Origin of the sequence: Pseudomonas entomophila (assembly GCF_018417595.1) — a bacterium.
Lineage (GTDB): Bacteria > Pseudomonadota > Gammaproteobacteria > Pseudomonadales > Pseudomonadaceae > Aquipseudomonas > Aquipseudomonas entomophila_C.
The window spans coordinates 3,729,941-3,787,611 of sequence record NZ_CP070982.1; the positions used below are offsets into that span (position 1 = coordinate 3,729,941).

At 64.1% G+C, this 57,671-nt stretch carries 45 protein-coding genes and 1 tRNA gene (2 of these 46 running past the window's edge); 29 read left to right on the top strand and 17 right to left on the bottom strand.

All coding sequences use genetic code 11. The features are described 5' to 3' along the window. The 4 genes from metH to JYG34_RS16195 form a co-directional block, all read left to right on the top strand. Window positions 1-978 carry the 3' end of a methionine synthase gene (metH, locus tag JYG34_RS16180; RefSeq protein ID WP_213657403.1) on the top strand. It extends 2,730 nt beyond the left edge of the window, so the window shows 978 of its 3,708 coding nt (coding positions 2,731-3,708); its start codon lies beyond the left edge, outside the window; it ends in the stop codon at window positions 976-978. A gap of 262 nt (window positions 979-1,240) precedes the next feature. After that, entirely contained in the window at window positions 1,241-1,507 is a 267-nt protein-coding gene (locus JYG34_RS16185) for an acyl carrier protein (RefSeq protein ID WP_213657404.1), read from the top strand. Between the two features lie 130 nt (window positions 1,508-1,637). After that, window positions 1,638-11,105 (top strand): neuraminidase-like domain-containing protein, encoded by a 9,468-nt coding sequence (locus JYG34_RS16190; protein WP_213657405.1) that lies wholly within the window; start codon window positions 1,638-1,640, stop codon window positions 11,103-11,105. Window positions 11,106-11,323: 218 nt separating this feature from the next. Beyond that, on the top strand, window positions 11,324-11,527 hold the full coding sequence (locus tag JYG34_RS16195) for a hypothetical protein (RefSeq protein WP_213657406.1): 204 nt from the start codon (window positions 11,324-11,326) through the stop codon (window positions 11,525-11,527). 52 nt (window positions 11,528-11,579) lie between these two features. Here the strand turns inward: JYG34_RS16195 and JYG34_RS16200 are convergent, their stop codons facing one another. Continuing rightward, window positions 11,580-13,250: an AMP-binding protein gene (locus JYG34_RS16200; RefSeq protein WP_213657407.1), complete on the bottom strand. Its 1,671-nt coding sequence runs from the start codon at window positions 13,248-13,250 to the stop codon at window positions 11,580-11,582. A 280-nt stretch (window positions 13,251-13,530) separates the two neighbouring features. On the opposite strand from JYG34_RS16200, the gene JYG34_RS16205 reads away from it, so the two are divergent. Genes JYG34_RS16205 through JYG34_RS16220 form a run of 4 tightly spaced genes read left to right on the top strand, consistent with a single transcriptional unit; the run spans window position 13,531 to window position 19,092 of the window. Beyond that, entirely contained in the window at window positions 13,531-14,694 is a 1,164-nt protein-coding gene (locus tag JYG34_RS16205) for an isovaleryl-CoA dehydrogenase (RefSeq protein ID WP_213657408.1), read from the top strand. Window positions 14,695-14,713: 19 nt separating this feature from the next. Then, on the top strand, window positions 14,714-16,321 hold the full coding sequence (locus JYG34_RS16210) for a carboxyl transferase domain-containing protein (protein WP_213657409.1): 1,608 nt from the start codon (window positions 14,714-14,716) through the stop codon (window positions 16,319-16,321). A 3-nt stretch (window positions 16,322-16,324) separates the two neighbouring features. Then, on the top strand, window positions 16,325-17,140 hold the full coding sequence (locus JYG34_RS16215; RefSeq protein WP_213657410.1) for a gamma-carboxygeranoyl-CoA hydratase: 816 nt from the start codon (window positions 16,325-16,327) through the stop codon (window positions 17,138-17,140). After that, window positions 17,137-19,092 (top strand): acetyl/propionyl/methylcrotonyl-CoA carboxylase subunit alpha, encoded by a 1,956-nt coding sequence (locus JYG34_RS16220; protein ID WP_213657411.1) that lies wholly within the window; start codon window positions 17,137-17,139, stop codon window positions 19,090-19,092. Before JYG34_RS16215 ends, JYG34_RS16220 begins: the two co-directional genes overlap by 4 nt. 133 nt (window positions 19,093-19,225) lie before the next feature. Here JYG34_RS16220 and JYG34_RS16225 read toward each other — a convergent pair whose 3' ends face one another. Next, window positions 19,226-19,930 carry an XRE family transcriptional regulator gene (locus tag JYG34_RS16225; protein ID WP_213657412.1) on the bottom strand — a complete coding sequence of 235 codons (705 nt, stop codon included), beginning with the start codon at window positions 19,928-19,930 and terminating at the stop codon, window positions 19,226-19,228. A gap of 89 nt (window positions 19,931-20,019) precedes the next feature. Between JYG34_RS16225 and JYG34_RS16230 the strand changes: the two genes are divergently transcribed. From JYG34_RS16230 to JYG34_RS16240, 3 genes are all read left to right on the top strand, one after another. Continuing rightward, complete coding sequence (locus JYG34_RS16230) at window positions 20,020-20,334, top strand: DUF6124 family protein (RefSeq protein WP_213657413.1); 315 nt, start codon at window positions 20,020-20,022, stop codon at window positions 20,332-20,334. 429 nt (window positions 20,335-20,763) lie between these two features. Continuing rightward, window positions 20,764-21,282 (top strand): DUF4880 domain-containing protein, encoded by a 519-nt coding sequence (locus JYG34_RS16235; protein WP_213657414.1) that lies wholly within the window; start codon window positions 20,764-20,766, stop codon window positions 21,280-21,282. A gap of 182 nt (window positions 21,283-21,464) precedes the next feature. Then, window positions 21,465-22,613: a M14 family metallopeptidase gene (locus tag JYG34_RS16240; protein ID WP_213657415.1), complete on the top strand. Its 1,149-nt coding sequence runs from the start codon at window positions 21,465-21,467 to the stop codon at window positions 22,611-22,613. Between the two features lie 124 nt (window positions 22,614-22,737). Here the strand turns inward: JYG34_RS16240 and JYG34_RS16245 are convergent, their stop codons facing one another. The 7 genes from JYG34_RS16245 to JYG34_RS16275 all read right to left on the bottom strand — a co-directional run bounded on the left by JYG34_RS16245 (window position 22,738) and on the right by JYG34_RS16275 (window position 29,057). Then, the gene (locus JYG34_RS16245) at window positions 22,738-23,709 is read right to left on the bottom strand and encodes a Csu type fimbrial protein (protein WP_213657416.1); all 972 of its coding nucleotides are present in this window, start codon (window positions 23,707-23,709) and stop codon (window positions 22,738-22,740) included. Beyond that, the gene (locus JYG34_RS16250; RefSeq protein WP_213661205.1) at window positions 23,706-26,039 is read right to left on the bottom strand and encodes a fimbria/pilus outer membrane usher protein; all 2,334 of its coding nucleotides are present in this window, start codon (window positions 26,037-26,039) and stop codon (window positions 23,706-23,708) included. Before JYG34_RS16250 ends, JYG34_RS16245 begins: the two co-directional genes overlap by 4 nt. A 68-nt stretch (window positions 26,040-26,107) precedes the next feature. After that, the gene (locus JYG34_RS16255; protein ID WP_213657417.1) at window positions 26,108-26,884 is read right to left on the bottom strand and encodes a fimbrial biogenesis chaperone; all 777 of its coding nucleotides are present in this window, start codon (window positions 26,882-26,884) and stop codon (window positions 26,108-26,110) included. Between the two features lie 37 nt (window positions 26,885-26,921). Further along, a complete protein-coding gene (locus JYG34_RS16260) occupies window positions 26,922-27,419 on the bottom strand; it encodes a Csu type fimbrial protein (protein WP_213657418.1) in 498 nt (165 codons plus the stop codon). A gap of 3 nt (window positions 27,420-27,422) precedes the next feature. Further along, on the bottom strand, window positions 27,423-27,956 hold the full coding sequence (locus JYG34_RS16265) for a Csu type fimbrial protein (protein ID WP_213657419.1): 534 nt from the start codon (window positions 27,954-27,956) through the stop codon (window positions 27,423-27,425). An 18-nt stretch (window positions 27,957-27,974) separates the two neighbouring features. Beyond that, window positions 27,975-28,505: a Csu type fimbrial protein gene (locus JYG34_RS16270; RefSeq protein WP_213661206.1), complete on the bottom strand. Its 531-nt coding sequence runs from the start codon at window positions 28,503-28,505 to the stop codon at window positions 27,975-27,977. A gap of 24 nt (window positions 28,506-28,529) precedes the next feature. Continuing rightward, entirely contained in the window at window positions 28,530-29,057 is a 528-nt protein-coding gene (locus JYG34_RS16275) for a Csu type fimbrial protein (protein WP_213657420.1), read from the bottom strand. A gap of 271 nt (window positions 29,058-29,328) precedes the next feature. On the opposite strand from JYG34_RS16275, the gene JYG34_RS16280 reads away from it, so the two are divergent. Genes JYG34_RS16280 through JYG34_RS16290 form a run of 3 tightly spaced genes read left to right on the top strand, consistent with a single transcriptional unit; the run spans window position 29,329 to window position 34,446 of the window. Next, on the top strand, window positions 29,329-31,569 hold the full coding sequence (locus JYG34_RS16280; RefSeq protein WP_213657421.1) for an ATP-binding protein: 2,241 nt from the start codon (window positions 29,329-29,331) through the stop codon (window positions 31,567-31,569). A gap of 14 nt (window positions 31,570-31,583) precedes the next feature. Beyond that, on the top strand, window positions 31,584-32,045 hold the full coding sequence (locus tag JYG34_RS16285; RefSeq protein WP_213657422.1) for a response regulator: 462 nt from the start codon (window positions 31,584-31,586) through the stop codon (window positions 32,043-32,045). A gap of 10 nt (window positions 32,046-32,055) precedes the next feature. Beyond that, a complete protein-coding gene (locus JYG34_RS16290) occupies window positions 32,056-34,446 on the top strand; it encodes a hybrid sensor histidine kinase/response regulator (RefSeq protein ID WP_213657423.1) in 2,391 nt (796 codons plus the stop codon). A gap of 49 nt (window positions 34,447-34,495) precedes the next feature. Here the strand turns inward: JYG34_RS16290 and JYG34_RS16295 are convergent. Together JYG34_RS16295 and JYG34_RS16300 are read right to left on the bottom strand one after the other, a co-directional pair. Then, a tRNA-Gln gene (locus tag JYG34_RS16295) sits at window positions 34,496-34,570 on the bottom strand. 532 nt (window positions 34,571-35,102) lie between these two features. Further along, window positions 35,103-36,179 carry an ABC transporter substrate-binding protein gene (locus JYG34_RS16300; RefSeq protein WP_213657424.1) on the bottom strand — a complete coding sequence of 359 codons (1,077 nt, stop codon included), beginning with the start codon at window positions 36,177-36,179 and terminating at the stop codon, window positions 35,103-35,105. 216 nt (window positions 36,180-36,395) lie between these two features. On the opposite strand from JYG34_RS16300, the gene JYG34_RS16305 reads away from it, so the two are divergent. From JYG34_RS16305 to JYG34_RS16315, 3 genes are all read left to right on the top strand, one after another. Beyond that, complete coding sequence (locus JYG34_RS16305; RefSeq protein ID WP_213657425.1) at window positions 36,396-38,048, top strand: nitrite/sulfite reductase; 1,653 nt, start codon at window positions 36,396-36,398, stop codon at window positions 38,046-38,048. Beyond that, window positions 38,032-38,526 (top strand): DUF934 domain-containing protein, encoded by a 495-nt coding sequence (locus JYG34_RS16310; protein WP_213657426.1) that lies wholly within the window; start codon window positions 38,032-38,034, stop codon window positions 38,524-38,526. The genes JYG34_RS16305 and JYG34_RS16310 overlap by 17 nt, the downstream gene beginning before the upstream one ends. 133 nt (window positions 38,527-38,659) lie before the next feature. Continuing rightward, window positions 38,660-40,228, top strand: a complete 1,569-nt coding sequence (locus tag JYG34_RS16315; RefSeq protein ID WP_213657427.1) for a hypothetical protein — start codon at window positions 38,660-38,662, stop codon at window positions 40,226-40,228. 94 nt (window positions 40,229-40,322) lie between these two features. On the opposite strand, the gene JYG34_RS16320 is transcribed toward JYG34_RS16315, so the two are convergent. Beyond that, on the bottom strand, window positions 40,323-41,192 hold the full coding sequence (locus JYG34_RS16320; RefSeq protein WP_434011127.1) for an AraC family transcriptional regulator: 870 nt from the start codon (window positions 41,190-41,192) through the stop codon (window positions 40,323-40,325). 275 nt (window positions 41,193-41,467) lie between these two features. Here JYG34_RS16320 and dkgB point away from each other — a divergent pair, with 275 nt between their 5' ends. Together dkgB and JYG34_RS16330 are read left to right on the top strand one after the other, a co-directional pair. After that, the gene (gene dkgB / locus JYG34_RS16325; RefSeq protein WP_213657428.1) at window positions 41,468-42,271 is read left to right on the top strand and encodes a 2,5-didehydrogluconate reductase DkgB; all 804 of its coding nucleotides are present in this window, start codon (window positions 41,468-41,470) and stop codon (window positions 42,269-42,271) included. A gap of 63 nt (window positions 42,272-42,334) precedes the next feature. Then, entirely contained in the window at window positions 42,335-43,525 is a 1,191-nt protein-coding gene (locus tag JYG34_RS16330; RefSeq protein WP_213657429.1) for an MFS transporter, read from the top strand. Here the strand turns inward: JYG34_RS16330 and JYG34_RS16335 are convergent. After that, complete coding sequence (locus JYG34_RS16335; protein WP_213657430.1) at window positions 43,503-43,973, bottom strand: sn-glycerol-3-phosphate transporter; 471 nt, start codon at window positions 43,971-43,973, stop codon at window positions 43,503-43,505. The genes JYG34_RS16330 and JYG34_RS16335 overlap by 23 nt on opposite strands. Window positions 43,974-44,159: 186 nt before the next feature. Here JYG34_RS16335 and JYG34_RS16340 point away from each other — a divergent pair, with 186 nt between their 5' ends. The 4 genes from JYG34_RS16340 (at window position 44,160) to JYG34_RS16355 (ending at window position 46,788) form a co-directional block, all read left to right on the top strand. Then, window positions 44,160-44,624, top strand: a complete 465-nt coding sequence (locus JYG34_RS16340) for a DUF1348 family protein (protein ID WP_213657431.1) — start codon at window positions 44,160-44,162, stop codon at window positions 44,622-44,624. 214 nt (window positions 44,625-44,838) lie between these two features. After that, a complete protein-coding gene (locus tag JYG34_RS16345) occupies window positions 44,839-45,117 on the top strand; it encodes a hypothetical protein (RefSeq protein ID WP_213657432.1) in 279 nt (92 codons plus the stop codon). Next, the gene (locus JYG34_RS16350; RefSeq protein WP_213657433.1) at window positions 45,092-45,835 is read left to right on the top strand and encodes a zeta toxin family protein; all 744 of its coding nucleotides are present in this window, start codon (window positions 45,092-45,094) and stop codon (window positions 45,833-45,835) included. Before JYG34_RS16345 ends, JYG34_RS16350 begins: the two co-directional genes overlap by 26 nt. Before the next feature lie 143 nt (window positions 45,836-45,978). Then, window positions 45,979-46,788: a hypothetical protein gene (locus tag JYG34_RS16355; RefSeq protein WP_213657434.1), complete on the top strand. Its 810-nt coding sequence runs from the start codon at window positions 45,979-45,981 to the stop codon at window positions 46,786-46,788. Here the strand turns inward: JYG34_RS16355 and JYG34_RS16360 are convergent. Beyond that, the gene (locus JYG34_RS16360; RefSeq protein ID WP_213657435.1) at window positions 46,769-47,848 is read right to left on the bottom strand and encodes a sigma-54 interaction domain-containing protein; all 1,080 of its coding nucleotides are present in this window, start codon (window positions 47,846-47,848) and stop codon (window positions 46,769-46,771) included. The genes JYG34_RS16355 and JYG34_RS16360 overlap by 20 nt on opposite strands. 328 nt (window positions 47,849-48,176) lie before the next feature. Here JYG34_RS16360 and JYG34_RS16365 point away from each other — a divergent pair, with 328 nt between their 5' ends. Genes JYG34_RS16365 through JYG34_RS16375 form a run of 3 tightly spaced genes read left to right on the top strand, consistent with a single transcriptional unit; the run spans window position 48,177 to window position 51,648 of the window. Then, a complete protein-coding gene (locus tag JYG34_RS16365) occupies window positions 48,177-49,244 on the top strand; it encodes a PhnD/SsuA/transferrin family substrate-binding protein (RefSeq protein WP_213657436.1) in 1,068 nt (355 codons plus the stop codon). Window positions 49,245-49,257: 13 nt separating this feature from the next. Beyond that, a complete protein-coding gene (locus tag JYG34_RS16370) occupies window positions 49,258-50,481 on the top strand; it encodes a lipase family protein (RefSeq protein ID WP_213657437.1) in 1,224 nt (407 codons plus the stop codon). A 15-nt stretch (window positions 50,482-50,496) separates the two neighbouring features. Continuing rightward, complete coding sequence (locus tag JYG34_RS16375; protein ID WP_213657438.1) at window positions 50,497-51,648, top strand: LLM class flavin-dependent oxidoreductase; 1,152 nt, start codon at window positions 50,497-50,499, stop codon at window positions 51,646-51,648. Between the two features lie 112 nt (window positions 51,649-51,760). Here JYG34_RS16375 and JYG34_RS16380 read toward each other — a convergent pair whose 3' ends face one another. The 3 genes from JYG34_RS16380 to JYG34_RS16390 form a co-directional block, all read right to left on the bottom strand. Continuing rightward, complete coding sequence (locus JYG34_RS16380; RefSeq protein ID WP_213657439.1) at window positions 51,761-52,147, bottom strand: GFA family protein; 387 nt, start codon at window positions 52,145-52,147, stop codon at window positions 51,761-51,763. 79 nt (window positions 52,148-52,226) lie between these two features. Continuing rightward, window positions 52,227-52,958, bottom strand: a complete 732-nt coding sequence (locus JYG34_RS16385) for a class II aldolase/adducin family protein (protein ID WP_213657440.1) — start codon at window positions 52,956-52,958, stop codon at window positions 52,227-52,229. 15 nt (window positions 52,959-52,973) lie between these two features. Then, window positions 52,974-54,020, bottom strand: coding sequence for an ABC transporter substrate-binding protein (locus tag JYG34_RS16390; protein WP_213657441.1), 1,047 nt, complete (start codon window positions 54,018-54,020; stop codon window positions 52,974-52,976). 311 nt (window positions 54,021-54,331) lie between these two features. Here JYG34_RS16390 and JYG34_RS16395 point away from each other — a divergent pair, with 311 nt between their 5' ends. From JYG34_RS16395 to JYG34_RS16405, 3 genes are all read left to right on the top strand, one after another. Then, complete coding sequence (locus tag JYG34_RS16395) at window positions 54,332-55,564, top strand: acyl-CoA dehydrogenase family protein (protein WP_213657442.1); 1,233 nt, start codon at window positions 54,332-54,334, stop codon at window positions 55,562-55,564. 155 nt (window positions 55,565-55,719) lie between these two features. After that, a complete protein-coding gene (locus JYG34_RS16400; protein ID WP_213657443.1) occupies window positions 55,720-57,492 on the top strand; it encodes an ABC transporter ATP-binding protein in 1,773 nt (590 codons plus the stop codon). After that, window positions 57,485-57,671, top strand: the 5' end (the start) of a protein-coding gene (locus JYG34_RS16405) for an ABC transporter ATP-binding protein (RefSeq protein WP_213657444.1). The gene runs 1,628 nt beyond the window's last position; 187 of the gene's 1,815 nt are visible here — the first part of the coding sequence; its start codon is at window positions 57,485-57,487; its stop codon lies beyond the right edge, outside the window. Before JYG34_RS16400 ends, JYG34_RS16405 begins: the two co-directional genes overlap by 8 nt.

Below are 57,671 nucleotides of genomic sequence, written 5' to 3' on the forward strand. Positions count from 1 at the left end.
CAGGCCATCGCCGCCAAGCCGCAGTACGACTGGGCCGGCTACCAGGCCGCGGTGCCCGCCTTCACCGGCGTCAAGGTGCTGGAGAACATCGACCTGCGCACCCTGGCCGAGTACATCGACTGGACCCCGTTCTTCATCTCCTGGGACCTGGCCGGCAAGTTCCCGCGCATCCTCACCGACGAAGTGGTCGGCGAGGCCGCCACGGCGCTGTACAAAGATGCCCGCGAGATGCTCGACAAGCTGATCGACGAAAAGCTGATCAGCGCCCGCGCAGTGTTCGGCTTCTGGCCGGCCAACCAGGTCGAGCATGACGACATCGAAGTCTATGGCGACAATGGCCAGACGCTGGCCACCCTGCACCACCTGCGCCAGCAGACCATCAAGCCCGACGGCAAGCCCAACTGGTCGCTGGCCGACTTCGTCGCCCCCAAGGATAGTGGCGTGACCGACTACGTCGGTGGCTTCATCACCACCGCCGGCATCGGCGCCGAGGAGGTGGCCAAGGCCTACCAGGACAAGGGCGACGACTACAGCTCGATCATGGTCAAGGCACTCGCCGACCGCCTGGCCGAGGCCTGCGCCGAGTGGCTGCACGAGCAGGTGCGCAAGGAGCATTGGGGTTATGCCAAGGACGAGCACCTGGACAACGAGGCATTGATCAAGGAGCAGTACAGCGGCATCCGCCCAGCCCCGGGCTACCCCGCCTGCCCCGACCACACCGAGAAGGAAACCCTGTTCCGCCTGCTCGACGGCACCGCCATCGGCGAGACCGGCCCCAGCGGCGTGTTCCTCACCGAGCACTTCGCCATGTTCCCGGCGGCGGCGGTCAGCGGCTGGTACTTCGCCCACCCGCAGGCGCAGTACTTCGCCGTGGGCAAGGTGGACAAGGACCAGATCGAGCGCTACAGCGCGCGCAAGGGGCAGGATGTAAGCGTGAGCGAGCGCTGGCTGGCGCCGAACCTCGGTTACGAGGGCTGAGCCCCGGCCATCGGGGTTGTGCTCTGTAGGAGCGGCTTTAGCCGCGATGCCGTCACCGCGATGCGAGGCACCCGCTTCGCGGGTGATCGCGGCTGAAGCCGCTCCTACAGGGGCCACACAAGCCACACCACGCACCGCCCGCCTCGTGGTGAGCCAACCCAAAGCACAAACCCCACATCCCCGCACCTGGCATTTCTACCAGTAGCCGCCACCCCAAAGCCGCGTTAAAGAAGATCATCTTTCCTCCCACGGCAGCCCCAGCATGCAATCCCGGCTCTACATCGCGTTCCACCTGCGCTGGATCATCAGCGACTTCCTCGAGCAGAGCCTGCACCAGATCCGCCCGGACATCTCCCTGGGCGAACTGGGCGCCGACAGCTTCGACATGATCGAGCTGCAAGCGCTGATCGAAGAAGCCTTCGACATCCTCATCCACCAGCCCCTGCGCCCCTACCTCACCTTCGCCGAGCTGGTCGACCTGGTCTATCGCGCCATGCCCGCAGCGGAGCATCCACCCACGTTGGGCTGAGCCTCCCCACCACCTGACATTTCTGCCAGGTGCGTGCGTCCCTTCTCAGGCGTAGCGTCGAGCCACTCACCTTGCGCCCTGAGGCAACCGCCAGGTCGCTGCCCGCCTTCGCTTGCAAAGGACCCTCACGATGAACGACCTGTCCACCCAGAACAACGACTACAGCCCCGCCAACCGCCCCGACGCGGCTACCTACATGAAGCTGTTCAAGGACGACCAGACCCGCTGCACCCCCGGCGCGCTGATGGCCAACAACGGCCGGGGGGCCTATCTGGTGCACCTCAAGGAAATGATCCACGCCTTCGAAACACGCGCCGATGTCACTGCGCCGATCACCCTGCAACAGCGGCGCCCCGACCTGCTGGCCCTGAAGCTCGATGAAAAGAACACGCGCAAGGTCCTGCCCAAGATCCGCATGGTCCTGGACGTGCTGGAAAGCCGCGCCAGGCAGGTGCTACCCGAACAGCAGACCCTGCAAAAAGCCGTCGCCAACGGCCTGTACCAGGCCAACGTACCCTTCCACCACGCCTGGGAATCGATCAAGGCCACCCTGGCCACCATGCAGCTGCACCTGTGGGACGTGCTGCGCAGCACCCACGCCAGCTACCCGGCCTTCACCTTCAACAACCTCACCCTTGCCGACCAGCGCGCGGCAACGGTCCTGAGCAGTGGCTTCGCACCACAACTGCGGGCGCTGCTGCTGGAACCCCGCAGCAAAGACGCAGCGTTCTACAAAAAGCATTTCCTCACCGAAGCCGGCAACCCCCTCGGCACCCTAAACACCACGCAAAAACTGACCAAGGCCCTCGGGCTGACCCGCCGCGAACTGCGCAAGCTGCTGGCCGTCAATGCCATCGGCGAGGGCAATACCTCGGTGACACGCAGCGCCCTTGTCACAACCCATTCGGTCGCTGCGCCTTCGAGCCAGGTGTTCGGCGCAGCGTTCATCAACAACGGGGCGACACCGCTATACCTCACCGAGTTGACGCCGGGCGCGCCACAGCCGGTACAGGCCAACCCGTCAGCGCCCTTGCAGCAGGCGGCCCAGGCCCCTACTGGGAAACCGGCGAAAAAGACCGTGGCCATCACCGGCCTGACCAGCGCCCACCTCGACCGCCTGCAACGTATCCTGCGCATCCAGCGCGCCCTGGACCTGACAGCCGCGGAAGCCGACGCCCTGGTTATGGCCGCGCTGCGCGCCGAAGGCCAGGCCGGCGACTACCAGCTGACCGCCAACACGCTGCGCGCCCTCGGCCTGTTCCGCCACCTGCAGCAGAAATACCGGGTCACCCCCTGGCAGTACGCGGCCTTCCTGGATGTTATCGCGCCGTATGCTGCCGACCAGCAGGTATCGTTCTACGACAAGCTGTTCACCCCCGCCAACAGTGACGAGGACGCCGACGAGAAGCCGCTGCAACTGGACGACCAGCCATTCGACTACCAGGCCTCAGTCGGCGCCGATGCGCAAACCCTCAACCAGCTCGCCGTGGCGATGAAGGTGAACCGCGAGGTAATGCGCGTGGTACTCGAGTGGGTCAGCAAAGCCCAGGGCCTGGACAAGCCGACACGGTCGCTGCCAGTGATTTCGGCTTGCTATCGGATTGTCACCCTGTTGCGCCTGTTCGACAGACCGATCGCCGAAGGCATGGTGATACTGACGTTGCTCACGCAGGAACAGCCCGCCTACTTTCAGCAATTGGCGGGTAAACCGAGCCTGCGAGGCACGCTGGAGACCCCCGACATCATCGACGTGATCGCGGGTCTGATCAACACCCTGGAATGGCTGCAAGACCAAGGCCTGGAGACCGTGCAGGTGTTCGCGCTGTTGAATCACCAGCAGCCGGTGTTCCAGAAGGACTGGGAGATCGCATTCGAGGCGGGCACCTTCAAGCCCGACCCACGGTTGAGCCCTGAGCCGGACAAGACGATCAGCGATACCCCAGCAGAAGGCGAGACTGGCCTTGGTCAACTCGAAGAAGTAGCTCAGCGCGCAGCAGCGCCAAGCCAGAAAGCGGCCGGCGCTACCCAAAAAGCGCCGCCATTAAAGACCAAAGAGCAGAGGGTGGAGGCCTGCTGCAAAGCGTTGAGCCAGCCGCTGCAAAAGGCACTGAAACTTGAATCCAGTCATTGGGTGGAACCCCTGCTGGGCTGGGCGGGAGTCGATCCCGAAGCGCTCTATCAGCGAATGCTGCAGGTCCAAGAGCAACTCAACGCCGACCTACCGTTAAAGGACATACTCCTGCTCAGCGACCTCTGGACCTGGACGATGCTGCAGCGCTACAGCGACCTCATCAAGCTGTTCAAGCTCAGTGCCAGCGCACTCGAGCAAATCACCCACCAGCCCGCCTGGTTCAATCTGGACGCACCGCATCACGCGACCGTGATCAACGAGGTATGCGAGGACGAACCTCCCCAACTGGTCATAAGGATCCTCGACTTCACCACCCTCTACCAGCTTGGCCGCTACAAGGCGTTGCTCGCCAGGCTGGCCAAGGGCAAGTCGGAAGAAGGTGTGCTGGCCTACCTGAAGCAGGCCAATGGCAAAGACGCCGCCACTGATGCAAAGGCGACATGGGCCGGGCTGGAAGCGTTGCTGGGGCTCCCCGCCACCAGGCTCTCGGCCCTGAACCTCGACTCGCCCCCCAAGACCCTGCGTGACCTCGACCGGCTGCTGCGCTTGCAGGGGCTGGCAGACAAACACCAACTGTCACTGGACACCCTCCTTGACCTGGGCAAGCTTCCCCTGACCCAGGATCACGCTGACTTTACTCGGGTTGCAACCGCCCTGCGACAAGGCCGCTCCACCAAACAGCGCAAAGCCCATGAAGCGCAGCTGAGCGTGGCCTGGCGCGACGCGCTGATGCAATGGATGCTGGTGCACTGGGTGCCTGGCAGCACGGCCACCAACTGGATCAACAGCCCGCAGACCCTGGCCGACTACCTGCTGATCGACCTGCAGGTCTCCCACGAACCGCTCACCACCCGCACGCTGTCGGCCACCGCCAGCCTGCAGCGCTACCTGCACCAGATTCATTCGCACCTGGAGAATGGCTACCGCGACGTCACCATCGGCGAGGAAGAACGCGAGGAGTGGGAGAACTTCTCCAGCAGCTACGAGCGCTGGGAGCTGCGCAAGAGCGCGCACAACGAGCCGCAGAACTACATCGACCCCACCCGGCGCACGCGCAAGACCACTGCGTTCAAGGACCTGGAGAACCTGCTGGCCCAGGGCAAGTGCACGCCCGATGACGTCAAGATAGCCTTGGAAACCTACCTGAGTACCTTTGAAAAACTCAGCAATATCCAACCGATTTCGGCGTACGCCGATGGCACCTCGCCGCTGACCGATACCTACCACTTCATCGGCAAGACCAACGTCGAGCCGGTGGAGTATTACTGGCGCACGCTGGACATGTCCCGGCGCGACCAGGATGGCGCGCCGAGCATGCTGGCGTGGGGGGAGTGGGAGAAGATCACGCTGGGCTTTACTGGAGAGTTGGCGTTGACGCCTTTACCCAAACCGCCGGCGTACATCAAAGGCACGGAATCAGCTGAGGAGGAAAGTCGAAAAGAAAAGGCGTTTTACGCGAAGAGGACGCCGGAAGAAAAGCTCCTTGCGGCTGATCTACGCACGGAAATAGAACTGATTCGCCCAGTGATCATCGACGGCCGTCGTTATGCAGTCTGGGTGGAGTGGGGAGCGACAGCCATTCCCATGGGCCCCGACAACAAGGCAAGCGATTATTACCCTCTGCAGGTTTGCTTTGCCTTCCAGCAAACCGATGGAATATGGAGCCCGCCCAATAACTTTTTGAAGCTTGATGGGCATGATGAAAATGGGGCGTTCAAGGCCGTTGGGGAGGCGTCAACACCACAAGAAAATGGAAGCGTAACTGGCAACAGTTTTCTGAAAACAAAAAAATTCAAGCCAGGCCTAATGACAATGGTAAACAAGCACGGTGACCGCTTGAATGAACCGTGGTTGACCACGGTACTGTTCGACGCCTCCTTGACCAGTAGTCAAATTACGACACCCGCACGAAACACCGACTACTTCATAATCATGAAGGACTTATTATTAATCGAAAACAAAGAACTGGATACAAAGAATAAGATAGCGCGCCCAATCGAGACGCACCTAGTCAAGCAATGGCTGACTTTATTCCGAGATCCCCGAGTCGCACAACACCCCTACGTGGGCGTATTGACAACCTTGAAAAAAAGCCCCTCCAGCTCGGACGAATACAACTGGAACACCTCAACACAAACAAAAAAACTCGAGCACTACTACACAATCTCACCCAAAGGCCAAGTTAAACTTGAAGCATCATTAATAGAGCACAAGAACGCCATTGAAATCACGATAAATATGGATGGCCGATGGAAGTCGGCCACCAATGGCTGGGACCTGAGAGTTGATCTAAATACAACCAGCAACGATTTTAGCGTCTATCTAGAAATACAAGCAAACCCAACACCAGCCTACCTTGAAGCGGAAAAGCTGCACCAAAAACCCTTCAGTTATAAACTAATTGACTCACTATTAAGCACACACCGCCTCAACGAAAAAGTGATAGACAAACTCCAAAAAATCCGTAACTCCACAACACCAGACAGAGAGGATGATGAATACGTCAAAGAACTAAAATCCGGACTAGTAAAAACCCTTTCAGAAGGCAGCTATCTGGAACTAAATATTTCAGCAAAATTCATAAAACAAAGAACAGAATATTGCCAATGCAGCATACACATCACACTAGAAAACGAAAACAAAGAAAAAACCACTATAAACATAATAAATGAAGGCACACTGATAATCCCAAACACGACAATGATTTCAGGCTTGACCGGTGCGATAGAATCAGAATATAGAAATCATATCGCCAACCTAACCATCCCAGAAATCTCAGAACACATTGACATACATTCAGAATTCGCCACCCCCATTGCTAGATTAAAAATAAAGCCAAACATCATAGAAGCAGATAAAAACAATCCGACCTGGACATTGAACAGTGATGATCAAGCTTGGCTTGAAGCGTCCCCTCATCACGAAAAATTTAAAAGACTTCCCCATGAAAACCTTCAGCAGTTTACACAAATAAAAAACCTACTATTAAAAACTCGAGACATTTCCAAGAACTCATATAATCGCATCATGGGCATTACAGCGCCCACCCAAAGCAAAGATCGAATATTGATTTCCAAAGCCATCCAAAATGCAAAAATAAACAATAACTCCTACGCGCTAAATGAATTCATAGCAAGGGAAGTACTATCACTCAAGCGAGCAGGCATTCAAGGTGCGGACGACATATTGGATTCCCTAATACGCTTATATCATCAAGATCCAGATGCCGGCCTGAGGATCCTTCTATACCTTGATCCTCAGCGTGAAATGACATTCGAGGGCGCGCTTATTGCCGACGGCAAAGGCACCCTTACATTTACATGCCCTATCAATAAAGATATTAAAGACTACACCTTCAGCCTGTCACTTCATGATGCTGTCATCAGCACTGATGAGCCGCTTGGCTCGGCGACACACGTTTACACACTTGAGGAAAAAGATGATGACGCCATCGCGAGCGTGCCGATCAGGCGTAATGAGCTGCAGGCGTTGTATCTGGACTTCGCAGAGACATGCACAAACATACCCCTGCCACAACACGCCCTTCGTTTGAATACACTTTTTGGCAAACAACTGGTCGCACTCGCCACTCATTCGGTCAACCGAGCACTGTCATGGGAAGCTCAAAAACTGAAAGAGCCGCGGCTCAAACCTGGCAGCGCAGGCACCACGGTCGACTTCCACAGCGCCAATGGCCTCTACTTCTGGGAACTGTTCTTCCACGTGCCCTTCCTGGTCGCCTGGCTGCAACGCCAGAACCGAGACTATGGGGACGCCTGGCGCAGCAGCAAGCGCCACCTGTTCGACCCTTACCGCACCTGGGTGCCCGACGGCAACCATCCACCGCTGTTCTGGCTCACCCAACCGATCCTCGGTAGGCCCGCCTTCGCTGCCACCGACAAGACCAGCGACCCCGACGAACTGGCCTACGCCGACCCCGAACGCTACAAAAAGGCCTTGCACCTGTTCGTGGTGGAAAACTGGCAACGCCAGGGTGACGACCTGTACCGCCAGCTCAACCTGGACACCCTGGTCGAGGCCGCCCTGTGCTACGACAAGGCCCTGCGCCTGATCGGCGTGCTGCCGGAAAACCTCTCCACCGCGCCGGTGCAGGCCAGATCGTTGGCCGAGAGCACCACTGCAGACTTCACCCCGCCCCTCAACAACAAGCTGGTGGAACTGCGCAACCTGTTGCGCAACCGCCTGTTCAACCTGCGCCATGGCCTGACACTGGATGGCAAGCCCGCCGCGATCATGCTCGACCCGGAAACGCTCGATCGGATTGCACTGGGGTATGGCGGCGCCGACCAGGATCGTGGAAAGGCAGGCTCCATCGCCCGAACGGTCCCGCCCTGCCGCTACGAGGAAGCTCGCAAGTTCGCCGGTGAGGCCGTGCTGCAACTGATCGAACTCGGCCAGACACAACTGCGCCTTTATGAAAGAGATGCAGTACTGCAACTGTCCCTGGCCAGCAAGGCCAATATCATCAAACTGATGGACTTCCCATGCCGTCTGCAAGCACAGGCGCTTGAACTGGCCAGGCGCGAGCGCGAGACCGTGCTGGCGAGCAAACGCATGGTACAAGACCGCCAGAGCTACTATCAGGGCTTGTATGATGAAGGGATAACCGATCTTGAGCATGCCTCCCGTGCGATGGCCTGCGTTTCACAGATCTCACTTATTACTTCGACGCTCATGGCGTTAAGCGCAAATACCGTCGAAGCCGCCTTGCCGACCATCTTCGGGCTTGCATTTGGCGGCCAAAAGCCTTCCAAAACCATAGAGCAGGGGGCCTATACCTTCAAATTACTGAGTGAAGGCGCCGATATAGCCAAGCACGAACTTCGCGCGCAAGCGGAATTCGAGCTGCGATCCCAACAATGGCAATTCGAAGCTAAACAAGCATCACTTGAGTTGCAAATCCTCGACAAGCAACTCCTTGAGCACGACATCCGTATCAAAGCAGCCAGCATTGCCGCTGATGAAGCCCGGGCGACGCAAGCCGCCCACCGCGCCGAATACGACATCATGACTTCGGTCTTCGCCAACCGCCCGACCAACCTATGGTTGATCGGGCGCCTGTCGCAGATCTACGCCAGCGCCTACGACGCGACGCTGTCCTTGTGCCTGATGGCCGAAGCCTGTCTGCAATATGAACTGGGTGATTTCAACTCCACCTGGATCAAGACTGACGGCTGGCTCGACAACTGGCGGGGGATGCTCGCCGGCGAAGCGCTGGAACGCGACCTGATGCTGATGGACGTCGCCGCGATACGCGACAACCACCGTCCCCTGGATATCCGCAAGGAATTGTCACTGCTGGACTGCATGCAGTGGACCCACGACGACCTGCACGCGCGCCTGGAGAATGACGAACTGGCGTTCAACCTGTCGCCCTGGCACTTCGACAGGGACTACCCCGGCCATTACCAGCGCAGGCTCGAGCGGATCGTGCTGTCGTTCAAGCTCAACGGCGCCTCGGCTTCGGACCCCGTGCCGGCGATGCTGATCCAGACCAGCAATAGGCTGCTGCTCGACGCCGACAGCGAAGGCGCCCGACACCTGTACAACGCCAACGAAGGCAGCGCGGCCAATGTCCTGCGCGACCTGCGCCCGCAGCAGAACATGGCGGTGTGGTCGGTGAATGAGTTCAGCCGCACCCTTGACTTGCTGCCGTTGACATCGGACAAGTCCCGCTTCCAACCCTTCGAGGGCACCGGCCTGATTTCGACCTGGGTGCTGTCGTTCCCCAGCGGGGCGAGGAACAACCCATTGCTGTACCGCGATGGCGAGTGGTTGCTGGAAGACATCACGGTGCAACTGAACTACTCCGCCGTCGACGGCACTCCAGCATTCCGTGAGAACGTCAAGCGTTGCCTGACCGCATTTGATACGGACAACCGCGAAGCTGATGCAGCCTACCAGGCCAGAGCCGCCGCCTCGAAACGCCAGTTCGCGGCCAGAAGCGCCAGCCGCAAAGAACTGATGAATGCGCTCGAGGCACTGCACGAGGCCGAAACCAACGCCAGGGTCGCTGCCGAGTCGCTCAATGCCATCGAGGCCAGGGCCAAGTCATTGGCCGTCCGCCATGAGAACGCCACGGCCAATCTGGTTGCCGCGCAAACTGAACTGACAGCCGCCCAGGCCAAGGCGGCTAAAGAAGGACTCAGCGCTGCCCAAAAGCAGGAGGCCAATGAAGCAGTGGTGGCCGCGCAAGCGAAAGTCGACGCTGCCAAGGCAGCCATCGTCCCGGCCGAGGCAACAGCCGCCCATGTACTGGAAACGACCAAGAATAATGCCGATATAGCGGCACGCAAGGCCGCCGAAGCCAAGCTGATCGTCGAGGCCTTGCAGGCGCGTAATGCCGAGGTTGTCGCTCAGGCACTGAACGCCGCGAAGGCGTTGGCTTCCCCTCAAGTGACAACAGCCCTCGAGACCTTGAGAGCGCTTCGTGAGGCCATCAATGTGCAGGCTGCCAAGCCGGGGATAAAGGCACCTGAAGCCCAGGCTCATGCCACCGTGATCAAACAGTCGATCGTAACGCTCGAGACTGCCCAAGCGACCGTTGACCAGACAACGACCAGCCTCACGCAAGCCAGCACGGTCGCAGACGTTCAGGTGTTGCTTGCCACTATGAACAAGGCCGTCGCCTGCGCCATGAAAGCCCGGCGTAATGCCGACGAGGCGGTCAGCCAGGCCGAACGCGAGGTTGAAGCCAAGCGCAAGGCCGATAAAGCCGAAACCGACCACAGCGCTGAAGAAACCGGTGATACCGACCAGGCGACCACCGAAACCCCACGCGCGACGGACGATGACGTCGATAAAGAGAAACTGCCCAAGCAGGGCTCAAATACCCTCGGTAGCCTGCTTGAAACCCTACGAAACGGTAAAACCTATGCGCAGACCAAGGAAACCCTGAAGCAAGTGACCGACAAGCTCGCCAAGGTCCAGGACAGTGGCACAAGGCAGGCACTGCGCTGCGCACAGGTGTACGCATTGGTCTGGGGCGTGCATGTCGCCGATTCAGCCGACGCCAAGGCTGCCGTCGAGGCGGTGAACGCGGACGCCAAGGCTGCCGACAGCTCATCGGCCCTGGCGGATGCCAATGCGGCGGAAACAGCCTATCAGGATGCCTGCCGGGAGACCCCGGACGCCCCCGCTGTCGCTGAAGCCATCAAGGCATATGAAAACGCCCAGGTGAGCCTGGACAGGAAAAAAGCCACGGTGACCGCCAATCTGAATAAAACCGTGGAAGTCGTGCGGGCCAGCCCGTTCGGATGGGAAGACAAAACCTATAACTATAAAGGTGTCATTAAAAGCATCAGTGACGATGCGTCAGAGTTCATGCTTGTCGATGAAGCCGATGGCGCTGAGGTGCTCATGCTGTTCAGCAAGTTGATCAGTATCAATGTGCCCATGGAACGGGTAAGCGGAATTTCATCTGCGTTACTCAAGACACCACTATGAAACCCACTCCCTAAGGGCATGATACAGGCAGGGCCAGGACAGCAGCTTCTGGTCGTGCCTGGTGTGCATCGAATGTGAATGCCTCAAACCGGTGAAACGGGACCGGGCTTGTTCCCCGCGACCCCAGATTGACGCCGTACCTGGTAATTTTACTAGTAGCTGAATCGACCCGCGTGTTGCTATAAAACAGACGCCTATCACCATAACAGGAGCCGATCATGTCCAAGAAAGACGACCTAATAAACTTACTCGCCGACAAGTACGGCAAGAAAAAAGAAAATATCAAAGGCACCACCCCTATCAACGACATCATTAATGACAAAGAGCTCCCCTCCCACGTGGAAACCTTATTTCGCAAAAAGCTCTCCAGCAGAGACGTGGAAAATCTCACCGACATCGACAGTTTGGTCGCACTGTTGTAATTAAGCTCTGGTATGCCCCTTTTTCAGCCATTGAAGAAGGGGCGTTTCCTCATCACCCTGCCAACTCCTCAATACTCACTTCCCGCATCCGAAACTTCTGCACCTTCCCCGTCACCGTCATCGGAAACTCATCGACAAAACGGAAATGCCGCGGCGTCTTGAAATGCGCCAGCCGCGCCTTGCACCACTGCTGCAGCTCTTCCGCCGTGGCTCTGTGGCCCGGATGCAGGCGAATCCACGCCACCACCTCCTCGCCATACTTGCTGCACGGAATCCCCACCACCTGCGCCTCGGCCACCGCCGGGTGGGTGTGGAAGAACTCCTCCAGCTCACGCGGGTAGATGTTCTCGCCCCCGCGAATGATCATATCCTTGTTGCGCCCGACGATACGCACATAACCCTCGTCATCCATCACCGCCAGGTCGCCGCTGTGCATCCAGCCGGCCGGGTCGATGGCGTCGTGGGTGGCCTGCAGGTTGTCCCAGTAACCGAGCATCACGCTGTAGCCACGGGTGCACAGCTCGCCAATTTCGCCACGGGCAACGATGCGCCCGTCGGTATCCACCAGCTTGGTCTCCAACTGCGGCTGGGTGCGGCCCACGGTGGTCACGCGCAGCTCAAGGCCATCGTCGGGACCGGTCTGCAGCGACACCGGGCTGGTCTCGGTCATGCCGTAGGCAATCTGCACTTCGGCCATGTGCAACTGGTCGATCACCTTGCGCATCACCTCGATCGGGCAGGTGGCGCCGGCCATGATGCCGCTGCGCAGGGTGGACAGGTCCAGCGTGGCGCGGCTGGGGTGGTCGAGCATGGCGATGAACATGGTCGGCACGCCATAGAGGATGCTGGCGCGCTCCTCGGCCACGGCGCGCAGGGTGAGCTCGGCGTCGAAGGCGTCGTTGGGGTAGACCATGGTGCTGCCGTGGGTGATGCAACCGAGATTGCCCATGACCATGCCGAAGCAGTGGTACAGCGGCACCGGGATCACCATGCGGTCATGCTCGGTCAGGCCCAGGCTCTCACCCACCAGGTAGCCGTTGTTGAGGATGTTGTAGTGGCTCAGGGTCGCGCCCTTGGGCGCGCCGGTGGTGCCGGAGGTGTACTGGATGTTTACCGGCTGGTCGAATTGCAGGCCTTGCTGGCGGGCCTCGCAGGCGGCGGGTTCCACCTCCCCTGCCCGGCCGGCCAGCGCGCCCCAGGGCAGGAAGCCCGCCGGCGGTTCGGCGGCCAGGCTGATCACGCCGCGCAGCTCCGGCAGATGTTCGCTGGCCAGTTCGCCCAGGGCATGGCTCGCCAGTTCAGGCACCAGTTCCTGCACCATCGCGTGGTAGTTGGAGGTCTTGAAGGCATCGGCGCATACCAGCCAGCGGCAGCCGGACTGGCGCAGCACATATTCCAACTCACCCACCCGATAGGCCGGGTTGATGTTGACCAGGATCGCGCCGACCTTGGCCGTGGCCAGTTGCAGGATGCACCACTGGGCGCAGTTGGGCGCCCAGATGCCGACCCGCTCGCCCACCTCCACGCCCAGCGCCATCAAGGCCCGGGCATGCACATCGACCTCGGCGGCCAGCTCGCGCCAGCTGTAGCGCAGGCGCTGGTGGCGCACCACCAGCGCCTCGCGCTCGCCATGGCGGGCGACAGTGGCATCGAAGGCCTGGCCAATGGTCCGGGTGAGCAGAGGTTGGTCCTGGCGGCCGCGCGTGTAGCTTGGTTGAGGCATGGTAATCCCTTCTTGTGGTTGTTCTGGGCATGACTGAAGCAGGCGGCGATTACTCTGGCGCAGATTTACGTTTACGTAAAGGTGATGTACTGATTGACACGCTCGGAAGGCAGGTTTACGTTAACGTCAACCATAAGCACCGACCCTGTGGGAGCGGGCTTGCCCGCGATGAGGCCGGACCAGACAACATCGCTGGCCGTTCTGACGGGCATCGCGGGCAAGCCCGCTCCCACAGGGTCGGTGCAGTACCTCGAACTTCAAGAACAAGAAGGTGCCCCCCATGCATTACCCCAGCCTGAACTTCGCCTTGGGCGAAACCATCGACATGCTCCGCGACCAGGTGCGCACCTTCGCCGCCGCCGAACTGGCGCCACGCGCCGCGCAGATCGACCACGACAACCTGTTCCCCGCCGACATGTGGCGCAAGTTCGGCGACATGGGCCTGCTGGGCATCACCGTTCCTGAAGAATACGGCGGCGCCGGCCTGGGCTACCTGGCCCACGTGGTGTCGATGGAAGAGATCAGCCGCGCCTCGGCCTCGGTGGCCCTGTCGTACGGCGCCCACTCCAACCTGTGCGTCAACCAGATCAACCGCAACGGCACCCACGAGCAGAAGCTCAAGTACCTGCCCAAGCTGATCAGCGGCGAGCACATCGGCGCCCTGGCCATGAGCGAGCCCAACGCCGGCTCCGACGTGGTATCGATGAAGCTGCGCGCCGAAAAGCGCGGCGACCGCTATGTGCTCAACGGCAGCAAGACCTGGATCACCAACGGCCCCGACGCCAACACCTACGTGATCTACGCCAAGACCGACCTGGACAAGGGCCCCCACGGCATCACCGCGTTCATCGTCGAGCGCGACTGGAAAGGCTTCACCCGCAGCAACAAGTTCGACAAGCTGGGCATGCGCGGCTCCAACACCTGCGAGCTGTTCTTCGATGACGTCGAAGTGCCGGAGGAAAACATCCTCGGCCAGCTCAACGGCGGCGTGCGCGTGCTGATGAGCGGCCTGGACTACGAGCGTGTGGTGCTCGCCGGCGGCCCCACCGGCATCATGCAGAGCTGCATGGACCTGGTCGTCCCGTACATCCATGACCGCAAGCAGTTCGGCCAGAGCATCGGCGAATTCCAGCTGATCCAGGGCAAGATCGCCGACATGTACACCCAGCTCAACGCCAGCCGCGCCTACCTGTACGCCGTGGCCCAGGCCTGCGACCGTGCCGAGACCACCCGCAAGGACGCCGCCGGGGTGATCCTGTACACCGCCGAGCGCGCCACGCAGATGGCCCTGGAGGCGATCCAGATTCTTGGCGGCAACGGCTACATCAATGAATTCCCGGCTGGCCGCCTGCTGCGCGACGCCAAGCTGTACGAGATCGGCGCCGGCACCAGCGAGATCCGCCGGATGCTGATCGGCCGCGAACTGTTCAACGAAACCCGCTGAGCATAAGGAACGGGCGTCCATGGCTACCCTGCATACCCAGATCAACCCGCGCTCGGCGGAGTTCGCCAGCAACAGCGCGGCCATGCTCGAACAGGTCGACCACCTGCGCGGCCTGCTCGCCCATATCGCTCAGGGCGGTGGGCCGAAGGCTCAGCAGCGCCACACCTCGCGCGGCAAGCTGCTGCCCCGCGAGCGTATCGACCGCCTGCTCGACCCGGGCTCGGCGTTTCTCGAGATCGGCCAGCTGGCCGCCCATGAAGTGTATGGCGAGGACGTGCCGGCTGCGGGTGTGATCGCCGGCATCGGCCGCGTCGAAGGCGTGGAATGCATGATCGTGGCCAACGACGCCACGGTCAAAGGCGGTTCTTATTACCCGCTGACGGTGAAGAAGCACCTGCGCGCCCAGACCATCGCCCTGCAGAACCGCCTGCCATGCATCTACCTGGTGGACTCCGGTGGCGCCAACCTGCCACGCCAGGACGAGGTGTTCCCGGACCGCGAGCACTTCGGGCGGATCTTCTTCAACCAGGCCAACATGAGCGCCCTGGGCATCCCGCAGATCGCCGTGGTGATGGGCTCGTGCACGGCGGGCGGCGCCTATGTGCCGGCCATGGCCGACGAGGCGATCATGGTGCGCCAGCAGGCGACCATCTTCCTGGCCGGCCCGCCTCTGGTTAAGGCTGCGACCGGCGAGGTGGTCAGCGCCGAGGACCTTGGCGGCGCCGATGTGCACTGCCGCACCAGCGGCGTGGCCGACCATTATGCCGACAACGACGAGCACGCCCTGGCCATCGCCCGGCGCAGCGTGGCCAACCTCAACTGGCACAAGCAGGGCAAGCTGCAGTGCCAGGCCCCCATCGCGCCGCTTTACAACGCCGAGGAGCTGTACGGCGTGGTGCCGGCCGACGCCAAGCAGCCGTTCGACGTGCGCGAGGTGATCGCGCGCCTGGTCGACGGTTCGGTGTTCGATGAGTTCAAGGCGCTGTTCGGCACCACCCTGGTGTGCGGCTTCGCCCACCTGCACGGCTACCCGGTGGCGATCCTGGCCAACAATGGCATCCTCTTCGCCGAGGCCGCGCAAAAAGGCGCGCACTTCATCGAACTGGCCTGCCAGCGCGGCATCCCGCTGCTGTTCCTGCAGAACATCACCGGCTTCATGGTTGGCAAGAAGTACGAGGAAGGCGGCATCGCCAAGCACGGCGCCAAGCTGGTGACCGCCGTGGCCTGCGCCCAGGTGCCGAAGTTCACGGTGATCATCGGCGGCAGCTTCGGCGCCGGCAACTATGGCATGTGCGGCCGCGCCTACGACCCGCGTTTCCTGTGGATGTGGCCCAATGCGCGCATCGGTGTGATGGGCGCCGAACAGGCGGCCGGGGTACTGGCCCAGGTCAAGCGCGAACAAAGCGAGCGCAGTGGCGAGGTGTTCAGCGCGGACGACGAGAAGAAGCTCAAGCAGCCGATCCTCGACCAGTACGAGCGCCAGGGCCACCCCTACTACTCCAGCGCCCGGCTGTGGGATGACGGTGTCATCGACCCGGCGCAGACCCGCGACGTGCTCGGCCTGGCGCTGTCCGCCGCGCTGAACGCCCCGATCGAACAGAGCCGCTTCGGCATTTTCCGGATGTGACCCATGAGCGACTTCGCGACTATCGAACTGGTCAAGGACCCTCGCGGTTTCGCCACCCTGTGGCTGAGCCGGGAAGACAAGAACAACGCCTTCAATGCGCAGATGATCCGCGAGCTGATCGTCGCCCTCGACCAGCTGAGCGAGAACGCCGGCCTGCGCTTCGTGGTGCTGCGCGGCCGTGGCCGGCACTTCAGTGCCGGCGCGGATCTGGCCTGGATGCAGCAGTCGGCCGAGCTGGATTTCAACACCAACCTCGACGATGCCCATGAGCTGGGCGAACTGATGTACGCCCTGCACCGGCTCAAGGCCCCGACCCTGGCCGTGGTGCAAGGCGCGGCCTTCGGCGGCGCGCTGGGGCTGATCAGTTGCTGCGACATGGCCATCGGCGCCGAAGACGCCCAGCTGTGCCTGTCGGAAGTGCGCATCGGCCTCGCCCCGGCGGTGATCAGCCCGTTCGTGGTCAAGGCCATCGGCGAGCGCGCCGCGCGCCGCTACGCCCTCACCGCCGAGCGCTTCAGCGGCCTGCGCGCCCGCGACCTGGGCCTGCTGGCCGAGGTGTACCCGGCCGCCGAGCTGGACATGCAAGTCGAGGCCTGGGTCGACAACCTGCTGCAGAACAGCCCCCAGGCCCTGCGCGCCACCAAGGACCTGCTGCGCGAAGTGGACGATGGCGAGCTGAGCCCGGCGCTGCGCCGCTACTGCGAGAACACCATCGCCCGCATCCGCGTCAGCGCCGAAGGCCAGGAGGGCCTGCGCGCCTTCCTGGAGAAACGCCGCCCCGCCTGGCAAACCGAGCACAAGAAGGAGCCGCGCCCATGAGCCGCCCCACCCTCACCACCCTGCTGGTCGCCAACCGCGGCGAGATCGCCTGCCGGGTGATGCGCACCGCCAAGGCCATGGGCCTGACCACCGTGGCCGTGCACAGCGCCACCGACCGCGAGGCGTGCCACAGCCGCGAAGCGGACATCCGCGTCGACCTCGGTGGCACCAAGGCCGCCGAGAGCTACCTGGTGATCGACAAGCTGATCGCCGCAGCCAAGGCCAGCGGCGCCCAGGCCATCCACCCGGGCTATGGCTTTCTCTCGGAAAACGCCGGCTTCGCCCGCGCCATCGAGCAGGCCGGGCTGATCTTCCTCGGCCCACCGGCCAGCGCCATCGACGCCATGGGCAGCAAGTCAGCGGCCAAGGCGCTGATGGAGGCCGCCGGGGTGCCGCTGGTGCCGGGCTACCACGGCGAGGCCCAGGACCTGGAGACCTTCCGCGCCGCCGCCGAGCGCATCGGTTACCCGGTGCTGCTCAAGGCCAGCGCCGGGGGCGGCGGCAAGGGCATGAAGGTGGTCGAGGACGAAAGCCAGCTGGCCGACGCCCTGGCCTCGGCGCAGCGTGAAGCGCAGTCGTCGTTCGGCGATGCACGGATGCTGGTCGAGAAGTACGTGCTCAAGCCACGCCATGTGGAAATCCAGGTGTTCGCCGACCAGCATGGCAACTGCCTGTACCTCAACGAGCGCGATTGCTCGATCCAGCGCCGCCACCAGAAAGTGGTCGAGGAAGCACCGGCCCCGGGCCTGTCCCCTGACCTGCGCAAAGCCATGGGCGAGGCGGCGGTACGCGCAGCCCAGGCTATCGGCTATGTCGGCGCCGGCACCGTGGAGTTCCTGCTCGACGCCCGGGGCGAATTCTTCTTCATGGAGATGAACACCCGCCTGCAGGTGGAGCACCCGGTCACCGAAGCCATCACCGGGCTCGACCTGGTGGCCTGGCAGGTCCGCGTGGCCTGCGGCGAGCCGCTGCCGATCACCCAGGAGCAAGTGCCGTTGATGGGCCATGCCATCGAGGTGCGGCTGTATGCGGAAGACCCGGCCAATGAATTCCTGCCGGCCACCGGCACCCTGGCGCTGTACCGCGAGTCGGCGCCGGGCGAAGGGCGCCGGGTGGACAGCGGCGTCAGCGAGGGTGACGTGGTGTCGCCCTTCTACGACCCGATGCTGGGCAAGCTGATCGCCTGGGGCCAGGACCGCGAACAGGCGCGCCTGCGGCTGCTGGCGATGCTTGATGAGTTCGCCATTGGTGGGTTGAAGACCAATATCGCCTTCCTGCGCCGCATTCTCGCGCACCCGGCGTTCGCAGAGGCCGAGCTGGACACCGGTTTCATTCCACGTCATCAGGACGTCTTGCTGCCTGCGCCGCAGCCCTTGCCGGCACTGTTCTGGGAAGCCGCCGCCGAAGCCTGGCTGCAGAGCGAGCCGGCGCAGCAGCGCAAGGACGACCGCGCTTCGCCGTGGGCTGCCCGCGATGGCCTGCGCCTGGGCCTGCCGGCGCGCAGCAGCCTGCACTTGCAGTGCGAGGGGCATGAGCAGGCGGTGGCGCTGGAGCGCAGCGCGCCTTCTACCTATCGATTGCTGGGTGAGCAGCTGTGCCACGATCAGGACGGCTTGCGCCGTCGTCATCTGGCGGTGCGTCGGGGCGATACCCTGTACCTGCAATGGCAGGGTGAACTGCATGCCATCAGCGTTCATGACCCGATCGCTGCAGCCGAGGCCAGCCACAGCCACCAGGGCGGGCTGGGCGCGCCCATGAACGGCAGCATCGTGCGGGTGCTGGTCGAGCCGGGGCAGGTGGTCGAGGCCGGCACCGCGCTGGTGGTGCTGGAGGCGATGAAGATGGAGCACAGCATTCGTGCGCCGCATGATGGGGTGGTGAAGGCGCTGTTCTGCCAGGAGGGGGATATGGTCAGCGAAGGGACGGTGTTGGTGGAGTTGGAGGAGGCGTAACGGCGGCGAGGTGTTCGCCGAAAGAATTGTGCCGCCTATCAGATCGAGCGCCGCGCGGGCGGCGCTCGATCTCAAGAGCGCTGCCAGGCTACCGTCTGGCACCTGGCCGCCCCAACGCGGTCTGCGCGCAGATCTAGAGCACCCCGTGCATCCGCACCACGACACCTAGAAACTCGCACCCCTCCTCGCACACCAGCGTCGGATAGATGTTGTTAAGCGCCTTTAGATACCGCTGCCCACCCTCCTCGGCCAACTGCCGAAAGATCGCGGATTTGCCCGGTAACCGGGCAATCACCAGGCGCCCCGGCTCGGCAGCCACACCGTCATCGACCAGGATCCGAACCCCCTCGGGCACACTTCTGCCGCTGGCCGCGCTCATGGTGTCGTTTTCAACCGTCAACCAGAACGCCTTGCCCTGGGCCAGGTAGTCGGTCTGCTCGAAGACATCGGGCGCTCCCTGCTCCTGACCCAACGAGGCCCAGTCACGCACCGGATAGCGGAAGCACACAAAGTACTTCGCCAGCCCGTCGTCGTCATCCTCGTCCTCGACACCATAACGCGCCCGTTCCTCACCCACCTGCCCCAGCACACGCAGCTGCATGCTGACCTGGTAGTGCGGCATGCCCAGTTCGATGAACGTGCGGTTCATCGAGTCGACCCGGGGTTGGCGCCGCTTCTTCAGCCAGTGACCGATGCTGCCCTGGGAAACCCCAACGCGTTCGGCAAGCTGTTCCTGGGAGATATCGAGCTCCTCGATCCGTTCCCGGACGAGGGCGATCCATTTGTCCATATTCATCGCAGGCACGATACGGACTGCCTCCATGCGTTCAATACACATCAAGTAGTATTTGCTACAAAGCGTTTTAATACTTTAGGTATTAGAATCTGACTTCACCTTTCACCCATTGGCATTCGCAGGTAATCAGGATGAGCAGTTCGAAAGATACGGAAACAGATCTCGACGAAGAAGCCGCCCGCCGCGCCCTCGACTACTACCTCAACCCCGCCCCCACCGCCGCTGAGCTGGAGCGCTCGCTCTGGACCCTGCGCGAAGGTGTGAGTAGCGCGCAGGCCAGCGAACACGCCATGGCCCTGCTGCGCTGCGCCTCGGCCACGGCACAGGAAACCGGCGCCCATCTGCAGGGCACGACGCGGGAAGTGGTGTTTGCGTTGATGCACATGATCAACATGGCCCGTGCGTTGCTGGAGCAGCGCCACGCCATGGAGAAAACATCGATCTGAAGGGAGAACGTGATAGCCGACGAACGGCAATAGCCCCAGTTGCCGGGGACTGGAGGTGCGTCAGGAGGATTTTTTTACCGGAACACGGAAAAATCATTTGACTGGCAAATGATAACGATTATTATTGCACTCAGCTGGTCGCGAGACCCGCTGGATAACCTGCAACGTCCTCAGGTCGGACGCTCAGATTATCTCCTCATCAGGCTAATCACGGTTTTTGACCCAGCTTTTTGCTGGGTCTTTTTTTTGGCTCTTCAGGCTAATGAAGATCGTTGATGGCCACGATGATAGCAATAATGTGTCAGCACGTGAACGCTCATTACAAAAGTTTGCGGAATCAGCACTTGAGAATCAATCTCGTTAAGACTAAGCTGACTCCGCATCAGGGAAGATGCCCCCACCCTTCATTTCATGAGCAAGGAGCTGTCCATGACCCGCCTGCTGCTGCCCCTTGAGCATGACCCACGCAGCGCCGAGCAAAGCAGCGACGACGCGTTGCTGCACGCCCTCAAGCGCCTGCCCCGTCGGGTCCAGCAAGTGTTCCTGCTCAACCGCCTCGACCAGGTCGGTTTCGCCGAGATCGGCGAACGCCTCGACCTGCCCTTGATCAACATCGAACGCCACATGAACCAGGCCCTGCAGACCGCCCGTGCGCCGGGTGATGCCCTGGCGAGCATTGCCGGCCAGTGGTACGTGCGCCTGCAGAGCCCGCAGGTGACCGCCAGCGAGCGTATCGATTTTCGCCGCTGGCTGGATGCCAACCCTGAACACCTGCGCGCCTTCCACGAAACCGAACTGCAATGGCGCAGCCTGCTGGCGCCGGCGCGGCAACTGGGACATGACGGCTGGTACCGGCAAGGGCGCGCGGCGCTGTCACTGGGCGGCTGCTCGATTGCCGTGGGGCTTGCCATTGCAGCCCTGACCGCATTGGGTTTGCTCTCCTTGTAGGAGCGGCTTCAGCCGCGATGCAGGCAACGCTGTGCCCAGGCCCCCGCCTCGCGGGGGATCGCGGCTGAAGCCGCTCCTACACAGGTAGTGCCAAATCAACGGATCGCGGTTTGCCAGGGATGGGAGCCCATCGCCAAGCGGTGTAGAGTACGGTCACAACAAACGCCAACAGGAGGCTGGCAATGACCGTGACGCTCTCCCCGCTGCACATCGACTGCGATTTCGACTCCGGCAACATTCTGGTCAAGGACGCCAGTAACCCCGCGCACGTCCACCTGGACATCCGCAAGGACAGCCACAGCGACCACTTCCAGTGGTTCCACTTCAAGGCCAGTGGCCTCACTCCAGGTCAAGCCCACCGTTTCAGCCTGGACAACGCCCACGCGTCCTCCTACAAGAACGCCTGGGACGGCTACCACGCCGTGGCCTCCTACGACCAGCAGAGCTGGTTCCGCGTGCCCAGCCAGTTCGACGGCAAGGCCCTGAGTTTCGAGCTCAAGGCCGAACAAGCGCAGGCCTGGTTCGCCTATTTCGAGCCCTACCCCCGCGCTCGCCACAACCAGCTGATCGAGCGCGCCACGAAGATCCCCGGCGTCGAACTGCTGGCCAGCGGGCGCAGCGTGCAGGGCCGCGACATTCCGCTGCTGCGCGCGGGCAATGGCGCGGCCGGCAAGCGCAAGCTATGGATCATCGCCCAGCAGCACCCGGGCGAGCACATGGCCGAATGGTTCATGGAGGGCGTGATCGACGCCCTTGATAAAAACGGCGCGGTCATCCAGCAACTGCTGGCCAAGGCCGACCTGTACCTGATCCCCAACATGAACCCGGATGGCGCCTTCCTCGGCCACCTGCGCACCAACTTCAAGGGCAAGGACCTCAACCGCGCCTGGCAGGACGCCAGCGTGGAGCTGAGCCCCGAGGTGTTCTTCGCCCAGAGCCAGATGAAGCTGCATGGGGTGGATGCATTCATCGATGCCCACGGCGACGAAGAGATTCCCCACGTGTTCACCGCGGCCTGTGAGGGCAACCCGGGGTACACGCCACGGATCGAGAAGCTGGAGGAGCAGTTCCGCAGCACCCTGTGCAGCCTGACGCCGGACTTCCAGACGCAATACGGCTACACCCGCGACGAACCGGGCCAGGCCAACATGACCCTGGCCTGCAATGCCGTGGGCCAGGCCCATGATTGCCTGTCGCTGACCCTGGAAATGCCGTTCAAGGACCATGACGATGCGCCGAATCCGCGCACCGGTTGGTCGGGCGAGCGGTCGAAGGCGTTGGCCGGAGCGGTGCTGGAGACGCTGCTGAAGATGGTCGATAACCTGCGCTGACACCTGAGCCGGGCACCGGCTTCGCCGGTGTTCGCGGGTAAACCCGCTCCCACAGGTTGTGTGCGATCCCTGTGAGAGCGGGTTCACCCGCGAATGCGTCAGTACGGCAATACCGGGTTGCGCCCTAGAACTGCACATCCAGGATCACGTTGTCGGTATAGGTCGCCGCCGGCGGCGTGGCCTGGTCGGTGTACACCTTGGCGTTGTAGTTGAACACCTGGCTCCCCGTGCCGGTGCCCGCCCCTGGGTTCACATCGGCATCGCTGCTCGCCCGCCGCGCCGTGGTCAGTGAGCCCCAGCGCACCGCACCAGCACTCTTGAAGATGTCATAGGCCAGATAGTTGTTGGCCGCCGACTTCATCCGCCGCCGCCCGCCCGAGACGTTCTGCCCGTCATCCAACCCCACCGTGTAGGTGCTGCCCTTGGTGCACGACAAACTGATGCTCTGGCTTACCGTACCGAACCCCGCCACCACCGGCGCGCTGCCAAAGCTGATGTTGGGCGTGGTGATCTGGCAGTCGTTGGTCACCGTGAGGCTGACCACGATGCTCTGGTTGCCGCTGCCGATATCACGCCCCAGGCAGATGTTGCCAATGCCGATGCCCGAGCAGTAGTTCCAGCTCCAGGCGATGTTCAGCGTCTCCTGGTAAACACCCGCCGCGACGTTGGCGCCGACCACGGTCTTCAGGTACAGCGGCACGGTCTTGGGCGTGGGGCCGTTGAGCAGCCCGAGGGCGTCGAGGATGCCGTTGCGGGCGAAGTCGAACTGCACGCCGCGGCTGATCGGGTAGCTGGTGGTGTTGTCGGCATAGATCGTATAGGGAATGACATCGCCGGTCGGCCCCACCAGCCCGCTGGTGGCGGAGGTGATGGTGGCGTAGAAGTGATCGGAGCTGACCAGCAGCGACACCAGCGAGCCGGTGCACTGCAACCCGGCGTTGGTGGTGGAGGCGTTCTGCACCGTGGTGCGCACCAGGGTCGAGTTGATCGAGCCGAAGGCCGCCGGGGCGGTGGCCACCGATGAACACAGCGCCCACGCGGCCCCACCAGGCAGCAGCAAAGCGCCGAACATCAGCCAGGCCTTGAATACCTTCATCGACACACCAGCGGGCCGATCAGTGGGATCGGTCCCTCCCCTTCCGGCAGGTCGAACGCCACCTGGCACTGCCCGCCGTCAGCCTTGTCCACCAGCAGGCGGTTGTGCGGCGCCAGGTTCTCCAGGTACACCAGCCCGTCCCAGCCCACCACCGCCTCGCTACCGCTCTCCTGATGCAGCACATGGCTGCCCAGCTTGAGTTCCTGCTGGTCACTGTCGACCAGCACCAGGCTCGCCGCCCGCACCTGCCTGAGCGGGAACTCCAGCAGGTAGCCGCTGCCCCGGCGCACGGCCACGCGCTGCTCCACCTGCGGCGCCAGCACATCGGCCGGCAACTCCATGGGGTCGATCTCGTACTTGCCCCGGTAATAGCCGCTGCTGTACGGCACCAGCAGGTGGCCGTTGCGATCGGTGCGACCGATCTGCTGGTTCTCGTAGCGCACCGGCACGCCGGCGTAGCCGCTGGTACTGACCACCACGAAGGCGTCGTCGATGCGGTTGGCGGCGAACAGCCCGGCATCCATCAGCACCAGCGAGCCGCTGGCGTCGGCCCAGCGGGTCATCTCGCCGCTGCTGCCGTAGACCCCGGCCTGCAACTGCACCGACTGCAGGCGCCAGGTCACGTCGGCCTGGCGATAGGCATCGCGGTTGCCGCCGGTGGCATAGCCCAGGTTGTAGCCCACCCCGCCGCCGACCGGCACGGCGCGGCTGTAGTTGACCCGCTGCAGGTCCTGGCCGTCCTTGCTGCGCTCGGCGCTGAAGGCCAGGGTGCCACGCAGGTCGAAGGGGATCACCAATTGCGCCTGCACCGCCCACTGGCTGTCGCCGACCTCGCGGTTGGCCGACAGGTACAGGCTGCTGTTGCCCCACAGCGGCTTGCTCCAGCTCAGGTTGAGCAATCGTGTGCGCGTGCCGTCGCCGGCGCGCACATCGAAATAGCCGGCGCCCAGGCTGCCGTAGCGGTCCAGGTTCACGCTCAGGGTCGCCTGCTCGCTGCGCTGGCTCAGGCGGGTGTAGGGGCTGTCGACCAACGACAGGTCGGCGTAGTCGCCGTGGCGTTGCACGCGCTGGTAGTTGAAGCCGATGCGCCGGCTGTTGTACTGGTAGCCCAGCGCCACTTGCTGGCCTGTATCGCCTTCGAAACGGCTCTGCGCCATCGCCGCGTTGAGCACGCCGAAGTTGCCCAGGCGCAGGTTGCCGCCCAGGCCGCCGAGCATCATCGACTGGGCGGTTTCGGCATGGGTTTCCAGGGTGAAGTAGTCGGAAATGCCGTGGCGCAGGCTGGCCGATGCCACGCCCGGGCCATAGCCGAAATCGCGTACGGCGTAGTCGCGGCGCAGGCTGCCGGCAGCCACCGAGAAATCTGACAAGCCCTTGGCCAGCAGGCTGCTGGTGACATAGAACGGCAAGGTGGTGGACACCTGGCGGCCAAGGGCGTCGGTGGTCACCACCACCGCCTCGCCGGCGCCGTTGATGAAGGGCACGTTGGTCAACGTATAGGGGCCCGGCTGCAGTTCGGTGGTGCTGCTTTTGTAGCCGTTGATGAACAGGTCCAGCGAGGTCGGTACCGCCGCCTCGCCGGCAAACGCGGGCAGTGGGTAGGTGACCAGGTCGGGGCGCGCGCTGAAGTCCCGCGCCAGCTGCAGCCCGCCCACGCGCACCGAAGTGGTCCAGGGCAACGCGCCGGTCACCAGGTCACCCACTTCGTAAGTGAGCAGCTGCTGGTCGTCGGTGTAGCGGAAGGTGGTGTCATAGCGCAGGAAGCCCTGGCGGCTGGTGTCCTGGGCGCCATTGAACGACTGGCGCCATTGCCCGGTGGTTGAGAAGGTGCCCCAGTCGTCGAACAGCCGTAGCTCGTTCCAGGCGGCGAGGTAGGTGCCGCCTTCATCGGTGTCATTGAGGTAGGCGTCATAGTTGAGCAAGGCACCAAAGCTGCTGCGGGCATCGCTGGCCGGGTACAGGCTGCGGTCGCCCAACTGCTGCTCGGGCAGCCACGTCGGCGGAACCTGTAGCAGCAAGCGCTGGTTCTGGCTGTCGTAGTCGCTGTGCAGGCCGGGGATCTCCTCCAGCGCCACTTCGCCATGGGGATCGCCTGGCAGCTTGATCCCGGCGGCACGCAACACCTCGCTGTCCAGGTACAGGCGCCCGGCGCGCTGCTGCACCGGCACCAGCTCAGCCTTGCCCACCTGGTTCACCAGCAGGTCGAGGTACAGCGTCGCATCGGTGATGACGGCGCTCTCGGTGGGCGGTGGCGGCAGTTCGTCGGCCACGCCCAGGCCAGGGCCCAGCACCGCCAGGCCCAGCCACAACCGCTGCGTTGCCACCCGCACCCAGCTCACACACGATGTCCAACCATTGCCGGGTCCTCCCTGGCCCCTGACAGACGTTCAACTGCGTATCACTGGCCCTGCTTGATGGCCTGCGCCGCGTCCTGGCCATTGACCCGGCCCTTGAGCACACTGGCTGCCCCGGGCGTGCTCGGGGCCGGCCAGCGCATGCTGGCGCCAGGCAGCACGTAGCCGAGCAAGCCTTCGACCAGGGGTTTGTCCTGCCCGCCCTGTTGCAACACCACATCGGTCAACCGGGCATGCACCGGCCCAGTGTTGCGCAGCTCGACATAGGGTTTGCCCTGCACGGTCACCGCACGCCAGCTCAGTTGCGGCTTGCCGACCCCTTCAGCGCTGCGCTTGCCTTCCGGGTCGGGCTTGCCCCACAGCCCTTCGCCGTAGACGAACAGCGGCACCGAGTAACGCATCTGCAAACGGATCGCCGCCTTCGGCCCGTCGCTGGCGGTGTCGGCCGGCAAGGGCGAGGGGATCTCGTCGATGATGATGCGGTAGGCCTGCTCCTGGCCGGCCGGCGAACTGCCTGTGCGGGTCAGGCGGATCAGCTGCTTCTGCCCCGGCGCGATGTTCGCCACCGGCGGGCTGCCGATGATCTCGCGCTGGTTCTGGAACTGTTCCTGATACTCGCCCTGGCGCCAGGCGAACACCCGCACCTGCAGGCTGGTCGGCGCCGAGCCGCGGTTTTCCAGCCACAGCGCGCCAGCCTTCTGCTCGGCCTCCAGCACCGGGTCGATCGGCCAGATCAGCACCGACGTGGCGGCCATGGCGGGCGCGCCGGCCAGCAGCAGCATCCCGATCAGTCCCCGCGCCAGTTTCGCGCCTGCCCCCATGCCCCTCTCCTTCTGCTCGTCGATTGCGGCGCCTGGCTCACCAGGCCACCGTCACTTGCACCACATCGGTGTAGGTCCCGGCCGGCAAGGTGCCGGTCAGGGTCGTGCGGCCGTAGACCGGCAGCTTGATCGCAGTGGGGTCGCTGTAGCTCACCGCGACGCTGCTGCCGATCCCCAGGCTCTGGGTGTAGGCCGCGTCGCGGTAGAGCTGGTAGGCCACCACCTGCGTGCCGCCGCTGCGCTTGAGGTATCGATTGCCGCTGGCGCTGTTCTGGCCACCGTCCAGGCTCATGCTCACGGCCACGCCCGGGGTGCACTGGAAGGTCACCGTCGTGCCGCCGAGCGAAGTGCTCAGCGTCGCGGTGGACAACGCCGACTGGGTGCCGAAGTCGAGCACGCCGTAGTTGGTCACCCCACCCACCACCAGGCAACCGGCGACGATCTGCGCGCTGACCTGGAACGTGCTGCTGGTCGCCGCCTGTAACACACCCGGCACGACCAGGCACAAACCGGCGTACAGCGCCCTGCCTACCATGGTTCAGAAGCTCAGCTCGACCGCCACCGTGTCGGTGTAGGTGCCCGCCGGCAGGCCGGCCTTGCCCTTGGCCTGGCCATACAGGTTGACCGTCTGCGCCACGCCCGTGCTGGTCGGCAGGGTGATGGTGCCGTCGATGGCCAGCAACTGAGTGTGCCCGGCGTCGGTGTAGAAGTCATAGGGCACGAAATTGCCCGAACCATCGGCCAGGGCCCGGGTCCCACCGGCGGACTGCGAGTCATGGGCTCCGGCACGCACCTTGATCGTCGGTACCGTGCCTGCCGAGCAGAGAATGCTCATGGCTCCACCACCGCCGCCTAGCACCTGGCCATTGGCGGTAGTGAACAGCGAGTCCTGGGTGCCGAAGTTGAGGCTGCCGAAGTTGAGCCCTGAGGTGCCGCCACTGCCATTGACCTGGCAGGCGGCGGTCAGTGTCAGGGTCGAGGTGATCGTGCCGGTCACAGTGGCGGCCTGGGCCTGGGTGGCCAGGGCCAGGCCGAGACCTGCGAGGATGCAACGGGTGAGGTGCTTGGGCATTGCGAATCTCCTTGCGTGTTACCAGTCCAGAGTCACCCTGAGGGTGTCGCGATACAGCCCGACAGGCAGGGCACGCGGCTGCGCGACCACCACGCCGTAGATCGGCACGGGCACTTGCTCGGTGTTGCTGATGGTGAAGGTGCGGGCCTGGCCGATGCCGTAGCGGCTGTTGCCTCCCGGGTCGACCGCCAGTTGATAGGGGATGAGTTCGCGGCCATTGCTCAGGCGGCGCACGCCATCGCTGCCATTGAGCCCGCCGTTGATCCGGACGCTGAAGGCGCGCACCTGGGGGGTACAACTGATCTGCAGGCTGCCCTCGGCGCCGGCCTCGTCCACGCGGCTGGTGAGCGGCTGGTCCCAGGTCGGGCCGCGCGAACCGAAGTCCATCACGCCGGGGTTGCCACCCACGGTCGGTTGCTGGCTGTTGATTTCGCAGGCGGCGCTGATCACCAGGCGCGCCTGGATGAAGCCGGTGCTGGTGCCATGGGCCACGCTGCCAGGCAGCAGCAGCGGGCCCAGTGTGAGCAGCAGGATCGAGGTGCGTTGCATCGCGTCCTTGTGCATGGGCTTCCCCTACCAGGTGACCGTGACTTTGAGCAGGTCGGCATACAGCCCGGCGCGGGGTACCCAGGCCAGGCTGTCGATCCGTGCGAAAAGAGGGAGCTCGACCGAGCCGCTGTCCGGCACCCGCGCCGATTGCGCCACATCCACCGCCAATGGCTGGCGCCAGGCGGCGTCGCGGTACAGGCGGTAGGGGATCGGCCGGGCTTTGCTGTCGTGGCTGGCCAGGTAGCGAAGTTCGCCGCCCCCGCCATGCTGGCCGCCATCGACGCGTACCTGATAAGGCGTGTCGGGGTTACATTCCAGGCGCGGTGGCCGCAGGCTCAGCAGCACCCCGCTCAAGGGCGCGCCCGAGCCGTCCAGGCGCGCGGCACTGCCCAGATCGATCCGGCCCAGGGCCTGGGCACCGGCGTCGCGCTGCTGGTTGACCAGCATGCAACCGCGCTGCACGCGGATCTGCACTTCGACGAGAAAGTCCGCCGCCATGGCACTGCCGCTCAACCACAGGCCCAACAGCCCGGCCATCCAGCGTTGCGTCACCTGTCGATCCTTGTCTGTATGGGTTGAGCTTGAGCGTAGCAGTGGGTTTGCAACCGGGCGCTCGCGCAAGCCCCCTCTTTAGCATTAATGCCAAGGCCGGATTCGCCTGAACCTCTCGGAAAAATCAGCACTTGGCGCAGCGAACCCTGCAGGAGCCTACCCCTCAAATAGTCATATACCGACAAACCGCCCAAGGTTCTGATACCTTCATGACGACCATCCTGTGCCATACGTACCCTCGTGCGTGGACGGACCCTGCCAGGAGCTACCCGTGACAACTGCCCCGATTTCGCTCGACCAGGCCATCGAACGCTGTGCCCAGGAACCTATCCAGGTACCGGGCAGCATCCAGCCCCATGGCTTTCTGCTGGTGCTGGACAACACCAGCCTGCGCATCCTCCAGGCCAGTGCAAACACCGAATGCTGGCTCGGCGTGCCGGCCCTGGAACTGCCGGGCCAGGCATTCGACGAACTGGTCAGCGACGGCTTCGACCTGCGTCGCCATCTGACGTCCCTGCCGCAAGACGAGATATTTCCCTTCCACATCGGCGATGTCCGCCTGCGCGAAGGCGCCCCCTGCCAGACGCCGCTGCGGGTACTGGCCCACCGCCACGACCAGGTGCTGATCCTCGAGTTCGAGCCCTTCCGTGGCTCGGCCAAAGGCGACTACTACCCCCTGGTGCGGGCCTTCGTCAGCACCCTGCACCAGGCCACCAGTATCGAGGACTTGCTGCAGCAGTCGGTACGCCAGATCAAGCGCATCACCGGCTTCGGCCGGGTCAAGGCCTACCGCTTCGACACCGAAGGCAATGGCACGGTGCTCGCCGAAGACGCCGACCCTGGCTATCCCCAATACCTGGGGCTGTGTTTCCCCGCCTCCGACATCCCGCGCCAGGCCCGCGAGCTGTACCGCATCAACCGCATCCGGGTGATCGAGGATGCCAACTACCAGGCCTCGCCGCTGGTACCCGCCGCCAACCCGCGCACCGGCAAGGCCCTGGACATGAGTTTCGCCTCGCTGCGCAGCGTGTCCCCGGTGCACCTGCAGTACATGCGCAACATGGGCACCCTGGCGTCGATGTCGCTGTCGATCGTGGTCGACGGCAAGCTCTGGGGCCTGCTGTCGTGCCACCATGACCAGCCGCGCGCCGTGGATTTCCAGACCCGCACCGCCTGCGAACTGCTGGCCAATGTGCTGTCGTTGCAGATCGAGGCCCACGAGGCCCACAACAGCACGCGCTTGCTGCTCGACCTGCGCCAGCGCATCGTGCGCATGCTCTCGTCGATGGCCGACCATGACAGTGTCGGCGACGGCCTGCTCGCCCTGCCCGAAGTGATGCTGCAGTTCGCCGGCGCCACGGGCGCGGCGATCATCAGCGCCGAACGTTGCGACCTGATCGGCCACACGCCACCGGCGGCGCAGGTCAATGCCCTGGTGCACTGGCTGGCCCAACGCAGCGAAGACCTGGTGTTCCACACCGACAACGTGCGGCGTGACATCGATGTGCTGCCGGAGCTGGGCGAGCATGCCGCGGGGGTGCTGGCCGTGGCCATCTCGCAGCTCCACTCGCACTACCTGCTGTGGTTCCGCCCGGAGCAGGCGCGCACGGTGGACTGGGCCGGGCGCCCCGAAAAACAGGCCGGCCCGCTGGGCAACCTCAATCCGCGCCACAGCTTCGAGCGCTGGCAGGAGCACGTCCGTGGTTTCAGTGCCGCCTGGCACCCACTGACCCTTGAAGGCGTGCTGGAGCTGCGCGGCGCGGTACTTGGAATCGTCCTGCGCAAGGCCGAGGAGCTGGCTCAACTGGCCGGCGAGCTGAAGCGCTCGAACAAGGAGCTCGAAGCGTTCTCCTACAGCGTGTCCCACGACCTGCGCGCGCCGCTGCGGCATATCGCCGGGTACAGCGAGCTGCTCGGCGAGATCGAGGGCGAGCACCTGAGCGAACGTGGCAAGCGCTTCCTCGGGCATATCGGGGAAGCCGCGCAGTTCGCTGGCACCCTGGTGGACAACCTGCTCAATTTCTCGCAGATGGGCCGCTCGGCGCTGCGCTTGTCGGATGTCGACCTCAACACCCTGGTCGACACCATCCGCGCGGAAATGGCCCCCGATTACGCCGGGCGGACGATTCTCTGGGACATAGCGACACTGCCCAAGGTGATTGCCGACCCGGCCTTCATCAACATGGTCCTGCACAACCTGATCGCCAATGCCGTCAAGTACAGCCGCGACCGTGCCCCGGCGCGCATCGAGGTGGGCGCCGTGGAGCACCGGCACGAGGTCGAGGTATACGTGCGCGACAACGGCGTGGGCTTCGACATGGCCTATGTCGACAAGCTGTTCGGCGTGTTCCAGCGCTTGCACCGCATGGAGGAGTTCGAGGGCACCGGCATCGGTCTGGCCAGTGTGCGGCGCATCATCGAACGCCATGACGGCCGCGTCTGGGCGCGGGGCAGCCTGGGCCAGGGTGCCAGCTTCCACTTCACCCTCCCCCGCCACCCGAAAACTGCCTGAGGCCGCTGCCCATCATGCTCAAGCCCATCCTGCTGGTCGAAGACAACCCCCGGGACCTGGAACTGACCTTGCTGGCCCTGGAGCGCAGCCAACTGGCCAACGAAGTCGTCGTCGTGCGCGACGGTGCCGACGCTCTGGACTACCTGCTGCGGCGCAACGCCTTCGCCGAGCGCGACGACGGCAACCCGGCGGTCATGCTGCTGGACCTGAAGCTGCCCAAGGTCGATGGCCTGGAGGTGCTCAAGGCGGTGCGCGCCACCGCCGAACTGCGCAGCATACCGGTGGTCATGCTGACCTCCTCGCGCGAAGGGCCGGACCTGCAGCGCGCCTATGAGCTGGGCGTCAACGCCTATGTGGTCAAGCCGGTGGAGTTCAAGGAGTTCGTCGCCGCGATTTCCGACCTGGGCATGTTCTGGGCCGTGCTCAACGAACCGCCGCCCGGCTCGTTGCGCCTGAATCGCCGTGGCGAAAACTGAGGCTCGCACGATGCAACACACGCCACTGAAACTGCTGATGGTCGAAGACAGCTCCATGGATGCGGAGCTGATCCTGATGCGCCTGGAACGCAGCGGCCTCCAGGTGCAGTCGCGGCTGGTGTTCGACCATGTCGGCGCCGAGCACGCCCTGCGCGCGGGCACCTTCGACCTGATCCTGTGCGACTGTGTACTGCCGGGCTCCTCGGGCGCCGAGGTACTGGCCATCGCCCAGCGCATCGCGCCGGATACACCGTTCATCTTCCTCTCCGGCATCTACGGTGAAGAGCACGCGGTGGAGATGATCCGCCTGGGGGCCACCGACTATGTGCTGAAGAAGAACCTGCCGCTGCTGCCCAAGGCCGTGCGCCGGGCCCTTACCGAAGTGCAGGAGCGCCAGCGTCGGCGCCGCGCCGAAGAAGCCCTCGCCGAAATGGAGGCCCGTGCGCGCATCGCCATCGACGCCGCCGGCATGGGCAGTTGGGACTACAGCCCACAGGACGGCCGCATGCAGTGGGATGTGCGCTGCAAGACCCTGTTCGGCCTGCCCGCCGACACCGAGATGAACCTCGAGGTGTTCTACGCCGGCATCCATCCCGATGACCTGCCCAGGGTGCGCGACGCCGTCGAACAGGCCATGCGCGAGGACAGCGGCGGTCATTACCGGGTCGAGTTCCGCATCGCCCCGGCCGGTTGCCTGGAGCCACGCTGGTTGCTCTCCAGCGGTCAGACCCAGTTCGTCGATGGCCTGTGCGTGCGGTTCTCCGGCGTGTTGCAGGACATCCACCAGCAACGCCAGGCCACGCGCGCCCTGGAACAGCTCAATGAAATACTCGGCGAGCGGGTCGAACGCCGCACCCGCGAGCGTGATCGCGCCTGGGAACTGTCCCAGGACCTGCTGGCGGTGCTCAACAAAGACCTCACGCCCGTGGCGTTGAACCCGGCCTGGGAGGCGAGCCTTGGCTTCACCCGCGAGCGCCTGGGGCAAATCTCGCTGCTTCAATTGCTGCCAGAAGCCGACCAGTTGGCCTTTCTCGCCGAGATCGGCGCCCTGTCCGAGGGCCGCACCAGCGCGCGCTTCGTCGGTCGCATCCTGCATGCCGGCGGCCAGCCGCGCTGGCTGTCGTGGGTGGTGGTGCCGGACGACAGCCTGCTGTATGTGGTGGCCCGGGATATCTCCAGCGAACGCGAGGCGGCGCTGGAACTGGCCAAGGCCAACACCCGCCTGCGCGAACAGATCGACGAGCGCGAACGCATCGAGGCGGCACTGCAGCAAATGCAGCGCCTGGAAGCGGTCGGCCAGCTCACCGCCGGGGTGGCCCATGACTTCAACAACCTGCTGACGGTCATCCTCACCGGCGCCAGCTTCCTCAAGAGCGATCTGGACAAGGGCCTGCTGGACAAGGCCCACGGCCGCCTGAAGCATATCCGCGAAGCCGGCGAGCGTGGCGCCAAGCTCACCGCGCAGCTGTTGGCGTTTTCCCGTAAGCAACGCCTGGAGCCGGTGCCACTGAACCTCAATCGCACCCTCGACGGGCTTGAGGAACTGCTGCGCCGCACCCTGGGCGGCAATGTTTCAGTGCGCCTGGACCTGGATGCCAACCTTTGGTTCGCCCTCACCGACCCGACCCAGACCGAGATGATCATCCTCAACCTGGCGATCAATGCCCGCGACGCCATGCCCAACGGTGGCCAGCTGACCCTGGCCACCCGCAACACCCGGGTCAGCGCCCGCCCGCAGCGCCCGGAAGACCCGGAGCCCGGCGAATATGTAATGCTGACCATCCGCGATACCGGCTGTGGCATGAGCGAGGACGTGGCGGCCAAGGTCTTCGAACCGTTCTTCACCACCAAGGATATTGGCAAGGGTTCGGGCCTGGGCCTGGCCCAGGTGTTCGGCTTTGCCAAGCAATCCGGTGGAGGGGTGCGTATCGACACCGCGCCCGGCCGCGGCACCCAGGTCAGTGTGTACCTGCCCTCGGTCAGGGCCCAGGTCGACCACGCCACGCCGGACCTGGACAAGGCTCGGCCGCTCTCCAGCAGCGGCCACCAGCGCATCCTGCTGGTGGATGACGACCACCTGGTGCGCGAGATGATTGGTGATGTGCTGCGCCGATATGGTTATCAGGTACGCCAGGCCCACAGCGGTGAACAAGCCCTGGCACTGCTCGATGAGACCACCGACCTGCTGCTGACCGATTTCGCCATGCCCGGGTTCAATGGCGCGCAACTGGCACAGGCGGCACGTGAACGCTACCCTCGGCTGCCCGTGGTATTTCTGACCGGCTATGCCGAACTCGATGGCCAGGAACTGCCGAGCAGCCTGGTGATCCAGAAACCCGTGCACGAGCAGGTGCTGGCCCTGGCATTGGCCGAGATGCTGGAAAACCGGGAGGCAGAATGAAAAAAATCGCCATCAGGCGATTTTTATGTGCTTTGAAAGCAGAGAAATATGGCAGGGGCGGCTGGATTCGAACCAACGCATGGCAGGATCAAAACCTGCTGCCTTACCGCTTGGCGACGCCCCTGTATCGGATGTGACAAGCGCTTGATGCACTGCCAATCTGACCATTCACCGCAAGCTCCGTGTGTTGCTGTGCGGGAATGGCCGGCACTTTAACAACCTTTTTCCAAGGTGGGAAGCATTATTTTAAAAAAATTCGCAGAAAAACAGCAGGTTAGTCGCCGGCACCCGATTTTGCGGTGATGGTTTCAAGCGACAGGTGATGCCGCACATGCACGAACATCGGCTATTGAATGCACCCACAACGACCAGCCCCCCCCCCCGAAGCCCACCGCCCGCGGATATCCCTTCCGCAGGCGGCTCTCAAGTGAGCTTCACGGCCAGAACAAATCACCCGCTATTGATGGCTGACCCAATACACCGCCGTGACCACCACCAGCACGATCAGACACAGGATCGCCCAGGCATCGACACTGCTGTCAGCTTTGCGGACCTTGCTTGAATTTCCCATTGCATTACCTCTTGTAGTGGTTATGGGAATGCACTTCGCAAGCAGCAGTTAAGTCCAGCAATGCCCTTCACTCAAGCAGGGTCTTTCAGTAGTCGACGGGTGACATGAGGAAGGGATAGCGAAAATCCGCTGTCCGTCCTTCGGCGCTGTAACGGTGAAAGTCGATACCGTGACCGTCCTGGTCCAACAGCCTCAACCAGCGCCGGGCCTTGTCCGCGTCGATCAGTTGCAGCGACGGCACCTGGTGCTCCTGCTGCCCATCGCGATCCGCCGCCAGGCCCAACGCGTCATCATGCAACATCACCATGGCCCAACCGCCCATGGTGAAATGCCCGCCCATCAACACCCCCAGGCGCCCATCGATACGCGCCCGCAAAGCCTCGGGCGAGCTGTTGACCGCGCTGAACACCACATCACGCCCCGGCATCCGGCCCGCCGCCTCGAACGCCCGCATGGCACCGAACGCCATCTCGTCGTTGGCCGACCACACCAATTGCGTGCCTGGGTAGCGCTCCAGCAGCATCTGCGCCTGCTCGAAGGCGCGCTGGCGACTCCAGCCGCCGTACACCACCTGGCGCAGGCGTACCTGGGGGTAGTCGGCCAGCGCCCGGCGCATGCCCAGTTCGCGCAACTGCGAGGCGGGCGTGGTCTTCACGCCGGCGAACGCCAGCAAGTCGACCGGGCCATCAACAGGTGGCAACTGCGCGACCATCGCCTTGAGCATCTGATAGCCGGCCTCCTCATCGTTGCTGACGAGGGTGCCGAGAATCCGCGGGTACTTCTCCGGCTGGGCCTGGATGCTGCGCAACTGGTCCTCGGTCAGGCCATTGTTGACCAGGAACAGCTTCACCCCTGTGCCACGGGAAAGACGGATGACCTCCGGCGCCACGTACTGTTCATTGACCAGCACCAGGTAGTCGGGGCGTTGCGGCCCCTGCAGCACCGCACGGGCCAGGGTCAGCGTGCGGTCGGCACTGCGTTCGCTGTACTGCACGCGCAGCGCCATCCCCAAGTCCTTGGCGGCGGCCTGCATGAAACGCGAATAGTCGACCCAGAACGTTTCGTTGGAATAGCCCGGGTTGAGAAACACCACCGAGGCAGCCTGCGCGCCGGCTGCCAGCGGCAGGCTCAGGCACAGGCCCTGGCACAAGGCCTTGAGCATGCGGTTACATCCCTGCGAAACAAACCTCGGATTATAGCCAGATGGCGTGCCAGAGCGGGCAAATGCCAGTCAGTCTCACTTAGTCCAAATGGTTCTTTTCATATGCAAAAACATCACTTTAGCGCATAAACCCACTCTGCTATCGTTCCTCGGCTCCGACCCGGAGTGCGCGGCCGTGCGCGCGATTAGCTGCATGCAGCCTGAGACAGGACTTATATGTACGTATACGACGAGTACGATCAGCGGATCATCGAGGACCGCGTCAAGCAGTTCCGTGATCAGACCCGCCGCTACCTGGCCGGTGAGCTGAGCGAAGAAGAATTCCGCCCTCTGCGCCTGCAGAACGGCCTGTATATCCAACGTTTCGCGCCGATGCTGCGTGTCGCCGTGCCCTATGGCCAGCTGAACGCCCGCCAGACCCGCATGCTGGCGAAGATCGCCCGCGACTACGACAAGGGTTACGCGCACATCAGCACCCGCCAGAATGTGCAGTACAACTGGCCGGCGCTGGAAGACATCCCGGAAATCCTGGCTGAGCTGGCCACCGTGCAGATGCACGCGATCCAGACCAGCGGCAACTGCCTGCGCAACGTCACCACCGACCAGTTCGCCGGTGTCGCCGCCGACGAGCTGGTCGACCCGCGCCCCTGGTGCGAAATCGTGCGCCAGTGGACCACCTTCCACCCGGAATTCGCCTACCTGCCGCGCAAGTTCAAGATTGCCGTAAACGGTTCCAGCGACGACCGCGCCGCCATCGAAGTGCACGACATCGGCCTGGAGCCGGTGCGCAACGCAGCCGGTGAACTGGGCTTCCGCGTGCTGGTCGGCGGCGGCCTGGGTCGTACTCCGGTGATCGGTTCGTTCATCAACGAGTTCCTGCCCTGGCAGGACCTGCTCAGCTACCTGGACGCCATCCTGCGCGTGTACAACCGTTACGGCCGCCGTGACAACAAGTACAAGGCGCGGATCAAGATCCTGGTCAAGGCGCTCACTCCGGAAGTGTTCGCCGAGAAGGTCGAGGCCGAGATGGCCCACCTGCGCGGCGGCAGCACCACCCTGACCGAAGCGGAAGTCGAGCGCGTGGCACGCCACTTCATCGACCCCGACTACCTGGCCCTGGACAACGTCGACTACGGCGCGCTGGACCAGGAGCACCCAGGCTTCGCCCGCTGGCGCTCGCGCAACACCCGCGCCCACAAGAAGCCGGGCTACGTCGCCGTCACCCTGTCGCTCAAGCCCACTGGCGTCGCCCCAGGCGACCTGACCGACAAGCAGCTCGATGCCGTCGCGGACTTCGCCGAACGCTACAGCTTCGGTTTCCTGCGCACCTCCCACGAGCAGAACATCATCCTCGCCGACGTCGAGCAGCGCCAGCTGCACGCCCTCTGGCTGGAACTGCGCGAGCAAGGCTTCGCCACCCCGAACATCGGCCTGCTGACCGACATCATCTGCTGCCCGGGCGGTGATTTCTGCTCCCTGGCCAACGCCAAGTCGATCCCGATCGCCGAATCCATCCAGCGCCGCTTCGACGACCTGGACTACCTGTTCGACATCGGCGAGCTCGACCTGAACATTTCCGGCTGCATGAACGCCTGCGGCCACCACCACGTCGGCCACATCGGCATCCTTGGCGTGGACAAGAAGGGCGAGGAGTTCTACCAGGTCTCGCTGGGCGGCAATGCCGCCCGCGACGCGAGCCTGGGCAAGATCCTCGGCCCGTCCTTCGCCCAGGACGCCATGGCCGACGTGATCGAGAAACTGATCAGCGTGTACGTCGAGCAGCGCACCGAAGACGAGCGCTTCATCGACACCTACCAGCGGATCGGCATCGACCCCTTCAAGGAACGCGTCTATGCAGCGAATCATTAAGAACAACCAGATCGTCGACGAAACCTGGCACCTGCTGCCCAAGGACGTGTCGATCGACGAGCTGACCAATTGCGACGACTACATCGTGCCGCTGCAACTGTGGCGCGACCACCCGAGCCTGCTCAAGGCCCGCGACGGCGGCCTGGGCATCTGGCTGGACAGCGACGAGGAGGCCGAGGAAATCGGCGAAGAGGTCGAGCACTTCCAGGTCATCGCCCTGAACTTCCCGGCATTCACCGACGGGCGCAACTACTCCAACGCGCGCCTGCTGCGTGACCGCTACAAGTTCAAGGGCGAGCTGCGCGCCATTGGCGACGTGCTGCGCGACCAGCTGTTCTACATGGCCCGTTGCGGTTTCGACGCCTTCGCCATCCGCGCCGACAAGAACCCTGAAGACGCGCTGCAAAGCCTGAAGGACTTCTCGGTCACCTATCAAGGCGCCACCGACGAACCGCTGCCGCTGTTCCGTCGACGCTGACCCTCGCACTGGGGCTGCCACGCGGCCCCAGTCACTCGCTCTGCATCGCAAAAAATATCTGAGCTTCTGCTCAGGTTTGCTAATGGCACGCCGATATCAAGGCGTACTCATTAACTCCGCAAGGAAAGCGATGATGAGCCCGATCACATCCGCACTGCGCCTCACCCCCGTGTACAACGCGCCCCCTGCCCTGCAGAGCCTCGATGCCCGCCAGGCCGCTGCGGCCGCCAGCATCCCCGGCACCCAGGTCATCCTTGGCCAGGACACGCGCATTCCCGACTCGCAGACCTACTCCTCCCGGGGCACACTGGGTAACGCCCAGCCCCGCTACGTGTGGGAACAGGACGGCATCGACAAACTGAGCATGCACATGCTCGGCAGCATCAAGGGCACCGGCACCGCCGCGCGCTTCCAGGGCCTGGGCGCCGCCCTGATGGAACAACTGGTGGCCAAGGGTGGGCAACGCGTCTCGCAATCGGCGCTGCAGGTCGGCGAGAACAGCGAAATCGCCCCCAGCCTGCTGGCCCTGCAGCAGTCCAGGCTGCGCGAACACGCCAGCAACAGCATCACCCTCAACCTCACCACCGCCTCCGGCGCCACCGTGAAGCTCGGGTTGTACAACGGTGAACAAGGCCTGGCCGTGGACGCCGACGTCCAGAATGGCACACTCAGCGCCGCAGAACTCAAGGGCCTGGCTACTCTGGCGAATGGTTTCCAGTCGGCCATCAACGGCCTGACCCAGGAGACGCCAAGCCTGCAACTGGGCGCCCTGCTCAAGCTCGACCCGACCCTGTTCACCGGCTTGCAGATGAACGCCAGCCTGCAGACCGCCAGCGGCGACCTGCAGACCTTCGACCTGAGCCTGGACGGCTCGACCCGCAACCTCAAGCTGCAAGGCCCGAGCGGCCAGATCCAGCTTGACCTGGACACCCAGGGTGGCGTGGTGCTGGGCAACTCGCAGCAACGCCAGGCCGCGGTAGGCAACTACCTGAGCCAGTTCGACGCGGCCCAGGCGCGCGGCAAGGGCGACGCCCAGCTGATGACCCTGTTCAAGGACGCCTTCAGCCAACTCAACAGCGTGGACGACAGCAGCCCGCGCCCGGCCGGCCATGATGATGCGATCAACCGCTACAGCCGCTCGTTGCTCAGCGGCCTGGCCGACTTCAATGCCTCGATCAGCCAGACCAGCCAGCGCCTGAACTCGCACCGCCCTGATGAGGAAGACCGCTTCAGTTACCAGGCATCGCAGGCCACCACGACCAACGGCGGCGGCCTCACCCTCGACGTGAAGCAGCATCAGCAGGCCAAGCTCGACGCCGCCTGGCACACCACACTGTCGTCGTCGGCCAAGCTCGACCAGGGCCTCGACCCCAACAACTACCGCTATCACATGCTCAGCGAGCAAGCCAGCGCCAGCACCCACGTCGGCTTCGTCAACGGCGCCCTGAGCGAAGCCAGCGCCACCCAGGAAGCCAGCAGCACCCATCGGGTGATGACCTACCAGAACGGCGAGCTCAAGTCAGATGTCAGCACGCCACAGTCGGTGCGCAAGTCCCGCGACCTGATGGACATGCTCAACCAGCTGCTCAAGCAGGACAAAGAGGCACGTCGCATCGGCGTCCAGTCGAACCTCGACCAACAGCTGGCCGCGAACAGCCATCAATGGTTGTTGCAGACCGATCCGTCGAAGATCGCTGATTGATCCGCGCCCGTTCGCTTTGTAGGAGCGGCTTCAGCCGCGATGACCCGCGAAGCGGGTGCCAGGCACCGCGTTGCCTGCATCGCGGTTAAAGCTCCTACAGCAAAGGCACATAGATGTCCGTCTGCCACTGCTCGAGCGGCGTCTGCGGGTAGATGCTCAGGTAATGGAAAAACAGCGGATGATCCCGCAGTTCCTCGCCACTCCCCGGCAACCAGTCGCGGTAGAGCGGGTAGATCGTCTCGCCGATATGATCGGGCGACCCCACATGGCGCACCACCGCGCAGCGTCCACCGGGCAGGCTCAACGTGTGCACGCCTTCGTCGTTGGGCTGCAGTGCCTCGAACAACTCACCACAGACAGCGAAGCGAAAGTCCTCGGGCGCGGTGGTATCGGGATTGTTGTAGGGGATACCGAAACTGCGGCTCGTGGCCACCGGCGACTGCCCGCTGCGCTTGCGCCATTCGATGAAGCGGCCCACGGTCTCGCTGACCTGGCCAGGTGGGCCGCGATGCTCGAGCGCGGCCAGCCGAACTTCGGTGAAATCGACGATTCGTACCTGCATGGTGATGCTCCTGGAAAAATGAGGAATGTCGAACACCGTATTCCAGCGTTGCCAGTCGGGTTGGCGCCGGAACGTGCTGGGCGCCTGGCCGAAGGCGCGCCGGAAGGCCCGGCTGAACGCCTCGGGGCTTTCGAAGCCGGCGCCCATGGCCGCGTCGAGCACACTGTAGTCCGCCTGGCAGACCAGCCGGTGGGCGGCGCGGCGCAGGCGCATCAACTGCACATAGCGAGCGACCGGCACCCCCACGTAGGCGCTGAACTGCCGGTGGAAGTGGAACGCCGAGAAATGCGCCACTGCACTCAAGGCGCCGACAGACAGGTCGCCTTCGAGGTTGCCCTCGATATAGGCGAGCACCGCGTCGAAGCGCTTCTGGTACAGCGCAGGGGTGGGCAGGTCGAGCACCGGGCAGACTCCTGAAATACGGTAGGCCGTAGCATCATCGATACAGGCCCGATCATACCTAGCCGCGTTTGCTCAAGGCTCCTACAGACGAAACGTAGCGCCCATTGCCTGCTTTTGATTCACAAGCCACCCAACCATTGCTGACTCATAGTCAAAAGACCTTAACTCGGAGGCGTCTTAATCAATCCCGCCGAAACCTGCAGACTGCACCCACTCGATCAGCTGGCGCAGCACCGCGCAAGACCGATCTCCCACCGTCCACCAGGAGCAGCCCCATGAGCATTCCATCCTTCGGCCTTGGCACCTTCCGCCTCACCGGCCAGGCCGTCATCGACTCGGTCAAGTCCGCGCTCGAACTGGGCTACCGCGTCATCGACACCGCACAGATCTACAAGAATGAAACTGAAGTCGGCCAGGCCATCGCCGAAAGCGGCGTACCACGTGAAGAACTGTTCATCACCACCAAGATCTGGGTCGAAAACTACGCCGCCGACAAACTCGTGCCCAGCCTGCGTGACAGCCTGGCCAAGCTGCGCACCGACCATGTCGACCTGCTGCTGATCCACTGGCCGGCACCTGGCAACGGTGTCGAACTCACTGAATACATGAAGGCGTTGGCCGAGGCCAAGGCGCTGGGCCTGACCCGGCAGATCGGCGTCTCCAACTTCAACATCGAACTGACCCGTCAGGCCATCGCGGTGGTCGGTCAGGGCGAGATCGCCACCAACCAGGTCGAGCTCAGCCCCTACCTGCAGAACAGCAAGCTGACCGCGTTCCTCAAGGAACAAGGCATCAGCACCACCTCCTACATGACCCTGGCCTACGGCAAGGTGCTGAAGGACCCGGTGCTGGCCGAGATCGCCGCCAAGCACAAGGCCACCGTCGCCCAGGTGGCACTGGCCTGGGCGCTGCAGCTGGGCTATGCGGTGATTCCGTCGTCGACCAAGCGCGAGAACCTGGCCAGCAACCTGCTCGCCCGCAGCCTGCGCCTGGACGCCGACGACATGGCCCGCATCGCCACGCTCGAGCGCAACGGCCGCGAAGTCAGCCCGGATGGCCTGGCGCCGATCTGGGACTGACCTGAACAATCTAGCCGCCCTGCCAGGGCGGCTTCGCCTTCATCACGCAACACGGAGCTCCCGATGAGCACGCTTTCCCCCAAACGGGTCCTGTTTGCCCTGGCCATCGGTGCCTTCGGCATCGGCACCACCGAATTCACCCCCATGGGCCTGCTGCCGGTCATCGCCGAGGGCGTCGACGCCAGCATCCCCAGCGCCGGCATGCTGATCACCGCCTACGCCATCGGCGTGATGGTCGGCGCGCCGATCATGACCCTGCTGTTCAGCCGCTTCGGCAAGCGCGCCGCGCTGATGATGCTGATGGGCATCTTCACCGTCGGCAACCTGCTGTCGGCCCTGGCGCCGGACTACTACACCCTGCTCGCCTCGCGCCTGATCACCAGCCTCAACCATGGTGCCTTCTTCGGCCTGGGCGCGGTGGTCGCCGCCAGTGTCGTGCCCAAGGATAAGCAGGCCAGTGCCGTGGCCACCATGTTCATGGGCCTGACCATCGCCAACATCGGCGGCGTGCCCGCGGCTACCTGGCTTGGCCAGCAGGTCGGCTGGCGCATGGCCTTCGCCGGCACCGCCGTGCTGGGCGTGCTGGCCATCGCCGCGCTGTGGTACGCCCTGCCCAAGGGCGAGCGCGGCAGTGTGCCCCATGTGCGCAAGGAGCTCGCCGTGATCGCCCGCCCCAACGTGCTGCTGGCCATGGCCACCACGGTGCTGGGGGCTGGTGCGATGTTCACCCTGTACACCTACGTCGCCCCGGTGCTGGCCGACCTGACCGGCGCTTCCGACGCCTTCGTCACCCTCGGCCTGGTGCTGATCGGCGTGGGCTTCACCCTCGGTAACAGCCTGGGTGGCAAGCTGGCGGACTGGTCGCTGGATGGTGCCGCGCGGATCTTCCTCGGTGCCCTGGCGGTCATCATGCTGCTGATGCCGCTGGTGCTCGGCAGCCATGTCGGCGCGGCCATCGCGCTGCTGGTGTGGGGCATGTTCACCTTCGCCGTGGTGCCACCACTGCAGATGCGGGTAATGATTGCCGCCGCCGAAGCGCCGGGCCTGGCGTCCTCGATCAACGTCGGTGCGTTCAACCTGGGTAACGCGGTGGGTGCCGCGCTGGGCGGCGCGGTGATCAGCCTGGACCTGGGTTATGCCGCGGTACCCATGGCCGGTGGCCTGCTGGCGGCCGGTGGGTTGCTGCTGGTGTGGCTGGGGGGGCGCAGCAAGGTGGTCGACAAGGTTGCGCTCAGAAACGCCACCCCACATTGACCATCCCCGCTGCGGCGCCGAGCACGACGAACTCGGCGCCCAGCGGCCCCCAATGGGTGCCGAACGACGGGATGATCACCGGCGCGACGCCCAGGTGATTGAGCGGGATCTTGTCCTGGTAATCGCCCCGGTAACCCTGCAACAGCCCGCCACTGACCTTGACATAGACCGGATAGCGCTCGTGTTCCCAGACCTTGCCCAGGTAGGCGTAGTTCGAGCGCTGGTAGAACGAGTTCTTGAAGGTGGCGGCGCCCCACAGCACCCCATCGCCGTAGACGCGCTCTACGCCGATCAGCTCCTGGTGGTTGTTGTGCTCGGGGTCGTGGGACCAATGACGGGTGTAGGCGCTGGTCTGGACATACCAGTACCCGTCCTCGCGCTGACTGTCGGCGGCGGCGGCCAACGGCACCGCGCACAGCACGATGGCGCTGATTGAGACCCTGATCATGCTTCACCACTTCCTGGACAATCTTGTGACTCTAGCCGTGTATCGGCGAAACGCCAGCGCTACAGGCAGCGTTTCGCGAAGCGCAATTATGAAGTGCCAGGGTCACGCATTCTCAGTGCGCATCGGCAAGCGTAGCCTCGCTTCCTGTCAGGCCACTTCCCCGGCCCCTCACCAAGGAGCAGCACCATGTCCCGCCCGCCACTGCCCCCCTTCACCCGCGAAACCGCCATCGAGAAAGTCCGCCTCGCCGAAGATGGCTGGAACAGCCGCGATGCCGCCAAGGTCGCCCTGGCCTATACCACCGATACCCACTGGCGCAACCGCGCCGAGTTCTGCAACAACCGCGATGAGGCACAGGCCTTCCTCACCCGCAAATGGAACCGCGAGCTGGAATACCGCCTGATCAAGGAACTCTGGGCCTTCACCGACAACCGCATCGCCGTGCGCTACGCCTACGAGTACCGCGACGACAGCGGCCAGTGGTACCGCGCCTACGGCAACGAGAACTGGGAGTTCGCCGAAGACGGCCTGATGCGCAACCGCCATGCCAGCATCAACGAACAACCCATCAGCGAGGCCGAGCGCAAGTTCCACTGGCCGCTGGGACGGCGGCCGGACGATCATCCTGGGTTGAGTGAATTCGGCTTCTGAACCCGGTAATGGGGCTGCCTGGCAGCCCCGTTCAGCGCATAGGAGAGGGACTACGCAAAACCGGGAAAAGCTGAACATGAGGCTGTGCCAGACTCAGCCGCAATCCACTTCAGGAACAACACCCATGCCCCCTCTTGATGTCATCCGCCCCGGTCAGCGCTATGATGCCTCCCATGTACGCAACAGCCCCCCTGTTGCCCGGAGGTATTCCTTCATGGTCGCAAAAGCAAGAAAGCTCTCCGAGCAAGCCCTCGACGCCCTGGAACGACAAGTGCCGCGCCACGCCAGCGAGGCCACCCACTCCGCCTATCTACGTGCGCTGCAGGCCAACCAGCAAGGTGTGCTGTGCATCGACGAAGGCGAGCTGGTGCGCGTCGCCGCCGACGGCGCCAGGACCGTGCTCGACAAGGCCCGGCCACGGCGCAAGGTCAAGGTCGGCGAGGTGATCACCGTGCGCAAGGTCGATGATGGCACGACTGACGAGCGTGCCTAGGCTAAGGGTGTTCGCAGGCCCCAACGGCTCCGGCAAAAGCACCATCAAGGCCGACTTGCCGGCGGCGCTGACGCGCCTCTTCGTCAATGCTGACGACCTGGAACAAGAGGCGAAGTCCACCGGGTTCATCGACCTGGCACCTTTCGACGTCGCCACCAGCCTGCCGGAACTGCTCAGGTTCCATACCGAGCACTATCTCATCCAAACCAAGCAGTTGACCGACCAGGCCGAGCAACTCACGCTCCTCGGCAGCAAGGTCGACTACCGGGCCGTGCGAGTAGACTCGTACTTCGCCTCGGTGATCGCGGACTTCATCCGCCAACACTTGCTGGATACAAACCAGAGCTTCACCTTCGAAAGCGTCATGTCACACCCAAGCAAGATCGAATTCATGCGCCAGGCCCAGGCACGGGGCTATCGCACCTACCTCTACTTCGTCTCCACCGAAAACCCGCAGATCAACATCGAGCGAGTGGCCATTCGCGTACGCGCCGGAGGGCACCCGGTCAGGGACGACCTGGTGCGCAGCCGCTACGACCGCTCGCTGGACCTGTTGCCGGACGCCATCGCGGCCAGCCACCGTGCCTACGTGTTCGACAATTCCGGCCAATGCGCAGTATGGCTGGCGGAAATCACCGCAGGCACACAGCTGGAGTTTCGCAACGAAGAAGTCCCTGACTGGTTCTTCGAGTCTTATGTGGATCAGGTGGAGCCTTGAGCGGGATTCGACACCCGTGCGCCCCCAACACGATCCATTCCAGGCCGATCCGATTTAAGGCAGCAAACTGCTTGAACAAATAAAGGCCAATCGCCATCATTCGGTATTGCTAACGTTCTCTACGTCAATTCAAATACCGGCTCATGGACGACATCATCAATCACTATCTAGGCGCATTGAATCCGCAAGCCTGGGACAGTTGCCGTCAGCGGACACCTTTCACATCAACGTGCACTGAATGTTTTAGCCGCCAGTACTTCGGTGGAAATGTCATCAGTTACCGGTGCGAGGAGAAGAGAAAACTGTATGTACTCCGTTACCTCCCGGTGCACATGCATGAAAATCGCTCGGCCATGGATCTCGTGCCGCCAGCGAGTGTTGACCGTTGGCTGAACACAGGAAAAGTCCGGGTGCTGTCAATTGGCGGCGGGCCCGGCAGCGACCTGTCGGCCGTCATCGACTTCCTCAGAGAACGCTCCGACCGACCTCACTATCTGAATGTCGAGATGACTCGCCTGGACATCCAACCTCTGTGGGAAGAGATTGCCTTGGATGTGGTTCGCCGCAGTGCCCATGATATTTACTTCACCCTACGCGAGGTACAGGCTGACGTCCTGAGCGCCTGGCCGAGCAATGTACTCAGGCAGTATGACATCATCACCATCTCCTACCTGATCTCCGAAATAGCACAGGCTGACTTCGAGCAGTTCGCACTCCAGTTACAGGGCCACCTGGCACAAGGTGGTGCACTCATTATCAATGAACGGCCTCAGGAAAACCTGCAACTGAGCATCGACCAGATCTACGCATCCCTTGGAATCGACCAGTTTGTGAAGGACCACAACAAACGCCGAATCGACTTCGATTATCCCGAGCACGCCAAGGCTCTCGTCGGCCCGAAGCTACGAATGACCTCATTCGCCTCCGTGGGCATCAAACAATCCCGGAGTTGACCGGCTTTGCAAGCTCGCCAATTTTCTCCAACCGTGCCCGCACGATATTGCGGCTGATATTCAGCAACCTACCCGTCTGCAACTGATTCCCGTGGCAATACCGATACGCCGAGCGAAACACCGTCTCCTCGATATGCTCGTACAGGTCCGGCAGGTTCTGTTCGAACAGCGCCAGCAACGCGCTCTCCAAATTAACCGGCGCCGCACTGGCAACTATGGGCAACGCCGCCACTTCCCCATATCCCACCGCCAGTGGGCGCATATCCACCAGATGCAGGTCGGCTGGCGCCACCTGCTGCTGGCGGCACACCAACAAGGCATGGTGGATGGCGTTCTCCAGCTCGCGGATGTTCCCCGGCCAGCTGTGCGCCAGCAATTTGCGTTCGGCTTCCGGGCTCAAGGTCGCACGCTCGTAGCCCAGGCGTCGGCAATGCTCCTCTATGAAAAACTCCGCCAACGGCAGGATGTCACCCGGCCGCTCGCGAAGCGGCGGCAGGCGGATGGTGGCCACGTGCAGTCGGTAGAACAGGTCCTCGCGAAAGTGCCCCGCCACCACGGCATCGGCGAGGTTGACGTTGGTGGCCGCCACCAGCCGCACATTGATCGGGATCGGTGTGCGCGAGCCGAGGCGCACCACCTCGCGCTCCTGCAGCACACGCAGCAATTTCACCTGCATGTTCAACGGCAAGTCGCCGATCTCGTCGAGGAACAGCGTCCCGCCATTGGCCGCCTCGAACCAACCGGCCTTGCTCGAGGTGGCTCCGGTGAAGGCCCCCTTCTCGTGGCCGAACAGCTCGCTCTCCACCAGGGTTTCGGCAAAGGCACCGCAGTTCACCGCCACGAAAGGTTCGCGATGACGCCGGCTGAGGGTATGGATGTGGCGGGCGACCAGCTCCTTGCCGGTGCCGGTCTCCCCGATGATCAGGGTGTTGGCTTCGCTGGGTGCCAGGCGCTCGATACGGCTGAGCAACTCCTGGGAGCGTGGGTCCTTGAACACGAGCACGGTGGCGCGCACGGATTTGGTCAGCTCGCGGGCATGGGGATGGGTGATCAGCGACATGAGGGCATTCCTGGCAATTGTGCGCGACCCCATAGTGCATGAAACAATTTAGATCGAAAAATTATTAATAAATATTTATATATTCGATTTAGGCATACACGAAAAACCACCCGCTCGATTGCTGCTGGAGCAACAGCCAGTCAACACCGTCTTGCGTGGGCATCAGCACCGCAAGCGCGCTGAGCATGGCTGGTGATGTTGACTGCAGGCCCCGTCACACAAGGCCTACAGCGCTCCCAAAGATACCCTGGCATGCATTTCGCTCCTGCCTGGCAAACGCCTGGGCCGCTCAAACGTGCGGCCCGCACACTGTCAGGAGCTGAACATCATGAAGACTATCTGGCGCTACAGCCTGGCCCTGCTCGGGCTGCTGCTGAGCTTCGCGTGCTGGGCCAGCGAGCCTCCCAAATCCGTACGCATTGCCATCGTCGCCTTCACCCAGGGCGGCGCTCCAGTCTTTGGTGGTATCCCAGGGCGGGTGATCGAGGACGGCTGGCTTGCCCAGCAACTGCAGCAACGCGGCATCCAGCTCGACTGGGTGGCCCTGCCCCACGCCGGCGCCGGCCCGCAGATCAACGAAGGCTTCAGCAACGACAGCCTGGACTTCGCGGTACGCGGCGACCTGCCATCGGTGATCGCCGGGGCCGGTAATGTTCCCGGCAAACTGGTCGTGCCGGGCGGCAGCGGCAACAACGTGTACCTGGTGGTGCCGGCCAACTCCACGGTACGCAGCATCCAGGACCTCAAGGGCAAGCGCCTGGCCCTGCATCGGGGGCGGCCGTGGGAGTTCGCCTTCAGCAACTTCCTGCAAAGCCAGGGGCTGCAGCTGACCGACTTCAAGATCGCCAACCTCAACCCGCAGGTCGGCGCGGCCGCCGTGTCGGCGGGCAAGGTGGATGCCGCAGTGCTGCTCAGCGAGGCCTATGCCCTCGAAGACAAGGGCGTGGCCCGCATCCTCTGGTCGACCAAGCAGGGCGCCAACGACTGGCGGCTGGTCTCCGACCTGTGGGGCACCGACCGCTTCCTCGAACAACACGCCGACATCACCCAACTGGTTGCCACCGCCTGGGTCAGGGCGGCGTGGTGGATTTCCCAGGAGCAGAACCGCGACGGCTACTACGCCCTGTCCTCCCGCGCCGGTGTCGCCGAGAGCGTGCTGCGCCGTGACGACCAGGACGATCCGGTGGCCTGGAAGGAGCGCTGGGCGCCAAAGAGCGACGCCCAACTCAAGGCCCACTACCAGGCGCTGGCCCGCTATGCCCTGGACAACCGCCTGATCCGCACGCCCTACGCCATCGACGGCGACCTGGCAACCGGCTTCACCCGCCAGGCGCTGCAGGACCTGCAACTGACCCATTACTGGCCGTCGCTCGACGCCCAGCTCAGCCAACACTGACAGAGAACCCGCCATGAAGCTGCCTGTCTCACTCACCCTGGGCCTGACCGCCCTGGCGCTGTCCATCAGCGCCGTCGCCGCCAACACCTTCGCTCCCAAGCCCGACCCGCAACAAGGCGATGGCCGGGTCTCGGCGTTCTATACCTGGAGCAACGCCATCCCGACCGCACCCGGCAAGCTGCTGCGCAGCGAGCCGCTGGACCAGGCCCTGAGCCTGCCCAACGCCGCCAGCGCCCAACGCATCCTCTACACCTCGCTGGACGGCATCGACGGCAAGACGCCAATCGTGGTCTCCGGCGCGCTGTTCATCCCCAAGGGCAAGGCGCCCGCCGGTGGCTGGCCGGTGGCGAGCTGGGGGCATGGCACGGTGGGCGTCGCCGATATCTGCGCACCGTCCTGGGCCGGGCGTTCATACCGCGATGTGCAGTACCTCGACCGTTGGCTCGACGAGGGCTACGCGATCGTCGCCACCGACTACCAGGGCCTCGGCGTGCCGGGTGGCCATCCACTGCTGAACAACCGCATGGCGGCCTACGGCATCCTCGATGCGGCGCGGGCGGTGGTCGCCGGCGTGCCGGGGCTGGCCAACAAGGTGCTGATCGTCGGCCAGTCGCAAGGGGGAGCCGGGGCGTTCGCGGCCGGTGCCTATGCGGCCACCTATGCACCGGACCTCGGCGTCAAGGGCAGTATCGGCACCGGGGTGATCTACACCATCGGCGCGAAGAACGTCGGCGAGCAGGACCCGGACAAGGTCGACCCGTCGCTGGCCTACGGTTTCTACACCTTGCTGGCAGCGCAGCAGTACGACCCGAGCATCGACCCGCGCGACTTCTACACCGCCAAGGCCTTGCCGCTGTTCGAGCAGGCGCGCAGCAGCTGCCTGTCTTCGCTGGTCAGCGACGTGGTCGGCACCGGCCTGACCCCGGCCAATGCCAGGAAGGAGTACCAGGGCAACCAGCTTGAAGCCTGGCAGGCCCAGGTGTCGTACCCGACCCTCAAGCTCGCGCAGCCGATCTTCATCGGCACCGGCGCCGAGGACAAGACTCCCGCCGCCAGCACCCAGGTGGCCCTGATGCAGGACGCCTGCAAGGCCGGTTCCGTGGTGCAGGGCCACTTGTACAAGGGCTTGGGCCACAGCGAGACGGTCAATGCCTCGCTGAAGGATTCCATCCCTTTCGCTCGCCAGGTCATCAGCGGCCAACCCGTCACCCCCAACTGCAACCCCAGCGTCCAGTAAGCCAGGAGCACCAGCATGAGCCTCGAATTCTTCACCCGCCTGCCGCTGCACGGCGAAACCCAGTTCCTCCCCGGCGACCCACGCAACCGCGGCGACTGGCACGCCGGCGGCCCCAGCACCGGCGCGGTGTCCGGCTTCGCCGTGGGCGATCACTTCAGCTACATCGACTACCTCGGGCAGGTGGCCAGGGCCGCCGAGATCAATGGTTTCGGCGGCGCCTTGATGGTCAACGCGCCTTCCGGCGAGGAGCCGTGGACGGTGTGCTCGCTGCTGGCCCGCGAAACCCGCACACTGAAATTCGTCACCGCCTTCCAGCCCTACCACTACACGCCCTGGGTCGCGGTGCAGCAGGCCGCCACCTACCAGCGCGCCACCGGTAACCGCCTGGTGTGGAACATCATCAATGGCGGCTCCGACGCCATCCAGCGCCAGGTTGGCGACTTCGAGGGGCACGATGAACGCTACGCCCGCGCCACCGAGTTCATGGATGTGGTGCGCGGTTACTGGCACAACGACAACTTCCACTACGAAGGCCGCTACTACCGCGCCGAGGGTGGCGGCCTGCGCGGGCCGCTGAAGAAAGCCGAACTGCCGCTGATCTGCACTGCCGGCTCCTCGGAAGCGGCCCGCGAATTCGCCGCCAAGCACGCCGACTTCTACCTGATGCGCGCCGAGCATCCTGACGAAATCGCCGCGCTGATCGCCGATATCCGCGCGCGGGCCTTGAAACATGGGCGTACAGACATCCGTTTCGGGCTGTCCATCGACGTCATCACCCGCGACACCGAGGAGGCTGCACTGGCCGAAGCCAAGCGTTTCTTCGACGAAGGCGTGGCCAAGGGCACGGTCAAGGCCCGTGCCGCCCACGCCGGGCTGCGGACAGCGCGCAAGCTGAGCTATGAGCACGAATATGCCGACCAGGGTGAGGCACCCGCCTTCGACGACTTCTTCATCCACCCCAACGTCTGGACCGGCTTCGGCTACATCGGCATCCCGCCGGGCTGCGCGCTGGTTGGCAGCCACGAAAACGTGGTGGCGCGAATCCGTGAGTACCACGCCATCGGCATCGACCTGTTCTTCCTCGCCGGCTACCCGCACCTGGAAGAGGCCTACCGCATTGGCGAGCACATCCTCCCGCACTTTCGCGGCGAACGCACCTCCCTCTGATTTTGCTCGACTTCTGTAGGAGCGGCTTCAGCCGCGATCACCCGCGAAGCGGGTGCTGGGCAACGCGTTGCCTGCATCGCGGCTGAAGCCGCTCCTACAGAGGGTGCAGCGATCACACGAGCGAATTGATCTTCCACCAGCGTGGACGGGACGAAACGAAAGAGTGGTAGGCAGGGCGCAGCGCCTTCTCGCCCTTGGCGTCGAAGCACCCCAGCAGCAACCCGACCGTCGGCGCATCGTCGACCGCGCCCAGGCTGCTGCCGCAGGTGGAGCAGAATGCGCGGCTGGACTGCGCTGAAGCCCGGTACAGGGCCGGCAGGCCACCCTCGCCGACCCACTCGACAGCCGCCTTGTCGAATTCCACCCAGCACAGCGTCAGACCACCCGAATGGCGTTGGCACATGCCGCAGGAGCAGGTGTGGGGAAATCGTGGTTCGCCCTGGGCAATGAAGCGAATGCGGCCGCACAGGCAGCCGCCTTTGTAACGGATGGGTTTCATCAGGCAATTCCTTGGCTACCGCCGCCTCGTACAGCGCACGGAAAATGTACCTCGCGCCGCGGAAATTGCCAGTGAGCCATCAGCTGCGGTGGTCGATACCGGGTACCAACCCCAGCTCGGTGGCGCGCTCGTACAGGCCACTCATCTTCCATTGCTGAGTGAGTACGCCGGGCCCATAGGGCCGCGAGCCACCGAGTGCATCGGCGAGCAACTGGATCTGCGCGCCTTCCTCCAGCAGCAGGATGAATTCGGCAGTGGCGCGCAAGCCCTGCTTGCCCCACACAGTGGAGCCGCCATTGGCTTCGAGGATGGCCAGGGTGAAGGGGTTGGCGGCGATCTGCTCGAGGATGAAATCCACCTCGGCCTGGCGCCGGTCGATGTACACCGGCAGTTCGCGAGCCAACTGGTAGCGCTGCACCGGCACATAGTGGAACGGCAAGGTGCGATGGGTTTGCGCCCAGGCACCGAGGTAAGGTGTATGCACGTGGGACACGGTGGTGATGTCGGCATGGTGCTGGAACAGTTTGCCGTAGCGCCCCAGGCCACCCTTGCCCTTACCGAGGATGACATTGCCGGCGAAGTCGCTGACCGTCGCCTCCAGCGGCTTGCGGTAGTTCCACGGGCCTGCGTAGTTCACCGCCACCAACAGTTCCTGGCCCGGCACCCGCTCGATGAAACCAACGGTGCCGTTGGCGGTGATGGTGTTGGTTTCGCGGAACACGGTGAATGCGGCTTCGGCCTCGGCCAGCACCTGGTCGATGAAAGCTTGCAGCTCAGTGGTGAGGGGGCGTTCGTTGAGCAGTACGGTCATGGTCGATCTCCGGAGTCAGGCGCGGCGCTGGGCCAGCAGGTCATGGGCGGCTTGCAGGGGGCGGTGGTCGACCCAGTCGGCGAGGTCGAAGTCGCGCTCCAGGAAGCCATGCAGGTTGAGGAAGGCCTTCTGGGTGTCGAGGAAGGCCAGGCGCCGGGCCGACAGGTCCGGCGCCAGGGTGGCGTGGAAGTCGCCGCGATAGGCCTCGGCCACGCCCTGGCTGCCGGCGTGGGTCTCGTCCTCGAGGATGGCGTTGAGCGCCTCGCGGTTACCAACGGCCCAGTTGGCGGCGCGCAGGGTCTGGGCGAGGAAGCGCGCGACCAGGTCGAAGTGCTCGTCGAGCAGCGACTGGTGGACGGTGATCGGCCGTGGCGTGCCATTGTTGATGCGGTGCCGTGGGTCGGGCAGCACGTCAAGGTCGATACCCACCACCAAGCCCAGGCGGCGGGCGGCGTCGGCTGCTGCGGCGCCTTTGACATACACCGCGTCGACCTCGCCGCGCGCCAGGTAGTCCAGGCCCGACCACAGGCGCTGCAACCCCAGTTGCGGGGTGCTGGCAACCTGCTGGTCGAGCAGCGCCACCTCCACCAGGTGCACGTCGTCGAAGGTCAGCCCCACCGAGGCCAGCGCGCCTTTGTAGCCGTGCAGGCTCATGGCCCGGGCGATGCTGCCAGGGCGGTCGCGCCCCCAGGCCGGCAGCGCCAGGCGCTTGCCGCGCAGGTCTTCGGGGCGGCGGATGTTGCTGTCCGGGCGAACCAGAAGGGTCTGCCACTCCTCGATCCAGGTCAGGCCGACCAGCCTTGACGGCGCCCCGGCGGCGCGGGCGGCCAGGGCCGGCAGGTTGCCGCCCTCGCGGAACAGGCCGGGGAGCAGATGATCGTAGTGGTGATGACCGAGCTGACGGGCTTCCTGCAGGGTGTCGATGGGCAGCCCGTCACGGGCGAACTCTTCCTGCAGCCAGCCGAGCTTGTAGGCGATGCCGGAGGCGGTCGGTACCGGGCAGCGGGTGAACCAGAGGCGGTCCAGTGCTTCAGGTTGGGGGGTGGTTTGAACGAGGGTCATGAAGAGCTCCTTGGGCGTCGTGCAGGGCGTGTTGCAGCGGTCGTGCCAAGGGCTGGAAGGCCCGGAACATGGAGACTGTGCGCGAGTACCCCGGGCCCGGCTGCTGGCCTGGGAGCAGGCGTGCGGGGCGGGTGCTGCCAGATCAGCAGGCGGCGGGCCGAGCGTGTTGCTGGAGCAGCAATTCACCTTTGCAATCTCGCCGCAAGCCAACCGCTGCATGGGCTCCGCTGGAGTGGCAAAGAAGTTGCTCTGGCGTTTTCAGGATCGGGGCCGCTGCGCAGCCCCCGCGAACACCGCCATCGAGGTCAACCATGAGCATCATCGAACTGCCCCCCGCCCACCGCATCACCAGCGAAGCCGAAGCCCTGCGCATCGCCCGTGAAGTCGCCAGCGAATTCGCCACCCTCGCCGCCGACCCGCGCAACAACGACCAGCTCCCACGCCGCCAAGCCGAACGGCTGTCGAGCAGCGGCCTCACCGCCATCGGTGTCCCCGCGCGGTTCGGCGGCCTTGGCGCCTCAGTCGAGACCCTCGTCGAAATCGTGCGTCTGATTTCCACCGCCGACGGCGGCGTCGGCCAGTTGCTGCAGATCCACAACGTCATGCTGCGCGGCCTGCTCGACGGCTACCCCGACGAAGTCCGCGACCGCGTGCTGGCCGATGTGCTGGCCGGTAAACGCCTGGGCAATGCGCTGGCCGAGGTCGGCGGCAAGAACAAGTTCGCCCTCAAGACCCGTGTCGAAAGCCGCGCCGACGGCAAGCGGGTGCTCAACGGCAGCAAGTTCTATTCGACCGGCGCCTACCTGGCCGATTGGATCTGGCTGACCGCGGCCAGCGAGGACGGTGGCGCCGGGGTACTGCTGCACCGGGACACCCCTGGCCTGACCCTGGTCGATGATTGGCGGGCCTTCGGCCAGCAGCATTCGGTGAGCGGCACGGTGAAATTCGACGAGATCGTCCTCGACGAGCGTTTCGTCACCTTGCGCAGCGGGCCGATGAAACGTACAGGGCTTACCTTCCCGCAGATCCTCCATGCCGCCATCGATACCGGCATTGCCGCCGGGGCCTTGCAGGCAGCGGTGAGCTACCTGCGCGAGCAGGCTCGCCCCTGGGTCGAGAGCGGTGTCGAGCGGGCCAGCGACGAGCCGCACATCATCCGCCAGGTCGGCGAGTATGCGGTCGCCCTGCGCGGCGCCGAAGCGGTGCTGCGCGAGGCCGCGCGGGTGTTCGACGCCCATGAGCACGCCCCCGAGGACAAAGCGTTGCAGGACGAGCTGATCCTCTCGGTGGCCACCGCCCGGGCGCATGCCGATGGGGCGGCGCTGAAGATCTCCAGCGACCTGTTCTCGCTGCTGGGGGCCAGTGCCTCGCTGAGCAAGTGGAACCTCGACCGCTTCTGGCGCGATGCCCGGGTGCACACCACCCACGATCCGATCCGCTGGCGGCTGCACAACGTCGGCAACTATTACCTCAATGGGGCGGACCCAGGGGAGTACACGGCGGTGCTCAACGCCAAGGAAGCGCAAGGCGCCACGCGTCGCTGAACCACCAGGCATCAATTCAAAGCCAAGCTTTCTGTGGGAGCGGGCTTGCCCGCGAAGATGACAATACAGTGCATGGCACCGGCTTCGCCGGTGTTCGCGGGCAAGCCCGCTCCCACAGAGGTATGCACATAGTCGACTGACAAGCCGAGCCCTGCATGACCTCCAGACACCCCCTCCTGCGCGCCCTGGCCATCTACCGCGAGATGCCCTGGCGCTTCGCCCTGGTCACCACCCTCTATATCGCCGGCAACCTGGCACTGGCCTGGCAGCAATGGTTGATCGGCCACGCAGTCGACGATGTCGGCGCCGGTCGCGCCGTCACCCGCCTGGCCGATGGCAGCCTCGACGCCTCCCTGGCCTGGCACTGGCTGTGGGCACTGCTGGCCATCGCCCTGGCTCGCGGCCTCCTGCAATACGCCGCCGCCGTGCTGTCGCTGGTGCTCAGCCAGGCCCTGCTGACGCGCCTGCGCGAACGCATCCTCGAACAGGTCCAGGCCCTGCACCTGGGCTACCACTGGCGCCATGGCATGGGCGAGCTGGTCACCCGTACCACCCGTGACGCCGACAAGGTCCGCGATGCGCTGATCACCTTCTGGCGGCAGATCATCGAGACACCACTGGTGGTGCTGGCGGCGGTCGGCCTGCTGTGCTGGTACGACCTGCTGCTCGGCCTGGTGCCGTTGCTGCTGACGGGGGGCGGACTGGGGTTGTTCGTGCGCCAGACCGAGCGCCTGGTCACCCTCGACCGGGCCGTCGCCTCGGCCTATGACCAGGTGAGCCAGGACCTCTCGGAAGGCATCGGCGGGGTGCGGGTAATCAAGGCTTTTGGCCTGGAAGGCCCGCGTATCGCACGGTTCTCGGAACAGGTGACGGCGTTCAGCACTCACGCTCAAGCCGCCTTGGCCTACGCCAGTTCGCGAATCCCCCTGCCACAGGCGGTGGTCGCCCTGGGGCATGTGTGGATTCTGATCTACGGCGCCCATCAGGTGGCCGCCGGGCAACTGGGCATCGGCGAGCTGGTGACCTCGCTGCTGGTAGCCACCACGCTGGTGTTCCGTATCGAGGGCATCGGCCGGGTGATGCAGACCTTCGCCGATGCCCGCGCCAGTGCCGAGCGCATCTGGCAACTGCTCGACGAACACCCCGCCATTCGCAGTGGCCGGGGCACCCTGCCGAAGGGACCACTGGGCCTGAAGCTGGAGCAGGTGCGCGTGGGCACGCCGGAGGCTGCGCACGACCTCTTGCAGGGCTGCTCGCTGCACCTGCGCCCCGGCGAGGTGGTGGCGCTGGTTGGCGCCACCGGCAGCGGCAAGAGCCTGCTGGCCAGCCTGTTGCCGCGCCTGGCCGAGGTGGACGGCGGCAGCGTGCGGGTCGGCTCCGACAGTACCGGCTGGCATGATGTGCGCGACATCGACCTGAACGCCCTGCGCCGTCGGGTGCAGGTATTGCCGCAGGAGAGCTTCCTGTTCTCCGACTCGCTGGCCGCGAACTTGCGCCTGGCCGCGCCAGCGGCCAGCGATGGCGAGCTGCGCGAAGCCCTGCGCCTGGCCGCCGCCGAGGACGTGCTGGAGCGCCTGCCCCTGGGCCTGGACACGCCACTGGGCGACCGTGGCGCAAGCCTCTCCGGTGGCCAGCGCCAGCGCCTGTGCCTGGCCCGTGCCCTGCTCGGCGCGCCGGACATCCTGTGCCTGGACGACGCCACCAGTGCCCTGGACGCCCACAACGAGCGCCGCGTGCTCGACAACCTGCGCCGCCAGCAGGGGCGTGCGCCGACCCTGCTGTTGATCACCAGCCGCCTGTCCACCCTGCTGCTGGCCGACCGCGTGCTGCTGCTCGAAGGCGGGCGCATCAGCGCCAGCGGTCGCCACGCCGAATTGACGGCGCACAACGCCCACTACCGCGACCTGCTGGGGATCGAGCATGGCTGAACGCGATATCGACATCGAACAGCGCCTGGCGCGCCAGGCCCTCGATCGCGGCATGCTGCACCGCCTGCTGCCGTTGCTGCGGCCGATCCGCACGGCAATCCTTGGCGTGATCGGCCTGGAGTTGCTGCTGGTGCTCACTGTGTTCCTGCGGCCTTGGTTCGTCCGCGAGCTGATCGACC

Coding starts and splice junctions, on each gene's coding strand:
- JYG34_RS16185 (WP_213657404.1), top strand. CDS start 1,241: ATGCAATCCCGGCTCTACATCGCGTTCCACCTGCGCTGGATCATCAGC.
- JYG34_RS16190 (WP_213657405.1), top strand. CDS start 1,638: ATGAACGACCTGTCCACCCAGAACAACGACTACAGCCCCGCCAACCGC.
- JYG34_RS16195 (WP_213657406.1), top strand. CDS start 11,324: ATGTCCAAGAAAGACGACCTAATAAACTTACTCGCCGACAAGTACGGC.
- JYG34_RS16200 (WP_213657407.1), bottom strand. CDS start 13,250: ATGCCTCAACCAAGCTACACGCGCGGCCGCCAGGACCAACCTCTGCTC.
- JYG34_RS16205 (WP_213657408.1), top strand. CDS start 13,531: ATGCATTACCCCAGCCTGAACTTCGCCTTGGGCGAAACCATCGACATG.
- JYG34_RS16210 (WP_213657409.1), top strand. CDS start 14,714: ATGGCTACCCTGCATACCCAGATCAACCCGCGCTCGGCGGAGTTCGCC.
- JYG34_RS16215 (WP_213657410.1), top strand. CDS start 16,325: ATGAGCGACTTCGCGACTATCGAACTGGTCAAGGACCCTCGCGGTTTC.
- JYG34_RS16220 (WP_213657411.1), top strand. CDS start 17,137: ATGAGCCGCCCCACCCTCACCACCCTGCTGGTCGCCAACCGCGGCGAG.
- JYG34_RS16225 (WP_213657412.1), bottom strand. CDS start 19,930: ATGTGTATTGAACGCATGGAGGCAGTCCGTATCGTGCCTGCGATGAAT.
- JYG34_RS16230 (WP_213657413.1), top strand. CDS start 20,020: ATGAGCAGTTCGAAAGATACGGAAACAGATCTCGACGAAGAAGCCGCC.
- JYG34_RS16235 (WP_213657414.1), top strand. CDS start 20,764: ATGACCCGCCTGCTGCTGCCCCTTGAGCATGACCCACGCAGCGCCGAG.
- JYG34_RS16240 (WP_213657415.1), top strand. CDS start 21,465: ATGACCGTGACGCTCTCCCCGCTGCACATCGACTGCGATTTCGACTCC.
- JYG34_RS16245 (WP_213657416.1), bottom strand. CDS start 23,709: ATGAAGGTATTCAAGGCCTGGCTGATGTTCGGCGCTTTGCTGCTGCCT.
- JYG34_RS16255 (WP_213657417.1), bottom strand. CDS start 26,884: ATGGGGGCAGGCGCGAAACTGGCGCGGGGACTGATCGGGATGCTGCTG.
- JYG34_RS16260 (WP_213657418.1), bottom strand. CDS start 27,419: ATGGTAGGCAGGGCGCTGTACGCCGGTTTGTGCCTGGTCGTGCCGGGT.
- JYG34_RS16265 (WP_213657419.1), bottom strand. CDS start 27,956: ATGCCCAAGCACCTCACCCGTTGCATCCTCGCAGGTCTCGGCCTGGCC.
- JYG34_RS16270 (WP_213661206.1), bottom strand. CDS start 28,505: ATGCAACGCACCTCGATCCTGCTGCTCACACTGGGCCCGCTGCTGCTG.
- JYG34_RS16285 (WP_213657422.1), top strand. CDS start 31,584: ATGCTCAAGCCCATCCTGCTGGTCGAAGACAACCCCCGGGACCTGGAA.
- JYG34_RS16290 (WP_213657423.1), top strand. CDS start 32,056: ATGCAACACACGCCACTGAAACTGCTGATGGTCGAAGACAGCTCCATG.
- JYG34_RS16300 (WP_213657424.1), bottom strand. CDS start 36,179: ATGCTCAAGGCCTTGTGCCAGGGCCTGTGCCTGAGCCTGCCGCTGGCA.
- JYG34_RS16305 (WP_213657425.1), top strand. CDS start 36,396: ATGTACGTATACGACGAGTACGATCAGCGGATCATCGAGGACCGCGTC.
- JYG34_RS16310 (WP_213657426.1), top strand. CDS start 38,032: ATGCAGCGAATCATTAAGAACAACCAGATCGTCGACGAAACCTGGCAC.
- JYG34_RS16315 (WP_213657427.1), top strand. CDS start 38,660: ATGAGCCCGATCACATCCGCACTGCGCCTCACCCCCGTGTACAACGCG.
- dkgB (WP_213657428.1), top strand. CDS start 41,468: ATGAGCATTCCATCCTTCGGCCTTGGCACCTTCCGCCTCACCGGCCAG.
- JYG34_RS16330 (WP_213657429.1), top strand. CDS start 42,335: ATGAGCACGCTTTCCCCCAAACGGGTCCTGTTTGCCCTGGCCATCGGT.
- JYG34_RS16335 (WP_213657430.1), bottom strand. CDS start 43,973: ATGATCAGGGTCTCAATCAGCGCCATCGTGCTGTGCGCGGTGCCGTTG.
- JYG34_RS16340 (WP_213657431.1), top strand. CDS start 44,160: ATGTCCCGCCCGCCACTGCCCCCCTTCACCCGCGAAACCGCCATCGAG.
- JYG34_RS16345 (WP_213657432.1), top strand. CDS start 44,839: ATGGTCGCAAAAGCAAGAAAGCTCTCCGAGCAAGCCCTCGACGCCCTG.
- JYG34_RS16350 (WP_213657433.1), top strand. CDS start 45,092: ATGGCACGACTGACGAGCGTGCCTAGGCTAAGGGTGTTCGCAGGCCCC.
- JYG34_RS16355 (WP_213657434.1), top strand. CDS start 45,979: ATGGACGACATCATCAATCACTATCTAGGCGCATTGAATCCGCAAGCC.
- JYG34_RS16360 (WP_213657435.1), bottom strand. CDS start 47,848: ATGTCGCTGATCACCCATCCCCATGCCCGCGAGCTGACCAAATCCGTG.
- JYG34_RS16365 (WP_213657436.1), top strand. CDS start 48,177: ATGAAGACTATCTGGCGCTACAGCCTGGCCCTGCTCGGGCTGCTGCTG.
- JYG34_RS16370 (WP_213657437.1), top strand. CDS start 49,258: ATGAAGCTGCCTGTCTCACTCACCCTGGGCCTGACCGCCCTGGCGCTG.
- JYG34_RS16375 (WP_213657438.1), top strand. CDS start 50,497: ATGAGCCTCGAATTCTTCACCCGCCTGCCGCTGCACGGCGAAACCCAG.
- JYG34_RS16380 (WP_213657439.1), bottom strand. CDS start 52,147: ATGAAACCCATCCGTTACAAAGGCGGCTGCCTGTGCGGCCGCATTCGC.
- JYG34_RS16385 (WP_213657440.1), bottom strand. CDS start 52,958: ATGACCGTACTGCTCAACGAACGCCCCCTCACCACTGAGCTGCAAGCT.
- JYG34_RS16390 (WP_213657441.1), bottom strand. CDS start 54,020: ATGACCCTCGTTCAAACCACCCCCCAACCTGAAGCACTGGACCGCCTC.
- JYG34_RS16395 (WP_213657442.1), top strand. CDS start 54,332: ATGAGCATCATCGAACTGCCCCCCGCCCACCGCATCACCAGCGAAGCC.
- JYG34_RS16400 (WP_213657443.1), top strand. CDS start 55,720: ATGACCTCCAGACACCCCCTCCTGCGCGCCCTGGCCATCTACCGCGAG.